Source organism: Vibrio sp. 1CM23M (assembly GCF_023161755.1).
GTDB lineage: Bacteria > Pseudomonadota > Gammaproteobacteria > Enterobacterales > Vibrionaceae > Vibrio > Vibrio coralliirubri.
This window is the reverse complement of record NZ_JALNTR010000003.1, coordinates 611,879-669,549: the sequence shown is the minus strand read 5'-3', so window position 1 is coordinate 669,549 and position 57,671 is coordinate 611,879. Positions and strand designations below refer to the sequence as shown.

General features: G+C 43.2%; 46 protein-coding genes (1 of these 46 cut by a window edge). 20 read left to right on the top strand and 26 right to left on the bottom strand.

Annotated features, from left to right (window positions below; translation table 11 throughout):
• Positions 1-708 precede the first annotated feature (708 nt).
• Both yciH and MSG35_RS13830 read right to left on the bottom strand, forming a co-directional pair.
• Positions 709-1,020, bottom strand: a complete 312-nt coding sequence (gene yciH, locus MSG35_RS13835) for a stress response translation initiation inhibitor YciH (protein ID WP_008221404.1) — start codon at positions 1,018-1,020, stop codon at positions 709-711.
• Positions 1,021-1,023: 3 nt separating this feature from the next.
• The gene (locus MSG35_RS13830) at positions 1,024-1,392 is read right to left on the bottom strand and encodes a DUF3319 domain-containing protein (protein ID WP_048613610.1); all 369 of its coding nucleotides are present in this window, start codon (positions 1,390-1,392) and stop codon (positions 1,024-1,026) included.
• Positions 1,393-1,492: 100 nt separating this feature from the next.
• Between MSG35_RS13830 and MSG35_RS13825 the strand changes: the two genes are divergently transcribed.
• Positions 1,493-2,461, top strand: a complete 969-nt coding sequence (locus MSG35_RS13825) for a tyrosine-type recombinase/integrase (protein WP_248384315.1) — start codon at positions 1,493-1,495, stop codon at positions 2,459-2,461.
• A gap of 157 nt (positions 2,462-2,618) precedes the next feature.
• Here the strand turns inward: MSG35_RS13825 and MSG35_RS13820 are convergent, their stop codons facing one another.
• Both MSG35_RS13820 and MSG35_RS13815 read right to left on the bottom strand, forming a co-directional pair.
• The gene (locus MSG35_RS13820; protein WP_248384314.1) at positions 2,619-3,614 is read right to left on the bottom strand and encodes a D-alanine--D-alanine ligase; all 996 of its coding nucleotides are present in this window, start codon (positions 3,612-3,614) and stop codon (positions 2,619-2,621) included.
• A gap of 179 nt (positions 3,615-3,793) precedes the next feature.
• Positions 3,794-4,357, bottom strand: a complete 564-nt coding sequence (locus MSG35_RS13815; protein WP_248384313.1) for an SPOR domain-containing protein — start codon at positions 4,355-4,357, stop codon at positions 3,794-3,796.
• Positions 4,358-4,573: 216 nt separating this feature from the next.
• Between MSG35_RS13815 and MSG35_RS13810 the strand changes: the two genes are divergently transcribed.
• A complete protein-coding gene (locus MSG35_RS13810) occupies positions 4,574-7,255 on the top strand; it encodes a bifunctional acetate--CoA ligase family protein/GNAT family N-acetyltransferase (protein WP_248384312.1) in 2,682 nt (893 codons plus the stop codon).
• Here the strand turns inward: MSG35_RS13810 and MSG35_RS13805 are convergent.
• Positions 7,247-8,134, bottom strand: a complete 888-nt coding sequence (locus MSG35_RS13805; protein ID WP_193840415.1) for a LysR family transcriptional regulator — start codon at positions 8,132-8,134, stop codon at positions 7,247-7,249. The genes MSG35_RS13810 and MSG35_RS13805 overlap by 9 nt on opposite strands.
• A gap of 225 nt (positions 8,135-8,359) precedes the next feature.
• On the opposite strand from MSG35_RS13805, the gene MSG35_RS13800 reads away from it, so the two are divergent.
• On the top strand, positions 8,360-10,507 hold the full coding sequence (locus MSG35_RS13800; protein WP_248384311.1) for a TonB-dependent hemoglobin/transferrin/lactoferrin family receptor: 2,148 nt from the start codon (positions 8,360-8,362) through the stop codon (positions 10,505-10,507).
• A 339-nt stretch (positions 10,508-10,846) separates the two neighbouring features.
• Here the strand turns inward: MSG35_RS13800 and galE are convergent, their stop codons facing one another.
• From galE to MSG35_RS13780, 4 genes are all read right to left on the bottom strand, one after another.
• On the bottom strand, positions 10,847-11,860 hold the full coding sequence (galE, locus tag MSG35_RS13795) for a UDP-glucose 4-epimerase GalE (RefSeq protein WP_248384309.1): 1,014 nt from the start codon (positions 11,858-11,860) through the stop codon (positions 10,847-10,849).
• Positions 11,861-11,942: 82 nt separating this feature from the next.
• Positions 11,943-13,919, bottom strand: a complete 1,977-nt coding sequence (locus MSG35_RS13790) for a diguanylate cyclase (RefSeq protein WP_248384308.1) — start codon at positions 13,917-13,919, stop codon at positions 11,943-11,945.
• Complete coding sequence (locus tag MSG35_RS13785; protein WP_248384306.1) at positions 13,919-14,455, bottom strand: YfiR family protein; 537 nt, start codon at positions 14,453-14,455, stop codon at positions 13,919-13,921. Before MSG35_RS13785 ends, MSG35_RS13790 begins: the two co-directional genes overlap by 1 nt.
• Complete coding sequence (locus MSG35_RS13780) at positions 14,445-16,508, bottom strand: TonB-dependent receptor (RefSeq protein WP_248384304.1); 2,064 nt, start codon at positions 16,506-16,508, stop codon at positions 14,445-14,447. Before MSG35_RS13780 ends, MSG35_RS13785 begins: the two co-directional genes overlap by 11 nt.
• Positions 16,509-16,678: 170 nt before the next feature.
• On the opposite strand from MSG35_RS13780, the gene MSG35_RS13775 reads away from it, so the two are divergent.
• The 3 genes from MSG35_RS13775 to MSG35_RS13765 all read left to right on the top strand — a co-directional run bounded on the left by MSG35_RS13775 (position 16,679) and on the right by MSG35_RS13765 (position 19,281).
• Positions 16,679-17,422, top strand: coding sequence for a 5-oxoprolinase subunit PxpA (locus tag MSG35_RS13775; RefSeq protein ID WP_017071504.1), 744 nt, complete (start codon positions 16,679-16,681; stop codon positions 17,420-17,422).
• A gap of 163 nt (positions 17,423-17,585) precedes the next feature.
• Positions 17,586-18,338 (top strand): carboxyltransferase domain-containing protein, encoded by a 753-nt coding sequence (locus MSG35_RS13770; RefSeq protein ID WP_248384303.1) that lies wholly within the window; start codon positions 17,586-17,588, stop codon positions 18,336-18,338.
• On the top strand, positions 18,331-19,281 hold the full coding sequence (locus MSG35_RS13765) for a biotin-dependent carboxyltransferase family protein (protein ID WP_248384302.1): 951 nt from the start codon (positions 18,331-18,333) through the stop codon (positions 19,279-19,281). The genes MSG35_RS13770 and MSG35_RS13765 overlap by 8 nt, the downstream gene beginning before the upstream one ends.
• A 183-nt stretch (positions 19,282-19,464) precedes the next feature.
• On the opposite strand, the gene MSG35_RS13760 is transcribed toward MSG35_RS13765, so the two are convergent.
• The 3 genes from MSG35_RS13760 to MSG35_RS13750 all read right to left on the bottom strand — a co-directional run bounded on the left by MSG35_RS13760 (position 19,465) and on the right by MSG35_RS13750 (position 24,566).
• Positions 19,465-20,919 carry an FAD-dependent oxidoreductase gene (locus tag MSG35_RS13760; RefSeq protein ID WP_248384301.1) on the bottom strand — a complete coding sequence of 485 codons (1,455 nt, stop codon included), beginning with the start codon at positions 20,917-20,919 and terminating at the stop codon, positions 19,465-19,467.
• 532 nt (positions 20,920-21,451) lie between these two features.
• Positions 21,452-23,890 (bottom strand): ABC transporter permease, encoded by a 2,439-nt coding sequence (locus tag MSG35_RS13755; RefSeq protein ID WP_248384300.1) that lies wholly within the window; start codon positions 23,888-23,890, stop codon positions 21,452-21,454.
• Between the two features lies 1 nt (position 23,891).
• Positions 23,892-24,566: an ABC transporter ATP-binding protein gene (locus tag MSG35_RS13750; protein WP_004730959.1), complete on the bottom strand. Its 675-nt coding sequence runs from the start codon at positions 24,564-24,566 to the stop codon at positions 23,892-23,894.
• Between MSG35_RS13750 and MSG35_RS13745 the strand changes: the two genes are divergently transcribed.
• The 5 genes from MSG35_RS13745 (at position 24,565) to mrdA (ending at position 32,632) form a co-directional block, all read left to right on the top strand.
• Positions 24,565-25,182, top strand: a complete 618-nt coding sequence (locus MSG35_RS13745) for an arylesterase (protein ID WP_076657240.1) — start codon at positions 24,565-24,567, stop codon at positions 25,180-25,182. The two genes, MSG35_RS13750 and MSG35_RS13745, sit on opposite strands and share 2 nt — an antisense overlap.
• Before the next feature lie 81 nt (positions 25,183-25,263).
• On the top strand, positions 25,264-26,463 hold the full coding sequence (gene fabV, locus MSG35_RS13740; RefSeq protein WP_248384299.1) for an enoyl-ACP reductase FabV: 1,200 nt from the start codon (positions 25,264-25,266) through the stop codon (positions 26,461-26,463).
• Between the two features lie 178 nt (positions 26,464-26,641).
• Complete coding sequence (locus MSG35_RS13735; RefSeq protein ID WP_248384298.1) at positions 26,642-28,549, top strand: GGDEF and EAL domain-containing protein; 1,908 nt, start codon at positions 26,642-26,644, stop codon at positions 28,547-28,549.
• Positions 28,550-28,669: 120 nt separating this feature from the next.
• Positions 28,670-30,325 (top strand): ABC-ATPase domain-containing protein, encoded by a 1,656-nt coding sequence (locus tag MSG35_RS13730; RefSeq protein ID WP_017060076.1) that lies wholly within the window; start codon positions 28,670-28,672, stop codon positions 30,323-30,325.
• A 408-nt stretch (positions 30,326-30,733) separates the two neighbouring features.
• Positions 30,734-32,632, top strand: a complete 1,899-nt coding sequence (gene mrdA / locus MSG35_RS13725; RefSeq protein ID WP_248384296.1) for a penicillin-binding protein 2 — start codon at positions 30,734-30,736, stop codon at positions 32,630-32,632.
• 125 nt (positions 32,633-32,757) lie between these two features.
• Here the strand turns inward: mrdA and MSG35_RS13720 are convergent, their stop codons facing one another.
• Together MSG35_RS13720 and MSG35_RS13715 are read right to left on the bottom strand one after the other, a co-directional pair.
• The gene (locus MSG35_RS13720; protein WP_248384295.1) at positions 32,758-33,378 is read right to left on the bottom strand and encodes a DNA-J related domain-containing protein; all 621 of its coding nucleotides are present in this window, start codon (positions 33,376-33,378) and stop codon (positions 32,758-32,760) included.
• A gap of 308 nt (positions 33,379-33,686) precedes the next feature.
• Entirely contained in the window at positions 33,687-34,526 is an 840-nt protein-coding gene (locus MSG35_RS13715; RefSeq protein ID WP_004730947.1) for a 2OG-Fe(II) oxygenase family protein, read from the bottom strand.
• A gap of 201 nt (positions 34,527-34,727) precedes the next feature.
• On the opposite strand from MSG35_RS13715, the gene MSG35_RS13710 reads away from it, so the two are divergent.
• Positions 34,728-35,336, top strand: a complete 609-nt coding sequence (locus tag MSG35_RS13710) for a DUF2238 domain-containing protein (protein WP_248384294.1) — start codon at positions 34,728-34,730, stop codon at positions 35,334-35,336.
• A gap of 125 nt (positions 35,337-35,461) precedes the next feature.
• On the opposite strand, the gene MSG35_RS13705 is transcribed toward MSG35_RS13710, so the two are convergent.
• The 5 genes from MSG35_RS13705 to MSG35_RS13685 all read right to left on the bottom strand — a co-directional run bounded on the left by MSG35_RS13705 (position 35,462) and on the right by MSG35_RS13685 (position 39,284).
• Positions 35,462-35,713, bottom strand: coding sequence for a hypothetical protein (locus tag MSG35_RS13705; protein WP_017060071.1), 252 nt, complete (start codon positions 35,711-35,713; stop codon positions 35,462-35,464).
• A gap of 21 nt (positions 35,714-35,734) precedes the next feature.
• On the bottom strand, positions 35,735-36,640 hold the full coding sequence (locus tag MSG35_RS13700) for a DMT family transporter (protein ID WP_248384293.1): 906 nt from the start codon (positions 36,638-36,640) through the stop codon (positions 35,735-35,737).
• 49 nt (positions 36,641-36,689) lie between these two features.
• Positions 36,690-38,381 (bottom strand): SgrR family transcriptional regulator, encoded by a 1,692-nt coding sequence (locus tag MSG35_RS13695; protein ID WP_061038286.1) that lies wholly within the window; start codon positions 38,379-38,381, stop codon positions 36,690-36,692.
• Positions 38,382-38,535: 154 nt separating this feature from the next.
• Positions 38,536-38,769 carry a DUF3389 domain-containing protein gene (locus tag MSG35_RS13690; RefSeq protein ID WP_248384292.1) on the bottom strand — a complete coding sequence of 78 codons (234 nt, stop codon included), beginning with the start codon at positions 38,767-38,769 and terminating at the stop codon, positions 38,536-38,538.
• An 89-nt stretch (positions 38,770-38,858) separates the two neighbouring features.
• Positions 38,859-39,284: a hotdog fold thioesterase gene (locus tag MSG35_RS13685; protein ID WP_248384291.1), complete on the bottom strand. Its 426-nt coding sequence runs from the start codon at positions 39,282-39,284 to the stop codon at positions 38,859-38,861.
• 139 nt (positions 39,285-39,423) lie between these two features.
• Between MSG35_RS13685 and MSG35_RS13680 the strand changes: the two genes are divergently transcribed.
• Positions 39,424-40,212: a M48 family metallopeptidase gene (locus MSG35_RS13680; RefSeq protein ID WP_248384290.1), complete on the top strand. Its 789-nt coding sequence runs from the start codon at positions 39,424-39,426 to the stop codon at positions 40,210-40,212.
• Between the two features lie 137 nt (positions 40,213-40,349).
• Here the strand turns inward: MSG35_RS13680 and MSG35_RS13675 are convergent, their stop codons facing one another.
• A complete protein-coding gene (locus tag MSG35_RS13675; RefSeq protein ID WP_248384288.1) occupies positions 40,350-41,432 on the bottom strand; it encodes a site-2 protease family protein in 1,083 nt (360 codons plus the stop codon).
• Between the two features lie 357 nt (positions 41,433-41,789).
• On the opposite strand from MSG35_RS13675, the gene MSG35_RS13670 reads away from it, so the two are divergent.
• The 3 genes from MSG35_RS13670 (at position 41,790) to MSG35_RS13660 (ending at position 46,276) form a co-directional block, all read left to right on the top strand.
• Positions 41,790-43,049 (top strand): outer membrane protein transport protein, encoded by a 1,260-nt coding sequence (locus tag MSG35_RS13670; protein ID WP_248384287.1) that lies wholly within the window; start codon positions 41,790-41,792, stop codon positions 43,047-43,049.
• 13 nt (positions 43,050-43,062) lie between these two features.
• Entirely contained in the window at positions 43,063-45,495 is a 2,433-nt protein-coding gene (locus MSG35_RS13665; protein WP_248384286.1) for a VolA/Pla-1 family phospholipase, read from the top strand.
• A 223-nt stretch (positions 45,496-45,718) separates the two neighbouring features.
• Positions 45,719-46,276, top strand: a complete 558-nt coding sequence (locus MSG35_RS13660) for a PhnA domain-containing protein (protein ID WP_061017011.1) — start codon at positions 45,719-45,721, stop codon at positions 46,274-46,276.
• Positions 46,277-46,348: 72 nt separating this feature from the next.
• Here the strand turns inward: MSG35_RS13660 and MSG35_RS13655 are convergent, their stop codons facing one another.
• A complete protein-coding gene (locus tag MSG35_RS13655) occupies positions 46,349-47,263 on the bottom strand; it encodes a LysR family transcriptional regulator (protein ID WP_061017013.1) in 915 nt (304 codons plus the stop codon).
• Between the two features lie 237 nt (positions 47,264-47,500).
• Here MSG35_RS13655 and MSG35_RS13650 point away from each other — a divergent pair, with 237 nt between their 5' ends.
• Genes MSG35_RS13650 through MSG35_RS13640 form a run of 3 tightly spaced genes read left to right on the top strand, consistent with a single transcriptional unit; the run spans position 47,501 to position 49,953 of the window.
• A complete protein-coding gene (locus tag MSG35_RS13650; protein WP_004730923.1) occupies positions 47,501-47,713 on the top strand; it encodes a DUF1656 domain-containing protein in 213 nt (70 codons plus the stop codon).
• A 10-nt stretch (positions 47,714-47,723) separates the two neighbouring features.
• Positions 47,724-48,584 carry an HlyD family secretion protein gene (locus MSG35_RS13645; RefSeq protein ID WP_050620771.1) on the top strand — a complete coding sequence of 287 codons (861 nt, stop codon included), beginning with the start codon at positions 47,724-47,726 and terminating at the stop codon, positions 48,582-48,584.
• A 13-nt stretch (positions 48,585-48,597) separates the two neighbouring features.
• Positions 48,598-49,953, top strand: a complete 1,356-nt coding sequence (locus MSG35_RS13640) for an FUSC family protein (protein WP_248384285.1) — start codon at positions 48,598-48,600, stop codon at positions 49,951-49,953.
• Between the two features lie 127 nt (positions 49,954-50,080).
• On the opposite strand, the gene MSG35_RS13635 is transcribed toward MSG35_RS13640, so the two are convergent.
• The 5 genes from MSG35_RS13635 to MSG35_RS13615 form a co-directional block, all read right to left on the bottom strand.
• Complete coding sequence (locus MSG35_RS13635) at positions 50,081-51,370, bottom strand: DEAD/DEAH box helicase (protein ID WP_050644831.1); 1,290 nt, start codon at positions 51,368-51,370, stop codon at positions 50,081-50,083.
• 201 nt (positions 51,371-51,571) lie between these two features.
• On the bottom strand, positions 51,572-52,312 hold the full coding sequence (locus MSG35_RS13630; RefSeq protein WP_248384284.1) for a DUF1223 domain-containing protein: 741 nt from the start codon (positions 52,310-52,312) through the stop codon (positions 51,572-51,574).
• Positions 52,313-52,487: 175 nt separating this feature from the next.
• The gene (locus MSG35_RS13625; protein ID WP_017059812.1) at positions 52,488-52,676 is read right to left on the bottom strand and encodes a hypothetical protein; all 189 of its coding nucleotides are present in this window, start codon (positions 52,674-52,676) and stop codon (positions 52,488-52,490) included.
• Positions 52,677-52,989: 313 nt separating this feature from the next.
• Positions 52,990-53,991, bottom strand: coding sequence for a TerC/Alx family metal homeostasis membrane protein (locus MSG35_RS13620; RefSeq protein ID WP_048612514.1), 1,002 nt, complete (start codon positions 53,989-53,991; stop codon positions 52,990-52,992).
• 562 nt (positions 53,992-54,553) lie between these two features.
• Positions 54,554-56,293 carry a bifunctional UDP-sugar hydrolase/5'-nucleotidase gene (locus MSG35_RS13615; RefSeq protein ID WP_248384283.1) on the bottom strand — a complete coding sequence of 580 codons (1,740 nt, stop codon included), beginning with the start codon at positions 56,291-56,293 and terminating at the stop codon, positions 54,554-54,556.
• 238 nt (positions 56,294-56,531) lie between these two features.
• On the opposite strand from MSG35_RS13615, the gene MSG35_RS13610 reads away from it, so the two are divergent.
• Positions 56,532-57,671, top strand: the 5' portion of a protein-coding gene (locus tag MSG35_RS13610; protein WP_050620776.1) for an ATP-dependent endonuclease. The gene runs 609 nt beyond the window's last position; 1,140 of the gene's 1,749 nt are visible here — the first part of the coding sequence; its start codon is at positions 56,532-56,534; its stop codon lies off the right edge, out of view.

Here is a 57,671-nt window from a genome sequence, read left to right as displayed (position 1 = left end):
ACAAGTGTAATGAATTTATGCAAACATGTTTCCGGTAGCTTGGCATGGTGTTTCAAACAACATAGGACAAGCATTGCCGTTTAATAATCTCGCTAAACACAAAGTACTAACGCTAGAGAGTCGTTAGGAAGGTTTGACAAATCTGTGTGCGAATCTATGTAAAGACGAACTTGATTAGTTGATGGATTAAATGAAAGCTGAGCATGTGCAGTTGATAAGAAGCATTGGTCGCGTGTGTGAAATCTTAAAAAGAAACAACAGCAATGCTCACAAGAATTGAACACAGCGCAGCGAACCTTTAGTGCAAACAGGAAGTGGCAAGATAAGGCAAACCAGATGGACAAAGTTTATCGTCAATTAGATTTGCGGAATGAAGCTGGTCGCACACATAATTATTAGATTTCAAGTACCATAAGATAACTCTGGTCGACGCTCCAAGCGTGAGAGTCAGTTGGAGCAAGGGTTTTAAGGACAAACGATGAGAATACTATCTTTAGAATTAACTATATATTACTACGTATTATGTGCGTTATGTTAAATTGATTTTGGTGTTTATAGGCAGGTACCTTTGTGTGATGCCCTGCCTTTGTATTGTGCCGATATTCTCTAATTTATACTGTATATTTAACCATATTGACTATTTACCATAAAATACCTAATAACCAGTGATAATAATCTTCGATTTTAACCCTGGTTATTAGTTAGAGATTAGCCGCCAGCAAATTTAACTTTGTAGCCTTTCTTTTCAAGGTGCGCTTTGATTTTGTCACGAGCATCACCTTGAATTTCGATGTTGCCATCTTTTACTGAGCCACCGCAGCCGCAAACTTTCTTGAGTTCTGCTGCCATTAGTTTTAATGGTGCGTCATCTAGGTCTAAGCCAGTTACGACAGAAACGCCTTTGCCTTTACGGCCTTTGGTTTCTTTTTGGATTCGAACGATACCATCGCCTTTAGGACGTTGGACTTTCTCTTCTTCAGGCTTAATACGACCTGTTTCTGTTGAATATACTAGGCTCATAATTTACTTCTTTTGTTGCTCTGCTTTTTGTTTTGCGAGTAAGTAAGCTTCTATATGGCGTTGGATTGCAACCTTGCCGCCTTTAATTAAGCGACCGTTAAACATGCAATACCACGCATTAGGCTCACCAGTGTCATTCTTGATTTGGTAGCCGTTGAAGTTTTCAGTCGAGCCACCAGTTCCTCTCGACTTATTTAATGACGTGAATTCTTTTGGATCAATAATAGATGCGGTTTCAATCCACCAATCAATACTCTTTTTCACGGCAGCTAGGTTGCCCTGAATAACGTTGTTTTTTAACTTAGCACGCCAAACTGTGTTATTAGCATCTATCGATTGAAGATGGACGCTTCGGTAAATTGAATTAGCCATATCTATTAATCATCTTTTTGTTTTCACTGCATTAATCATAAGTATACTTATAATGATATCAAGCATAATATGGTAAAAACACCTGTCGAGGTATGGTAATTTGAGAAAAAAAGTCCCTATTTTAACCGACTCTGTGATAATTAATTCATTTGTTGAAAAATTAAACAGCAACGCGACAATAGAAATTATAGATGAGTTGACAGGATTTCAATACTCTCGCAATTCACTGTTGGGCATTTACAGTGATTGGAATCGCTATCATGCGTTCTGTACCAAACATCGTATTAACACACTTCCCGCATCTATAACCGCTGTTCGTCGTTTTCTAGAAACGGAGTCTAACGATAGAAAATACGCATCGCTAAAACGTTACACTGCAACGCTTAGCATGTTACATACTGTGTTGAGCTTTGCTAACCCGATCAAGCACAGGCAAGTTCGCTTTACCCTACTCCACTTACAATCTCAAATGGCCGGTGACGCTAAACAAACCAATGCTATGACATCTGTGCATCTCACTGATTTAAATACGTTACTCTCCCATGATAAAGCAAACCTGAAAGAGATCAGAGACATTGCTATTTATAACGTGATGTTCGAGTGTGCTTTAAAACGCTCAGAACTTAAGGCGTTATCGACGACCGATGTTGAGTACGTTGAAAATCATTACCAAGTAACAGTCAAAGATTCAGCTTATCAGTTGTCACAAATAGCCGGTGTTGCACTTCAACGTTGGCTTTCGTTTACTGGTATACAAGATGAGTTGCCAGTATTTCGTGCGATAGACAAGCATGAAAATATTGGTTTGCAGCCTTTGGATGATTCGTCCATCTATAGGATATTGAGAAGAGCTAGCGACTTACTTCAATTGCCAGAAAATCACCATTTCTCTGGAAACTCGATTCGTGTTGGTGCCGCACAAGAGTTGTCGAAACAAGGGCTTAAGGTTAGAGAGATTCAGGACTTTGGTCGTTGGCTCAGCCCTGCAATGCCAGCCCAATATGTAGGTTTCACGGGAATAGCTGAGAGTGAGAAGATGAAGTTTAAGGCGTTAATACCTTGGCAATGACGGTTCGCAGATTACTTGGATATTGTTACTTAGATATAGTTTTTGGTTAAAATGATAGATTCGTAAAAACGGCTAGCCTTAAAAACAAAAAGTGCCTGGCAGAAAGCTCAAGGCACTGGTTGGTTCATCTCTAAGTGAACTAAAACGAGTTAGAAATCTAAGAAAGGCTCGTTCTCACGCAGTTCTCCAAGAACTGGCTGAATTTGTGGCCGTCATGCTCAACCATTTTAGGGAACATGGAGATTGGCGTCATACCTGGGAAGGTGTTGACTTCGTTTAGGTAGATCTCGTTGTCTTGCGTTAAGAAGAAGTCGATACGAGACAAATGACGAAGCTTCATCTGAGTGAAGACTTTACGAGCACTGTCTGCAATCAATTCACGCTGTTCGTCGGTTAAGTTACTTGCTTCAACTTCAGTGATCGAATGACTGTCTGCACTGTACTTCTCTTCGTAAGAATAAAATGCGCCGTTCGGTGCAATCACCTCACCCGGCTTGCTGACATGTAGCTCGCCATCGATTTCATAAGCAGCAACTTCTAGCTCTCTAGGCACCACTGATTTTTCAACCAATACTTGGTCCGAGAAAGTGAACGCCTTGTTGATTGCCTCGCTTAAATCTTCTACTTGGTTAACTTGGTAACAACCCACAGAAGAACCTTGACGAGCCGCTTTCACAAACACTTTACCCCACTTTTCAAATGCTTGAGTTGCTTGTGAGTGAGCTTGATCATTGTTGTCTGATAAGAACAGGTACGGGGTGTTTGGAATACCGAGTGCGTCGTACCAAAGCTTTGACGTGATTTTGTTAAAGCTGTTGTTACTCGCTTCTGAACCACAACCTAGGTATGGAATTTTAGCCATTTCAAACAGTGATTGGATGTCACCTGTTTCACCTGGGAAGCCGTGGATACAAGGCACAATGAAATCGACTTTAGATGCTAAATTGTCACCGCGTAAGGTTTGATCATTAATATCAAGATATACCAATTCACCTGAATCAAGACACCAGCCTTCGTTTTTAATTTCAACTCTTACAACATTAAAATCTTCAACGGTATTGAGTTGTTCAAATAGGTAATTGGCTGAAACTAAAGACACTTCATGCTCTGAAGATCCACCGCCGCAAAGTAGAAGGATGTTTGGGGTGTTCATGGGTAAATTCGGTCCTTGAAACTAGGAGTACTGACTTCAATGATAAACAAAAGTCGAGATAGGTACAGTGTTTTGATTGTTAAAATTGCGTTCGAAAGATCGAGCGATTAACTATTAAACAAAACAGCGAGTCTTAAAACAAAAGAAGGAGCATTTGCCCCTTCTTTATGAATCAAAACTTAGTTCAACTTGTTAAGCGTTGGGTATTCAGAGTTCTTGATGTCATCAATGCTCTTAACGAACGGCTTCAAGTTTTGGAAAGTGCTCGGCAGTGTTGAGATTGCCTTTTTAGCTTCCAAGCGCGTGGCGTAGTCACCATAAAGTACCGTGAACCACTTAGTGCCGTTAACCATTTTGTAGTTTTCCCAAACTGGTTGAGAAGTCGTAGGTAGCATTTTCACGAAAGAATCGACTTTACTTTGGCTGCCAACAGCAACAACTTGAACTGTGTAACCAAAACGTTGGTTCATGTCTTGTTGTTTCTTGGTTGGGCCCGTCACTACGGCAACTGGCTTCGCTTTAGTCGTTTGAGCGACTTTCTGTTCAACAGGTTCGGTTCTGATAACGTTGACAACATTTTCTTCAACAACGCTTGATTGCTCAGACTGAGATACAACTGGAGCTTCAACTTTTGCCGTTTTGTACTCTTCTTGATAACTATCTGAAGTGACATTGGTAACGTAGTCGTCAGATACACATGCAGCCAAGAGCAGTGGCAAAGTCACAATTGCAAATTTTTTCATGGAAAGCTCTATATCCTTAATAATAATTACTATAAATCATGCCGATACGTCGGTTTAGAATCAAGTTAACTTTGAGATTATACACCATTAGTGGGTGACCTATTTCACAAACTTTATGCAGTGTTTGCTTATTCATCTGAATTCGGTGAATTTGCCATCAACCCGTGAGTGCAAAGTAAGTTACGATGAACTTACGTGCATTGCTAGGATATGTCTATGAATCATCTTGATCCCCTACTTAAACCCCGTTCAATCGCTGTTGTTGGCGCTTCTCAACGAGAAACGCGCGCAGGATATATTGTTATGAACAATTTGTTGCACGGGGATTTTAAAGGTGCGGTGATGCCAGTTACGCCAAAATATGACTCGGTGGCAGGCGTACTCTCTTACAAGAACATTTTGTCGTTACCGATTGTTCCTGATCTCGCAATCTTGTGTACCAATGCGACACGCAATGTCGCCATTTTTGAAGAGCTGGCTGAGAAAGGTATAGCCTCTGTCATTGTGCTTTCTTCCGACATGCAGCAAGAAAGCGATAATGGTGAAACGTATGATGAACGATGCCTAGTGATTGCAAAAAAACACAGCATTCGAGTGTTGGGTTCTAATAGTTTGGGGGTTATTGTCCCTTGGTTAAATTTGAACGCCTCATTCTCTCCAGTGACAGCATTACCCGGTAAGATCGCTTTTGTTTCTCAGTCGGCAGCTGTGTGTACCACGATTCTCGATTGGGCTAATGACAAAGAGATCGGTTTTTCAGCGTTTATCTCTATAGGCAATGGTAGCGATATCGAATTCTCGGAGTTATTGGATTACCTCAGTACCGATTCTCACACCGAAGCGATATTGCTTTATGTAGACAGCATTACTGATGCGAGGCGCTTTATTTCTGCAGCGCGTGCGGCTTCGCGTAACCGACGAATTTTGGTGTTGAAAGGCGGTCGAACGGCGAAAGGCAGAGCCGCAGCAATGGCTCACACTGGCGGTGCCGACACATTAGATATTATTTATGATTCCGCAATCCGACGCAGCGGCATGCTACGAGTTAAGAACTTACATGAACTGTTTGCTGCGGTAGAAACACTGACTCATTCAGTACCATTGCGCGGCGAGCGTTTAGCTATTGTTACCAACGGTGGTGGCCCTGCGATTATGGCGGTGGATACCCTATTTGATCGCGGAGGTAAGCTCGCTGAATTCTCTGAAGATACGCTCGACAAACTCAGTAAGGTTTTGCCATCGAGTTGGTCTCATAGCAATCCTATCGATATTGTTGGCGACGCTGGTGATCAGCGTTATATCGACACCATAAACATCTTACTCGATGGCGACGAAGCGGACGCGATTCTTATCATGCACAGCCCTTCAGCGGTCGCACATTCAGCCAAAACGGCAGAGCGAATTATTGAAGCGATTAAAAAGCACCCTCGCCACAGGCGCTTTAACATCCTGACGAATTGGTCTGGTGAGCTAACAGCAAGGCCTGCACGAAAGCTGTTTACCGAAGCGGGTTTCCCTACCTATCGAACCCCTGAAAGCTCAGTGGTCGCATTCATGCACTTAGTCGAGTACAGACGTAACCAACGTCAGTTAATGGAAACGCCGACTACTGCAGAAAAAGTACACATTGAAGATCTAGCAGATGCGAAAAGTTGGATAGAAAGACAACTACTGGATAAAGATACAGTTAGTCTTGATACTCACCAAAACAGTCAGTTTTTCAAGAGCTTCAACCTCGATGTGTTACCAACTTGGATCGCTTCTGACCCAAGTGAAGCGGTACACATCGCCGAAACGATTGGTTATCCCGTCGCAGTAAAATTACGCTCACCGGATATTGCCCATAAGTCAGACGTTCAAGGCGTAATGCTTAATTTGAGAAACAGCAGTGAAGTCGCTAATGCGGCTCAAGCGATTCTCGATCGTTCTCAGTTGTCGTTTCCTACAGCACACATCCATGGCTTGTTGATTCAAGGTATGGCTAAGCTCGCGGGTGGCCAAGAACTGCGTATTAAGGTCACAACAGACGAAACCTTTGGCCCTATCATTTTACTTGGTCAAGGTGGCTCTGAGTGGGATGAATCGATTGATGCTGCCGCTGCTTTTCCACCACTCAACATGACACTGGCGCGCTACTTGATTATTCGAGCCATAAAAAGTGGCAAGATTCGCCTACAAAAGCTTCCTAACCCGATTGATATAGAAGGCCTTTCTGAATTATTGGTTCGTATATCGCAGATGGTGGTTGATTGCCCTGAAATACATGATTTGGATATTCATCCAGTACTCGCCAACGGAGACAAATTCACGATATTAGACGCTGATATCATATTGAAAGCCTACGAAGGAGACCCGCAAGAAAGGTTGGCCATTCGCCCTTACCCAGTCGAGCTTGAAGAACGCATCCAGCTAAAAGATGGAACCGAAGTGTTGTTACGCCCTATTCTTCCCGAAGATGAACCGCTTCATGCTGACTTCATTAACCGTGTGTCTAAGGAAGACCTCTATAAGCGGTTCTTTAGTGATGTTGGTGAATTCAATCATGAGGCGTTGGCAAATTTCACTCAGATTGATTTCGATAGAGAAATCGCCTTTGTGGTCGTTCGCGAGGAACAAGGCGTTCCAGCGATCATCGGTGTGTCCCGTGCGCTGATTAACCCAGAGAACACGGACGCCGAATTCGCAATATTGATTCGTTCTGACCTTAAAGGTGTCGGTTTAGGTCGCATTCTGATGACTAAGGTTATCGATTACTGCCGAGCGAAGCAGACTAAACAGATGTCGGGTATGACAATGCCAACCAATAGAGGGATGCTGACACTAGCTCAAAAGCTCGGTTTTAAGCTAGATATCAGTTTTGAAGACGGTACTGCAGATATGGTGTTACCGTTACTTTAACGCCCATGTCTTTTTAAGATGTTGGATACACCAAGACTTGGCGTCGCCCATTTTGTTGCGTCGCCAAGCCATAACGATATCAATAGGCTGCGGCTCTGTACCGGAGATCTGCTGTAGTACGCCAGATTCAATCAAAGGTTTAGCGACACTATTCGGCAAGGTGCCAATCCCTAGTCCTGATGTCAAAGCCTCTACTTTCGCAGGAAAGCTCGTCACGGTTAAACGTGGCTGTTTTTCTAGAATATTGATGCTTAATGCTGGTTGATCGCGCGCGGTATCTGCAATAGCAATAACCCTGTAACTTTCTCTAGCCTTTTGGTCAAAATCACCAGAACGTTTGTGAACATAGTGGTTTGATGCCGCTACCCAAACCATTTCCATTTTACCGATAACGTCACTTTTCATGTCGTTCGGGATAGTGTCAACTTTAGGGCACACCAGCAAATCGGCTCGCCCATCTGAAAGTGATTCCCAACACCCAGCTAAGATCTCTTCTTGTAAACGAACGCGTGTTTTACTGATTTTTCCTAGTTCATCTACCAACGGGAAAAAGTTAGCAATCGGAATAATGCCATCAAAGGCGATGGTCAAATCGAGCTCCCAACCATTGGCTAGAATGCTTGCCTCGTTAACAAGACGTTCTGTTGCTCCAAGAATTACCCTACCTTGTTCAAGTATCAACTGACCCGCTTCCGTGAAATTTGCACGGTGGCCTGAGCGGTCAAAAATCATGATATCCAGATCTTGTTCAAGCTTCTGTATTTGATAACTGAGTGATGAAGGCGCTCTGTCCATTTCATTGGCCGCGGCGGCGAAACTTCCACGTCGGTCGATGGCATCTAATATGTGTAATGCTTCAAGTGTTATTGGACTATGCATCAGTTTCCTACTTTATAAATGAGAGGTTAATCACAAAAATGGAAGCATTCACCAGATAAATGGAACCATTAAAGGTCTTTCAATACAATGAGTTATACGGTTTAGGTGTGTTTTTAATGACAAAAGTACAAATAAATTGAAATGCAAATAATAGTAATTATCATTTAGATCCAATATTATCTTTCGCAAATCAAGATAATACTATGGAATTAAGGTAACTATCAGATGTATAAGCAATCCCTACTCTCTGCTTCAATCGTTTTAGCGCTTTCATCAACATCAGCCTTTGCTGAAGATTATGCCCTATTTGACGAGGTTGTTGTATCTTCGACTCGTACTAATCAAACACTTATCAATACAGCAGCTTCTGTTACTGTTATCTCGGATAAGCAAATTGAAGAGAACATGGCGAAAGACGTGAATGAAATCTTCGAATACACTCCGGGTGTAACGATGAATTCAAGTTCCCGCCAAGGTGCACAAACTATCAATATTCGTGGCATGGAAGGTAAGCGCGTTAAGATCTTAGTAGATGGCTCATCGCAACCAGGTTCATTTGATGGTGGCCCTTATGCATTTATTAACTCTAGCGGTATCTCAATCGACCCAGATATGCTGAAAAGCGTTGAAATCATCAAAGGCGCTGCTTCAAGTTTACACGGAAGTGACGCTATTGGTGGTGTTGTTGCTTTCGAAACTAAAGACCCTTCTGATTTCTTGAAAGATGGCGAAGACTTCGGTGGCCAAGCGAAACTGTCTTACTCTTCAGAAGATAACTCTTTCAGTGAGCACGTTGCATTAGCTAATCGATTTGGTGATTTGGAAACATTGGTTGCCTACACTCGCCGTGACGGTGAAGAGCTTCAAAACTTCCGCGACTCTAATAACTTAGAGAATTACGCAGTAGAAGATCAAGATACATCTGCAGATAACCTATTGGTAAAATTGCAATACCAATTGAACGAAAGCCACCGTATCGAGTTTCTAGGCGAGCTAATTAAGGATACTTCTGACTCTGATATTTATCACTCAAGCTACGATAGCTACACGGGTGCAGATGATACAGAGCAAAATCGATTTGCGATTAAACACATTTGGTTCGCTGATGGCGCTATCGCTGACACAGTGACGAGCAAAGTGTCATACATCTCTAAAGAAGAAAATGGGGTGACGAAGCGCTTTAAACCGGCAGGTCCTGGTTTCCCACCTTATGTCCCTGCTAACAATGATAATCTTCAAACAAAAGACTATGAATACACCGAAGATAAGCTTGAGATCGAAACTCAGCTAGATAAAGAGATTAACAACCATTACCTAGTTTATGGTGCAACATACACACATAGTGATATTAGCAATACAAACATGGAGTACAACTCTGATCCTGATACTGATGATCAGCTTTATGTATACACTCCTGATGCTAAAGAGCAGAAGTTTGGTCTGTTTGTACAAGACGAAATTAGCCTAATGAACGACAAACTTGTTGTTACTCCAGGTGTTCGTTTCGATTACTTCTCTACAGACCCTGGTAAAAATACGGGTGAGTCACTTACGGACTTCTCTGATTCTGCGGTAACTGGACGTTTAGGCTCAACATACAAACTTACTGATACAGGCACCATTTTTGGCCAGATTAGCCAAGGCTTTAGAGCCCCTTCTTTCGATGAACTGTACTACACGTATGACAACCCAGGACATGGTTACGTAAACGATCCAAACCCGGATCTTAAGTCAGAAACCAGTATCTCTTACGAGCTAGGTTACCGTCATAATACACAGGCTTCATCGTCTGAAATTGCGGCTTACTACAGTGATTACGATGACTTCATCGAAACAGTGGTAACGAAAAAAGTTGGCGGAACGACACACTACTCTAACGTTAACCTAGATTCGGCAACAATTAAGGGTGTTGAATTCTCTAACACGTTACTATGGGATGTTTTGGTTGGTGCACCTAAGGGTATTTCAACTCACTTCGTTGCTTCATACACAGAAGGTGAAGATGGAAACGGTAATGCACTGAATAGTGTTAATCCTTGGAATGCTGTATTAGGTCTTAACTACGATGCTCCAAACCAAAACTGGGGTACTAGCCTTAAGTTAAACTACACGGCTAACAAGTCTGGTTCAGACATCAACTTCGATGACGAAAGCGGCGGTAACGCTGGTCAAGCTGAGCTTCCGAGTGCAACGGTTGTTGACTTGACGGCTTACTACAAGCCAATGAAAGATCTTACTATTCGTGGTGGAGTATTCAACTTAACTAACGAAGAGTACTACCGTTGGAATGATATTCGCGGCGATGATGAGCTTTACAAAGAGAACTCACAAGCGGAAAGAAACTACGGTATTTCAGCTAAATACGAATTCTAATTCGTTAAAAACCTGAATTGCAGATACTAAAAAGCCAGCTAAATGCTGGCTTTTATTATTTCACTAAAAATTGTATCAAAAAGGGATAAAGTGAAATTACTTCTCTGCCATTTCTTTCTTAACCATTACTGCTGCAGCAATGATGAAAGTGATGATTAGGCCTAGTTCCATGATTAACTCCAAAGAAAATTAACATTAAACATATAATTCGCGTGCATGATAACACAACAGATACAGAATGATACTTTTTAACCACTAATTTACTTTTTATTCGATTTAGATCAAAAAAGATGCCCTAAAGCATCTTTTTGTAAGTTAACTATTCATGAAACAACTAGATCAACCAGGGAAACCATCAGGATTGGTTGACTGCCAGTGCCATGTATCTTCAGTCATTTCAGTCAGTGTACGTGTAGCATTCCAGCCGAGTTCTTTCTGAGCTTTAGCAGGATCTGCCCAACATTCAGCGATGTCACCAGGGCGACGCTCCACAAGCTTGTAAGGGATATCTTTACCGCTCGCTTTCTCAAACGCTTTAACCATGTCCAATACACTTGAACCGTTACCCGTACCAAGGTTGTAGATATGAAGACCGTCTTTGCGCCCTACTTTCTCAAGCGCTGCAATGTGACCATCAGATAGATCCATTACGTGGATGTAATCGCGAACGCCAGTTCCGTCTTTTGTTGGATAATCGCTACCAAACACAGATAGAAACTCACGGCGGCCAACAGCGACTTGAGATACAAATGGCATTAGGTTATTTGGAATACCTTGTGGATCCTCACCTAGCTCACCACTTGGGTGTGAACCTACTGGGTTAAAGTAACGCAGCAGTGTAATGCTCCAATCCGGATTGGCTTTTTGGAAATCGGTTAAGCACTCTTCAACCATTAATTTACTACGACCATATGGGTTGGTAGCGCTTGTTGGAAAGTCTTCAGTAATTGGAACACTTGCTGGATCGCCGTAGACTGTCGCTGAAGAGCTGAATACCAAGGTTTTTACACCCGCATCACGCATTGCATCAACAAGAACTAACGTGCCGTTTACGTTGTTATCGTAGTATTCAAGAGGCTTTTCCACAGACTCTCCGACGGCTTTTAGACCCGCAAAATGGATAACCGCTTCGATGTTGTGTTGCTTCATTGTTTCAGTCAAAAGCGCTTTATCACGAACGTCACCTTCAATGAAGTTGGGACGAACGCCCGATACTTTTTCGATACGTTCTAAAACGCTTGGTTTGCTGTTGTACAAGCTATCAAAAAGTACAGGTGTCATACCTGCGTTGATCATCTGGATACTTGTATGGCTACCAATGTAACCCATGCCACCTGTAATTAAAACATTCATGCTTAGCAGACCTTTAAATTAAAAATATTCAACCTATCACTTATGATACAACAACTTAGGGTGAGCTCACAAACACCGGAACCTATTTACCCTCACGAGCGAACACAAACTGACCTTTTCCTTTGCGTTTTGCTTGGTACATAGCCTCGTCAGCAACCTTTAGAATTACGTCAATATCACGTTCTGAACCATCAACTAAATGGATACCCAAGCTCGCTCCAACATGCAGTGAACGCTGTTTATAATTCACTTCTTGCCCGATCAGATCCAACAATCGCTCGGCTAACTTAGCTAACAAGACTTTGTTGGTCTGTTTAATAATAAGAACAAATTCATCACCCGACAAACGTGCAACTAAATCCCCCGCTCTTACCTTAGATAACAACCGGTTTGACACTTCTTTAAGGATTTCGTCACCCGCATCGTGTCCATAATTGTCATTCACTTCTTTGAAGCCATCTAAGTCCAAGTAAATAACCGCGAAATGCTGATTTGAATAGTGGCTCGACGTGACAACATCATCCATAACCTTATACAGCTGCGCTCTATTCGCTAACCCGGTTAATGCATCGTGATGAGCCAAGTGTTCGAGTCTTTCCATCTCTTTAACGTTGGATAAATCAGACAGCGTTAATACCATATCAAACTCGTCCTTCTCGTTGTCTGAGGCAATTCGATTCACTTTGACAAACATTGGAACTAAAGTGCCGGGCGCGCTTTTCTCCCACACTTCGCCTTGCCATTGACCATAGTTGTCTAACGAACTGCGAATTGTCGGCATCAATGATGAAAATTGCTGCCACGAAAATACTTCAAAGGGTGTTTTACCCACCAGCAGATCAGAGTGATAACCGAGAAGTTGTGTGATCGCCGGGTTAACCATGGTTATCACATTGGACGAGTTCAGCACGATCAAACCGTCTTTACTGTTTTCGAAAACACCCGCAGCGATACGTTGGCGGCTCATGGCCGTTTCTATGTCAGTCACATCTTGGATTGCATAAAGAATACGACCATGTTTTGTCAGTGAACGACTGCTCACACGAAGCCAGCGTTTTGATTGAAAGAGATCGGTGGTTTCAAGTAGTTCGTCATTGAGCTCAATATTGGCGTCGATGACGTCTTGTAAAAATCCTTTTTGCTTCGTTGTGATCAGCTCTTGGATCAACAAGTTGTCAAGAAACGCTTCTGAGCACTTAAAAATATCACGAGTGGCTACGTTCGCATGAACGATGAGCCCTTTTTCGTCCACGACTAACAACGAGTGCTGAACGGTTTCAACTACTTCATTTGCGAATGATTTTTCTTCTTGTAATTTATCTAGCGTAAAATTGATTTGGTTATCGCGATGTTGAAGCCTTTCTAGCATGGTATTGAATGCGCGAACCAGATCCCCTATCTCATCACGGTTGGTTGCGACTAATTTTGGTTGTTCTGATCGGCGATCGACAAAGGCTTGCATCGCCTCATTGAGGTCAAACATCGGCTTGATAATCAAGCGTTGAACCAATTTGACCAGTATTCCCCCTAATATCACCAGAAACAACAGGTAGACGGCTGCAACCTTGAAAATATTCGTTAAGATCGAATTAAACGTCTGTTTTGATATTGTCACTCTCAAGTTCGCGATAACAGCATCATCCAGAGTCACCGGAACAAGTAAGAAGATGAAATGTTCAGAGATGGCAAATTGATGATCCGCGATATCAATTAATTCATCAGCACTTGGCCTTGGGATCAAGGTATTGTTCACTTGATAGTTAGCAAATAACTGCTCATTAGCGTCATAGAGCTTTACCCTCACAATATCTTTATCTGCAACGAACGCAGACAAAATCTCCTGAGCAGACGACTTATCTTCAAATAAGATTGCAGCTTGTAGGTTATATGCTACCCCTTGCGCCAATACCTTAACTCGCTGGATTAGGCTCTCTTTCTCTCGCTCAAAAGTGACAGTGTAATTAACTGATTGAATAGTGACGAAAGTAGCCCCGATAAAGATAATAATCGGCAAGATCAGCTTGTTTTTAATCGATATATTATTAATGAAAGACAACATTACTGGCCCTCCACTATAGCGATTCGTAACAAATTTGAACCAATGATATATTCACCACGTCTCGCGTTTGTTAAGTTGATCTTAGGTTTGAGCTTGTTATCAATGTGCGTTAACTCAATGACACCTCCCATATCCGTAAAATTAGGAATATCACTGATCGTGACAGTATGGGGTGAGTGTGCATCGCTATTAAATTCGTTATTATCCAGATCAGATAGATAGGTGATATCACACTTAGGTGCCACCGATTGTTGAACTCGGATATCGAGCGAACGAATAGATTTCCCCTCTGTAATTGACGCTAGTACTTTGCTTACTTTTTTATCACCAATAACGCAAAAGTTAACAACATTCATTGTGCTTTCGTCATTCCAACGAATAAAGTTCGCAATCCTAAACAGGTACACCGCTTTAACTTCATGCGGTTTGAAGCTAGCCGCCGATGTATTCCAAGGCACAATAAGCATAGTCAAAGCGGCAAGGCCTAATTTAGTGAAGCTGAGCTTAATGCGGTGCTTAAGCCATTTAGAATTCATGAGAGACCCTCACATACACCGACTCTTGATTGACGCTTTTCTGAGATGTGAATTCAGCTTGATAGCCGTCACTCTTACCTATGTTTTCAACAACCACTTCAATTAAAGGTGCTGCGGACGATTTTTTCCACGCGAGACGTGCATCAAAGGTTATTTCATGCGGGTAAGATTGCCATTCATATTGAGTGCCATCACCTGCTACCCAATAGTCTGGGTAATTCACATTAATGTACTGGCCTATCACATCGAATTGCCAACTGTCGGTGATATTCCACATCAACTGTGCCGTAGCTAAATGTTCATTATCAATATCGTAATAAACACTAGTTTGTGGACTAGATTTAGGGTCATCACCTTTATTTTCACCTTCTAACGTTGTGTAAGCGTAGCTTAGGTAGCTGGTTAGATCTTCAGTTAGGTGATAACTCGCCCCCAACTCTAACCCATAAGTTTTCGCTTTATAGTCGTCAGATAACGCATAGACATAGACATGGTTTGCGGGGATATCGCTAGCGTCATAACTATGGAAGCGAAGGTTGTCATGTTCACTCAGGTAAATCGTTGCATCGAGTTCGAAATTTGAATTGTTTGAGTAGCGATAACCCATTTCCGCCGTTACGACGTTCTCTGTTTCAAGACTCGAACTTGATTTATATACATCTAGGTAGCTGTTGTTTGAGTCAGCATTGTAACTATTGAAATAATAGGTGGAATTGGAATCCATATAAGATGGTGCAACAACCGCACGGCTAAGCCCCGCCCATACGGAATGACGTTGAGTTAACTTATATAAACCACGCAATTGAGGTGAAAGCTCAGTTGAATCATTCTGTGTAAAGTGTTCAACCTTGGCACCAAGTGTAACAGACAGCGCTTCCGTCATTTGAATTTGAGACTGTATAAAAGCGTTCGCAATATAATCGTTGGCAGATTGGATATTGTAGGCTCGACCGTAGTAATCAGGGTTGTACCAATCGACGTCCGAAACTTGGCTTGAGGAGAAATCAAGATACATATATCGCAGGCCACCACCGAGTGTTAGCTGATGGTTTTCCGATAGTTGGTTGATATAAGTAGAGTCAAAATCGAGGGTCGAGTAGCTTCCCGGAGCGTCTGGCGCATTATCCTCATTATATTCACCCCATAACGAATATGAGAGTGTCGAACTTTCATCAAAATGGCGAGAGTCGTTGAATTGGACGTAAACAGATTGACTCTTGTTATCGAAATCATTGGCTTGTGACCCGACAAACGACCCTGAGTTATCATATTGAAACGTATACAACTCCGACTCATAAAAGCTTTTCTCACCACCGATACGTAATGACCAATTTTCTTCGACATTACTTGGCTGAAAAACCATCCCTGCCGTTTGTGCGTTCCATTTTTCAGATTCATTTGTGCGATACGTTGGTTCTTCTCGGTACTTATAAAAGGCACGAGCATTCACACTGTCGTTTAGGCTTAATCCCTGACGAACACTAAATTCATAGTTATCTGTATTAGATGCGACACCGGAGAGATAAGTCCCCTGCGTATCATTGGCAGACTTGGTAATGATATTGACTACACCATTAACCGCGTTGCCTCCCCAAATTGTTCCGCCGGGGCCTTTTAGTACTTCGATGCGTTCGATATCGGCAAGCACATAATCAACGTCGCTCCAATACGTACCGCCATAGACTGGGCTAAACAAGCTTCGTCCATCCATCATCACGAGCATCTTGTTATATAGCCCATCATGAAAGCCGCGTGTCGAAACAAACCATGAGGTTTCGTTGAATTTGGTGACTTTGAGTCCGGGTACAAGCGTTAGGACTTCCGCAATGGTTTTCGCGCCACTGCGCTGAATTCGCTCATTAGAAAGCACATACACCGACGAAGGAATGTCAGTGAGTTTTTGTGTTACTTTCGAAGCCGTTTCTATTTCGACATCTAACATAGACAACTCTTCAAGGCTCATCGACATGAGCTGGTCTAGAGAGTTTTCTTGAGCAGAGACAAAAACAGGTGTCGTTAATGCTAGTCCTAAGCAAACCTGGCGGGATATCATGTGCTCACCTAATATACAGATAGATATTAATCCTTTAATCAATAGTTCAACTATATATGAAATGCCATACTGGTAAATCTACGGTGTCGAAAGTTTGAGTTAGGTCACTGTTTATTTATGGTATTTATAAGACCGTCATTACTTACCTCAACGTAAAGGATTAGTACCACGTGACAACGAAGATTTTGCTTAATTGCGACATGGGAGAAAGTTTCGGCAATTGGAAGATGGGCGATGACGAATCGGTCATGGAATGGGTCGATATGGCAAACATCGCTTGTGGCTTCCACGCGTCTGATCCGCACGTTATGTCCAAGACGATAAAACTGGCGCAGCACTATCACACCCAAATTGGTGCTCATCCCGGTTATCAAGATCTCGTTGGATTTGGTCGCCGTTCTATTCCACACACCATGGACGAGATCAGTGAACTGGTGTGCTATCAAGTCGGGGCATTAAAAGCCCTTTGCCGCTATCACCACACCTCTGTTGGCTATGTGAAACCTCATGGCGCCCTTTACAACGATATGATGGCAAATATCGATGTGTTTAATGCGGTAGCCCAAGCCGTCGCGGAATTTAACATCCCCTTGATGATTCTCTCTTCATCAGACAATCAACAGTATTTGGATATTGCTGACGATCATGACCTACCTCTCTTGTTTGAAGCGTTTGCCGACCGTGCTTATTTAAATAACGGACAATTAGCGCCACGTACTCAAAAAGGCTCGGTTTACGTCAATCAAGACGATATCTATAACCAAGTTATGCAAATCATTAACTATGGCTCGGTTACGACTTTAGAGGGTGAAAGACTGCCTATTGAAGCCGATACCATCTGTGTTCATGGCGATAACCCTCAATCCATCGCACTAATTAGAAAAATCAGACAAGACCTCAACGCTTTTAATTAGTATGAAGCGTGTGATTGGTATGACGCATGGTCTAATCGCTCGCCTGATCGAGCACCTAACCAATTGCTTGTGAGATCTAATTGCTTTGTTTTGGCTTGGACACGGAATTGAGACACGCCAAGTAAGCTAATAAAAGGCAAGATAACAAACGTATGGAAACGAAATGACGACGAATCAGATTGAATTCAATATAGCGCCAGTCGCGGAATGCAGCGTTTTAGTGACTTTGACACTATCGCCTTCAAATAATCAATCTAGCGCCGAATATGCGCAGTACATGGCTCACTTTTCCGATGCCATTCGCCAAAATTTAGCATCGGTGTTGATGAATGTGACGCCGGCTTACCAAACAATATTGGTCGACTACCTCCCTTATCGAATATCAGAACAGCAGCTCATTGAACGGCTCAATAATTTGTTGAGTCATGCTCTGTCGTCCTTTTCTAGTGTTAATAAAACTCGTAATACGATTGAGCTTCCTGCCTATTACTCACCAGAAACGGCGCTCGATTTAGACCGATACCAAGACAAAGGTGTGACTCTGGACGATATTATTCAATATCACACCTCACAGACATACAGCGTCAGTGCGATTGGGTTTACGCCTGGCTTTGCGTTTATGTCGGATGTGGTTAATGAGCTTGCCTTGCCCCGTCACTCTACACCCCGCTTAAGTGTGCCCAAAGGCAGTATCGCCATCGCGGATACGAAAACGGCGGTGTACCCTTCGGAATCACCGGGAGGCTGGAATATTATCGGAAATTGCCCGCTTCCGTTGTTCGATCATAGCCAAATGAAGAACGCCGATATCACGCAAAGACCGCTGTCTCTGCTTAATGTTGGTGACACAGTCCGTTTTATCGCGATTTCAAAGAAAGAGTTTGTAGATTTGGGTGGAGGCATCGTAAATGGCTAAGACAAAAGCTAAACCAACACTGACAGTGATTAAGCCCGGTCCGTTGAGTTTGATTCAAGACTTTGGGCGATTTGGTGTTGCTCATCTTGGATTAACGCAAGGTGGACCGGTTGATGATTACTCTTATAGCTGGGCCAATCATCTATTGGGCAACCCAGTAAACCAAGCAGCGCTGGAAATCACGCTTGGGCAATGTGCGTTACGAATCGATTTTGATTGTGAGATGGCATTATGCGGGGGTGATTTACAAGCGAAGCTCGATGGTAAACCACAGCCTAACTGGCGTACTTTTCAAGCTTTTAAAGGGCAAGTTCTCTCATTTGGTTTGCCTAAAAATGGTCTAAGGGCGTATTTAGCTATTAAGGGCGGTTTCGATGTTCCATCAACTCTTGATAGCAGCTCTACAGTCACTCGTGAAAAGATTGGTGGATTAACGCAAGATGGAGAGCCATGCCAGCAAGGGCAACAAATAGCTTTTACCCAGCACCAACTATCACATCCATTTAAAGCGGTAAGTGTTACCTTCCGATACACGCCTGATTACAATCTACCCGTGAACCTACGAGTGATTGAAGGCTATCAGAGTGAGCTATTCTCCGAGTCAGCAAAAGAGACTTTGTATAACGCGCATTATCACGTTGACCAAAATTCCAATCGGATGGGTTATCGACTCAATGGCGAGCCCGTCGACTCGCCTGACATTTCGCTATTGTCAGAAGGCATTGCCCTAGGTGCGATTCAAATTCCCCAAGATGGGCAACCTATCGTGCTGCTTAATGACAGACAGACCATAGGTGGTTATCCGAAGATTGGATGTGTCGCAAGAATCGATTTACCACGCTTGGCACAAGCAAAACCTGGGCATGCGATATCGTTCAGCAAGGGTGATCGCATAGGCTTACAAGATGTTTGGTGCCAATGGGCTCAGTTTTTCGGCTATTAGTTTTTGCGATGTGTTATGTGCTAATTGCTATGTAGCTAAGAATAATCAACTAGGAATAATTAGCTAGGAAGATGTCGTTTGGATGAGTCTCGGTATCTAAGTTGGCGTTTGAATGAAGATTCGGCTTACCTATTACAGTAAGCCGAATTGAAGAAGTTAAGCGCAGTCGATGATGATTGGCTATTAAGCGTGATCTTGACCTGACACCTTGGCAAGCGCTTTTGGGTATCCACGTTCTTGCGTCAAATCTATCGCTCTGTTTTCAATATCATTTAGATTAAGTGACATTGTCACTGAGTGCGTATCTTCAATAGATGCCGCCTCTGATACATCAAACCATTGCTCAGCGACCTTTTGTGCCGCTTCTAATGTTGAAGAAGCTTTCACGACTTCAAGTCGAGCATAGCGTTCCCCACAGAATGAAACGTCTGAAGCTCTTAAGCTTGGATCGGTTCCCGGAATCTGTTGCGCACCAAACAAAGGTTTACCACCGACCAATGCAGAGCTAAAACTTGGGATGAACTGAGACATATGCGTTATTGCCGCGCGAGTTCTTAATTCAAGCTGCTCTTCACTCCAACCCGATACGATTTTCTTAAGCAGCTTCGAAGGCAACTGTGGCTGTGACGAGTCTGTTGATGAAGCAACAAGCCCTCCCTCAAACAGAGTAATCCCTTCTGTCATGCCGTGAAGTTGGAACACACCATCAGCATACGGCGTTAATTGCGCCATGCCTTGCGGTGTGCCTCTCGGACCATGGAAAATAACCTCTGGCCACTCTTCCTTACATTCTTGTGAAAATGGCCACTCTGTAACGTATGCAGCTTTAAATTCAACAAGTCTTTGCTGCTTAGAGCCAACAAAGTCGTCCACGATACCCGTTTCAAACCCACTCGCATTAATCAAGTAATCGGTCGTTAGTTGGCAGCTTTGGTTTTCGGCATCGGTATAAGTCAAAGACCAACCTTGACCTGTCGACTCAACAGATTGTAATCGGCTGTTGGTCAACACAGTACAGTTAGCTTGTTGCCCCAAAGAGAGTTGCGCGGTCGCAGAAAGCCGGAATACGCTCCAGCCATACTCTTGGACCATCGCAACAGGATACTTAAGAGTCTCTAAATCCGTATGTTTAGCGAAAGGAATACACCAATCATCAAGCGATATTGGTTTCAGAGGCTGTGTTTTCGCAGAAAGTGTTAATAAATCTTCTTTGCTGTACAGCTTATAATACTCTTCCGGATCACCGAGCACTTGGTTGCTTTTATCTTGTTTAACAAGATCGGCATAAGCGCTTTTGATTATCTTGAGACGAGGAAGCAGATCTAACGGCTCTCCACCATCACTGTGCGGAACGGCGATGATTGTCGGACGAATATTGATCGTATGAGGGAATAAGCGGACGGTATCAATTGACTGTGTGAGCAATTGAAGACACTGCTCTACAGAAATATCTCGATACAAATTGCCGCCAGCGTGCAGGTGGCAAATTGGTGGACCATTAACCAAACTCGGCCCTTTTTCTAAGATAGTGACCTTAAAACCCAACTCACTAAAGTGAATCGCGCTCGTTGTTCCGGCAATACCACCACCAACAATGGCAATAGAAGGTTGATTTGTATCCGTTTTGTTGTGGTTCATCGTGTTCTGTAGAATAAGATTAACTGCCGCTATTCTACTTTTGTTCTGCGATGAATTAAAACACATTTTTATCAAGGTCTTAGATAGGCGGGATTTAATATCTATGTAAAAAATATAAATAATCTCTTGACTCAATAACTCCAGATAGAGTTTTAAAGGTTATTCTAACAGTCAAATTTGTCCTAAGTGACGCCACATAAAGGCTGCCTCAGTACTCTTAAAACATAGAGGTTAACTTATCCCTAAAGTTATCCACCGTTTTTGTGGATAACTGTTGATAACGCTCTTGCTAAGTTGCGCAAACCCTTTGTTTACAGGGACTAACCGCTGTTCATTAAATCGGCATTATTGGGCAATTAGTTTTAAAAAATGCTAAAAAGAGTGGAATATAAGGTGCGATATTTTTTACTTATGCTACCGGTTGGTCAAATAAAAAACGGTCTAAAGCGACGTATTATAAATAGTGCATGACTAAGTATAAATAATCTCACTTTTAGACCGTTTTAAGCGCTTGGCTAGATCTCGCTAGCGACTAGCCAAAATCCTTGTTTACTGGTGCCAACAAACGTTTGATTAAGCTATTCACTACCGCGGCCAATGTGATGAACGTTAGCACCGGTAGCGCTATCCACAGCATCGGGTGAAGTGAAGGTTGTAACTCGAAGCCATAGTTCATAACGCCTGCTACACTGAGCTCAGAACCGAGCGCTGCAATTGAGCCTGCGACCAACGCCATTAACCCGTACTCACACCAAATAGTATTGAGAATTCGCTTCTTGCTCGCGCCTAATGTTCGATACAAGCGTATCTCTTGTTGTCTTTGAGATAAGCTCAATCGCAATAGAGTGAAGATAAGCAACAACCCCGCCACCACACCTAACGCCGCAAGTACGGTAATCGACCAAACAATCTGTTTAAGCAACTCTTGGATCTTGCTACCCATCTTACGAATATCCATCAAACTCACGGTTGGGTGATTTCGAGAGAGTTCATTGAGCATCTGATTATGTTGTTCTTCTAATCTGAAGCTCACTAACCAAGTAGAAGGAATTGAACTCAAGACATCTGGAGTGAAAATAAAGTAGAAGTTCGGCTTCATTTCTCGCCACTCGACTTTACGGATGCTATTCACCTTAGCAGAAACATTCTGGCTGTTGATTGTGAACGAAAGTTCATCGCCAATCTTTAGATCCAGTTGCTCCGCGACATCCGATTCCACAGATACGCCCTGCTCTTGTGTCCAGCTGCCTTCTAACACTTCATTGTACTCAGGTAAACTATCTCCCCAAGTGAAGTTGATCTCACGGCTTAATGCGTCTGTTTCTCCAGAGGTATCACTGTATTCCGATGCTTCAACACCGTTTATCGTCGTCAGTCTTCCTCGGATAATTGGAAACGCTTGAGTACGCTCTACTTCGTTTGCATCAATCGTCTCGAGATAACTGTCTTTTTCATAGCTTGCAATGTTAAGTGCAAACGCATTTGGTGCGTTCTCTGGCAAGGTTTGCTGCCAATCTGACAGTAAATCACTTCTTACCAACCAGATAATAGACAGCAACATCAGTGAAAGCGCTAAAGAGCCAAATTGAATCCCAGTTGCTAGAGGTGTGCGATTAATTCGGCTCAATGCTAAACGCATAGAAGTCGATGTCGGCAACTTACCAACCAAACGCAGAACAAGCGTACTGACGACCGCAAGCAATAAGAACAGGCAAGCGATACCCGCTAGAACTATCCATACCAATAGATTGTCGCCATACATCAACATCATTGGAATAATAGGTACTAGTAACAAGAGGTATTTATTGTAACTTTCATTGGACTGGTGACTTGATTGAATAACGCTAATTGCCGAGGTGTTGACCAAGCCAATTAACGGGATACCAAGAGCAGGAACACCAATTAAGATGCTTGATAAAATCGCCAAGATTGCAGGTTCAATACCATAGCTAGGAAGTGGCGTTGGTAATAAGTCGCCCAAAGGTATACGAAGCAAAAACTCCAAGCCGATACCGATGGTTATTCCCAGTACTGCACCGATAACCACTAATAGAGATACCTGTACAGACAACCATTTAACGATCCACTGCTTGCTTGCACCCAAACTCTTAAGCATCGCGATGGTTTTACGGCGACTCGCAACATAATGTTGGCAAGTGAGTACCAAAGTGGTCGCGGCCATGATCACAACAATAGCAACGGTTAACGAAAGATATTGAGTCGTGCTTTCGAACATGTCGTTAGTACGGCTCGCAGAATCTTGAGTACGCCAGCGATCGCTTGGTGTTAATTCTACGCTGTCTTGCGCGGCTTGCAGTTTTGTATCATCACCGTTTAGAAACAGCCTAAAACTAACACGACTGCCCGGTTGAATCGCTCCCGTGGCATCGATATCACTTGTATGAATCAGAACGGCTGGCATCTGTTGGAACGGGTTAAAACTTAAGCCTGGTTCTTGAGTGATTCGTCCAGTTATCGCTAAATCGGCATCGCCAATAGTGACAATGTCACCAATTTCAACCTCTAACTGTGCAAATATACGCTCGTCTAACCAAAGTTCACCCGGCTCAACATGGTTACTTGATGCTTTATCTGCGCCCTCTAAGATCATTTCACCGCGTAACGGGTAATTACTTTCAACCGCTTTCACCGTCACTAACTGCATCGAGTTGTCACTGAATGCCATGGTTGAAAAACGAGTCAACTGAGAGCTTTCTATTTGTTCAACTTGAGTGAGGTCTAACAAGGGTTGCGGAACTGGGTTTGCTGAGATAAACACGCTATCGGCAGTTAGTGCATCTTTGCCCTGCTTAACGATTACCTGCTCCATACGTTCGGCCAACGCCGACAATGCAAACACACAAGCAATAATAAGCGTTAAAGCGATTGAAACTGGCCACAACTGACCGTGTCGAATCTCTTCGATACTCCATGAAAACAGGCGTTTATTCAGTCCGTTTGATGAATTCAATTTAGACTTCCTCTATCTGACCGACATGCATCTTGAGTGTTCTTTGGCAACGTTGTGCAAGCTTAGGATCGTGTGTCACCAAAACTAACGTTGTGCCGTGGGATGAGTTCAATTCAAACAACAACTCAACAATTTTGGCTGCCGTTTGTTGGTCTAGATTACCTGTGGGTTCATCGGCAAAAAGGATTTTTGGCTTAATCATAAATGCGCGCGCCAACGCTACCCTTTGTTGCTCACCACCCGATAGCTGAGACGGCAAGTGATCAAGCCTGTCTTTCAAGCCTACTGATTCAAGCAGAGCCGTCGCGCGTTCGATGTCTTCGTCTTCTCCCTTCAACAAACAAGGCAACGTGACATTTTGTAGCGCAGAAAGGCTTGGAATTAATAAGAAGCTTTGAAATACAAACCCTACCGATTCACTGCGAATCTTAGCCCTTGCCTCATCATCAAGTTGTGAAAGTGGCTGTCCTAATAAACTGATTTCGCCTTTCGTTGGTACATCAAGACCAGCAAGCAGCGTCATTAGGGTCGACTTACCCGCGCCAGACGTGCCGACAATCGCGACAGTTTCGCCTTCACGAATATCGATATCGACGTGCTCTAGGATTGTTAAATGTTCTTGATTAGTAGACACTGTCTTCGAAACAGCTTCTGCTTTAATGATGGATGTATGCATGACTCGACTAATTTCCTTTTTATTCTTTATTTTATTTTCAACCGCTTCTTTGGCTCAAGATACCGAGTTAGATTCTAAGTTACTGGTCCTTGGTGATAGCTTGAGTGCTGGTTACAACATGGACATCAAACAGAGTTGGCCAAGCCTGTTACCAGACGCGTTAGCAAAGCATGACAAAACGGTAACCGTGGTTAACGGAAGTATTTCTGGTGATACAACGGGCAATGGTTTAGCTCGCTTACCACAATTGCTTGAAGAACATGCTCCAGACACCGTTCTTATTGAACTTGGTGCGAATGATGGACTTCGTGGGTTCCCACCTAAGCTGATGTCTGCGAATCTTGATCAAATCATTGAGCAGATAAAAGCTGCGGGCGCCAAACCTATAATGATGCAGATTAAAATCCCACCGAATTACGGAAAGCGTTATAACCAACAGTTTGAATACGTTTTTGCAGCGCTTGCTGATCAACAAAACGTACCACTTTTGCCGTTTTTCCTAGAGCATATCATCCTCAAACCTGAGTGGATGATGAACGATGGACTGCATCCAAAACCAGAAGCTCAACCTTGGATTGCTGAATTTGTCGCCGAAGAATTATATCAGTATCTTTAAGTTTTAATGGTCTAGCTCAATAAATTTTACACAGCTTTACGTTAGCCTGAGTGCATATCATCGTTAACTGTAAGGTTATTTATGCTTGTCGAACCTGTTATCAAGGGTGTGGTAGCCAAAAGTGCTCACCCTCTTGGCTGTCAAGAAGCCGTAAAGCAACAAATCAAGTTTGTTAAGAGTGCGCCGCAAATCAAAGATGGCCCTAAACGAGTACTGATTATCGGCGCTTCCTCAGGCTTTGGCCTTGCCGCTCGTATTGCCCTTACTTTTGGCGGCGCAAAAGCTGACACTATCGGCGTCTCATTCGAGCGCGGTCCAAACGAAAAATCCCTAGGTAGTGCTGGTTGGTACAACAACATCTACTTCAAAAAAGAAGCCGAACGAGAGCAACGCACTGCTATTAACATCGTTGGCGACGCATTTTCGCAAGAAACACGTTCACAAGTTGTCGAAGCCATTGAAACCTATTTCGAAGGTGAAGTGGATCTAATTATCTATAGCTTAGCTGCAGGCGTTCGTCCTAAACCAGATTCCGATGAGTTTTGGCGCTCTGCCATCAAACCTATTGGTGAAAGCGTAACTGGCGCAACCATTTCTCTGGAACACGACAACTGGGTCACCAACACGCTTGAAGCCGCGACGGAAGAAGAAGCCGAAAGCACACTCAAAGTGATGGGAGGCGAAGATTGGGAACAATGGATAGATGAACTCATCAACGCTGAATCTATTGCTCCGGGTTGCAAAACCATTGCTTTTTCTTACGTTGGTCCAGAAGTCACGCACCCTATCTACTTAGACGGTACTTTGGGCCGCGCTAAAATAGACCTTCATCAAACCAGCCACGCACTTAACCTTGAACTAGCAAACTTTGGCGGTAATGCTTACGCGACCGTGTGTAAAGCATTAGTGACCAAAGCGAGTGTGTTCATTCCGGGACTCAGCCCTTACCTGCTTGCTTTGTATAAAGTGATGAAAGAGAAAGAGACCCACGAAGGTTGTATCCAGCAAATGCAGCGTCTGTTTAGCAGTAAACTCTATGGTCAATCAAAAGTACCACTTGATGGTGAGCGATTGATCCGTATGGATGATTGGGAATTAGACCCAGAAACCCAAACGCACGTAACTGAATTACTAGAAAAGATGGATGAAAACAACTTCCAAACTTTAGGTGATTACCAAGGGTTTAAAGAGGAATTTCTGCAATTAAATGGGTTTGATCAACCATCGGTAGACTATAGGCAGAAACTTAACACAGAAGATTTTATAAAGTTAAAGCCTTAATCTGAAATTATCTCATTACTGAGACCCGGATTCACATTTGAAAACCTCTGAAAAATTGCGGAGGTTTTTTTGTGCAACATTTCTTATACTTAATTAACGCAAGATTCACAGTTTATTCGATTCATCATAATTAACACAGGATGTGTTGATGCATTTAGCATAATTGACTCGGAGTCATATGAAGAAAATAAAAACGATAGACTTAGATATTCCAGACGATATGGAGTCCGGTTGGCAGAACATTGTTGACCTCTTAGCTCAAATCACTCAAGTGCCTGCCGCGCTCATCATGCGTGTTCACGCCAATTACATTGAAGTATTCTCTACTAGTCGCAGTAAAAACAATCCATACAACAAAGGTGATTCGGAAACCTTAGGCAATGGGCTTTACTGTGAAACGGTGATGGAGTCTCAACAACAACTTGTTGTGCCCAATGCTCTCGCTGACCCTGCCTGGGAAAACAACCCAGACATAAAGCTCGGTTTAGTCTCTTATTGTGGAATTCCGCTGCTTTGGCCGAATGGTGAATTATTTGGCACTATCTGCATTTTAGACTCGAAAGAAAACCACTACACTCCCACCTATATCAAGCTTTTACAGAGCTTTCGCACCTCGATAGAGTCTCAGCTTAAAACCCTGTTTCAGCATGCTAAGCTCACTCAAATGAATAGAGACTTAAAAAATCGTGTTTACACTCGGACTAAAGATCTTGCGAGTCTTAATTATTCATTAAATCAAGAGATTGATAAGCGAAAAGCTGCAGAGCAAAAGATTAACTTCCAAAAGAATCACGATCTAGGTACGGGCTTTTTAAACCGAAACGCATTTGAATCTCGCTTAAACCACAAGCTACTGTCACAGCGAAGGCTGACGGACAGCTCATTTGCAGTCGTTCATATTGGTTTTACCAACGGCAGACGCATTCAGGCTCGATACGGCTATAACGCGTTAGACCAAGTGCTTGTTGAATACCGAAAACGTATCGACAGTATTTCTGATATCGATGTATTAACTGCACGCCCTACTTCGGTCGATCTCGTGCTGGCGTTTAGCGTTAAAGATTTGCACCATCGCCTTGAAGAACTTTGCCAGACGCTCGTTAAAGTTGGCCATTCAGAATTCGACATCGAAAGTGACAAAGTGCATTTACACGCCTTTATTGGGATTGCAATTACCAACGACGAAGATGACGCGGAAAGCATTCTGCAGAAATCTTCTGAAGCGATGTTAGCGTGTAAAGATTCAGGACAAAAGTTCGCTTACTATTCTCAATCCCATACCGAAGAACAAACCCACATCAATAAGATTGAAGGCTATTTACTTCAAGCCGTTCGTAATGATGACCTTATGCTCTACTTTCAACCCAAAGTTTGCCCGTTGACGCATCGCTGGGTCGGTGCAGAAGCGTTGCTTCGTTGGCGACATCCTGTCTTGGGCGACATCTCTAACGAAACCCTGATTCACATGGCTGAGCAAAACGGTTTGATTTTCGAAGTTGGTAGCTTTGTTCTACGCAATGCGATTGAAAAAGCAAAAGAGTGGTCCGAATACGTCGACGATTTTAAAATGGCCGTCAATGTGTCTGCGATTCAACTCAAGAACGTGCACTTTGCGGAACAAGTGGTTCACCTACTCGAGACCTATCATCTAGACCCTCGCTTCTTAGAACTTGAAGTCACGGAGAGCGGCCTGATTGCTGATGAAGTGGTTGCCAAGAATACCTTGGAATCTTTGCACGACATTGGCGTTACATTGTCACTAGATGACTTTGGTACGGGCTACGCCTCTTTCAGTTACCTGAAGAAATTCCCATTCGATACTATTAAGATTGATAAGAGCTTCATCGACCAAATGCTTAACTCACACGAAGACTCGGAAATTGTTCGTTCTATTGTTCAAATTGCCAAAAAGCTCGACCTAAAAGTGACGATTGAAGGCATAGAATCGGAGGTTCAGGAGCAATTTATTATCAATGAAGGCTGTGATGTGGGCCAAGGTTACCTTTATGGAAGGCCAATGCCGAGCCAAGAATTCGAACACAGCTTAATCAATCAAAACTATTTGGGGACAACTCGTTACGCTTAAAGCGAAAAAGAGCAGTTAGTTTTGGATTTAGGCCTACTTTCTCTTTACTCTAAAGGTGGTGATTTTTATAATCGCCGCCTTTCTGTTTTTATCTTTCCCCTTATATAGGCATTCCTCGTTATGGATCAGTTGACTGCAAAGCTTAAAAAGCTCGAAAAACAAAACTACCGTGCATATCAACAAATTAAAGGTCAATACGACTTTGCTGATTTTGAATTACACATCGACCACATCCAAGGTGACCCATACGCGTCAGCTTCTCGTTTTCGTGCAACGCGCGCGTGGTCTTTGACCGGGTTAGATTGGCTGAAAGAAAAATCTTACGAATACCAAGTAGCCGCTCGTGATTTCATTGCACGTAGCTTCTCTGAGTTCGCGAAACAAGAATCGACCGTTTCTATCGCCCTGACGGGTCAAACCGTATTAGACAACACAGCGGTTGTATTCACAGACCACGGCATCGAAATTCGTTTCCGTATTAATCTACCAGCTGATGGTCGTAGCATTCTTGCTAAGAAAGCGAACAACATCATCACTTTCTACTTACCGAAGTTTATTCGTCGCGCGACGCTTGAGCGTGAGTTAAACATCGATGCAATGATCAAACATTGTGAAACGATTGAAGACCAAGAAGCGCTGCGTGCTCAATTGGATGAAAACAACCTAGCGGCATTCGTTGCAAACGGCAGTGTGTTACCTCGTATCGCAGGTAACTGCGACCTTCCAATGAAAGACGCGGTACCTTTCGCGGCTCCAGAATCGTTGAGTGTTACTTTAAATACTCCAAACCAAGGTGACGTGACTGGTCTAGGTATTCCAAAAGGCATCACGCTGATCGTTGGTGGTGGCTTCCATGGTAAATCGACACTGTTGAACGCCGTTGAACGTTCTATCTACAACCATATTCCTGGTGATGGTCGTGAAGGCATCGTAACTGCGATTGATACGATGAAGATCCGCGCTGAAGATGGTCGATGTGTGCACAGCTTGAACCTGTCAAACTACATCAATCATTTACCTATGCAGAAAGACACGTCTGACTTCAGCACACAAGATGCTTCTGGTTCTACGTCTCAAGCGGCTTGGTTACAAGAATCGATTGAAGCCGGCGTTCAAACTCTACTTATTGATGAAGATACGTCAGCGACTAACTTCATGATTCGTGACGAACGTATGCAAGCACTCGTGTCAAAAGGCGATGAGCCAATCACACCACTTGTCGACCGCATTGGTCAGCTTCGTGAAGAGATGGATATCTCTACCATTGTTGTAATGGGCGGTTCTGGTGATTACCTAGATGTCGCGAACACTGTGATTCAAATGCACGACTACCAAGCGGTAGATGTGACTGAAAAAGCAAAAGACGTGATTGCTCAGCACCCTACTCAGCGTACTAACGAATGTGAAACTGCTTTAGAAACGTTTGTACCACGTTCATTGAACCGTGCTTCACTCATGAACATTCTGACTGACGGTAAGTTCCGTGTTAACGCGAAGGGTAAAGAGTCACTGCGTTTTGGTAAAGAGTTCGCAGACCTTTCTGCACTTGAGCAATTAGAATCGCCGTCTGAAGTGAACGCGATCGGTTGGGCTTGGTTCCAATTCGCACAAACTCCAGGTTGGTCAAACAACCCTGCTAAAGAGTTTAACGCCATTTTAGAAAACGAATGGCACGCTAACATGCCTAACTACGGTGACCTAGCGAAACCAAGAACATTAGATGTGATGGCTGCTCTGAACCGTATGCGTAAATCTCAGTTCAAGCCTTCGAACTGATTTCGTTAAATATCGGATTTATTGTGCTTCTTCGCTTTTGAAGTTCTAAGCTTTTAGTTTATTAGTTTATTAGTTTATTAGTTTATTAGTTTACTAAAGCTTCTAAGCCACTAAATAGGCAAATGAACCTTCTACGGCTCTCATTCTGAGGGCCGTAAATTTATCTAACCTCTTTTGACCTAACATCTAGTGTCGTCAAAACTCTTGAACTTTAGAAATTCATAAAACCAATCATTACATCAATCACTTATCATCTCGTGTAATAAGAAAACTATAGTCGCTGTATACAGCCATCTAATGCTATCGATCCCTCAAAACATGACACAGCTTTTACAAAACCCTAGTGATATTCAGATAAAGTCCCGATTCGACAAGTGTAACCAAATGTAACAAACCCTTGAGGCTTCAATGAATCATAAACGCGTTAAGATGCGTGACCATAAAATCGAAGTGAACCTATTCAAAAACCGCGTAATCGTCGCGTTTTGTGGGATCTTGATGTTCACTCTTGTCTTAGTCGGCAATCTATACCGACTTCAAGTTGAAAATTTTAAAAGCTATCAAACTCGTGCCGATGGCAACAGAATCAAAGTACTACCTATCGCCCCTACTCGTGGGCTTATTTACGACCGTAACGGCGTGTTGCTTGCGGAAAACAAGCTTGTCTTTGATCTGACGATGATTCCCGAGCAAACCGATGATGTCGATGCAATGCTCACCAAGCTAGACAAATATGTCCCCCGTGATGCAGAGCAGATCGCTCGTTTCAAAAAACGCTATCACAACACCCGCCGTTTTAAATCTGTGACTATTCTAGAGAACTTGACGGAAGAAGAGATTGCTAAGTTCTCCGTGCACCAGTACCAATTCCCCGGCTTATCTATCGATACCAGCTTAAAGCGTTTTTACCCGAATGGTGAGGTGCTTACCCATGTTCTTGGTTACGTGGCGCACATCAATGATAGCGATCTCAGAAAGCTTGAAGAACAAGGGATAGAAGCGAATTATCAAGCGACAACAATCATAGGTAAGCTCGGCGTTGAACGTTATTACGAAGATATCCTGCACGGCACCAAAGGTTATCAAGAAGTCGAAGTAAACAGCCGTGGCCGAATAGTCCGAACCATTGAGTACGTACCGCCAGTAGCCGGCAAAGATATCGTGTTAAATATTGACCTAGAGCTGCAAAAATACGTTTTTGAGCAACTTGATCACAGAACCGGAAGCGCGGTTATTCTCGACCCAAAAGACAACAGCGTGTTGGCAATGGCGTCCAGCCCGAGTTACGACCCTAACCTATTTGTAGACGGCATTTCGAGTAAGAACTACCAACGTTTATTGAATGATCCGGCTCACCCGTTGGTTAACCGCACCACTCTAGGCGTTTATCCTCCTGCCTCAACCGTTAAACCATTTATGGCTGTGGCAGGACTGCAAGAACATGTTATCTCTGAAGATACCATTCGTAACGACCACGGCGTTTGGAGAATTCCTGGCTCTAAACGAAACTCTAAATCTTGGCGTGACTGGAAACGTTGGGGTCACGGACCTGTAGACGTAACTCAAGCCATTGAAGAGTCGGTGGATTCATTCTTCTATCAAACCGCTTTTGATTTGGGTATTGACCGAATTTCAAGTTGGATGAACCGATTTGGATTTGGTGAACCGACAGGCATTGATATCTATGAAGAAAGTACCGCCAACATGCCGACTCGAGAATGGAAAATGATGCGTTATCGTACCCCTTGGTATCAAGGTGACACAGTTCCGATTGGTATTGGCCAAGGTTATTGGACATCCACTCCAATGCAACTTGCTAAAGCAACGTCAGTATTGGTTAATCATGGTAAGGTGATGCCACCCCACATCTTAAGAGCCACCTTAGATCACGGTGAAGATTTCAATACGCAACAACTTGTCGAACCGGAGCCAATGCCTTCAATCACCGAAGTACCGGATAGAATTTGGGATGTGCCAATCAACGCGATGCGACTCGTAAACCACGGTAGTCGAGGCAGCGGCAGACGTGCATTTAAGGGAACTGAATACACGAGCGGCGGTAAATCAGGAACTGCACAAGTGTTTGATCTTGCGAAAGATCAGGTCTACAACTCGAAGAAACTCGCTAGGCATTTACTTGACCACGCGCTTTACACGGCTTTCGCACCGTATGAGCACCCTGAATATGTCGCAACGGTGGTTATTGAACACGGTAACGGTGGTTCAAAAGTCGGTGCGCCTTATATTCGTAAAGTACTCGACTATGCCTTTGAGCATAAAAGTGGCGAGAGCAAAGATCATTCCTAGCACCAACAACTCAAGTCGCTACAACGCATAACGTAATGACGACAAAGCCCCACTTGTGTCACTCACAATGTGGGGCTTTCTGTTTTATGGTTCTACTCAACTAGGCAGCTAAAAATGCCGGTCGATTATGAGCTTCTTAATACATGCCATGCTTCACAGAGCGTCTGGAATTTTGCGGTGTTGCCATCGTCTCTGTCTGGATGCCATCTCAATGCAAGTTGTCGCCAACGTTTTCTAATTTCATGGTGTGTCGCGTCTAAAGGTAGCTCAAACAGGTTTAACGCTCGGCTTCGATCCATATCGAGCTCATCACCACCCACAAACTTTCTGTACCGAGTCCAAAATTCGTTCAACAGCCTTTTGACTTCGCCTTGATCCGCTTCATAGTTAACCCAATTAATGTAGTACTCTCGAAGTGGGTCTTGATGATCGATACTGTGACTGCTTCCGTGATAACGACCATTCATCAATTCGATGTCCATCGCTTGGACTTGGAGCCAACCATCAGGGTGTAAGGTTTCTTGAAGCTGATAAAGCGCATTCATGATAAGGAAGTTCTTCTTAAACAACTCTTTCTCAGGCGCTGCATCTAACACTGGCACGAACCCAAGGTCGTTCAAATGAGCCGCCAATGTATGTACTTTCCATCCGCTTGGCTTTTGCTTAAGCACTTCCATTATCGGCCAAAGCAACGGGTTTTCCATATGGCAATGAAAGTTTGCTCTCACATCTTGATGATTCGACATAGTTGACTCAGTTAGCTTTTCTGAATTAATGGATTTTCACAACAGTGGCTCTATAAGTAACCTGTTTCTCATCCGTTGCGTATCTTCTTTAATTGAAAGCGATTTTCTACGATTTGTCGAGCTTAAGGACAAACAACTTTCTATCGTTTGGCTTAAAGACACCTTCCATCGTCAAAAACTGAGTACCTTTAGTTGAACACAATCGTTAGCAATAAAGCCGTTCTTCTTTGGTGTGGATACAAAAAAGGTCAGCAACTTAGCTGACCTTTCACATCTATCCTAGTTTTAGGGACGGAGCATTTAACTAATTAGATAACGCCAAGCTCTCTTAGACGTTCCATTAGGTATTCATTTGCTGTGTACTTTTCAGACAGCACGACTTCTGGTTTCGGGTGAAGGAATAGAGGCAAAGAGATACGAGACTTCTCTTGGCGTTCACCTGATGGGTTGATTACACGGTGAGTCGTCGATGGGAAGTAACCACCTGATGCTTCTTGAAGCATGTCACCGATGTTGATGATCATGTTACCGAAGTCACATGGAACATCTAACCACTCGTCATTTTGAGCTTTAACTTGAAGGCCCGGCTCGTTTGCAGCAGGAAGTACCGTCAGTAAGTTGATGTCTTCGTGTGCCGCAGCGCGGATTGCACCTGGCTCTTCATCACCTTGCATTGGTGGGTAGTGAAGAACACGAAGCAGAGTCTGTTCACTGCCGTTGATCATTTCTGATAACGCAATAGAGAATTTCTCTTGTACTTCTTTAGGAGCATGAGCTTCAACCCAGCCTAGCAGCTCTTGAGCAAAAGCATTCGCACGTTGGTAGTAATCTAGAATCTGTTCTTTCAGCTGCTCAGGGATTTGGCCCCAAGGGTATACGTGAAAGTACTCTTTGATGTCTTTTACAGTGTGGCCCTTAGCAACTTCAGACACTGAAGGTGGAAAATATCCATCTTGTGTTTCAACATTAAAGTGGAAGTTCTCTTTCTCTTCAGAGATGAAGAATTGGTACCAGTTTTCGTAAATTGACTCAACAAGCTCTTTCGGGATTGGGTGGTTCTTAAGAACACCAAAACCAGTTTCACGTAGAGAGCGAACAAATTGTTCTGCTGCGTCGTCAGCAAGGTAATCGACAGTTTCCAGTTTCATGACTTTCTTTCTTGTTATGTAGTAATAGAGCGATTTTAAGGATCGCTTTGTTGTAAATCAAACTTTTGTGAAACTCTAGCAACCGTTTGTCTAGATACTGGGCGATAACGCTACTTTTCAACAAATCTGGTGATTAAAGCTCAATTGAACACTGTTCATTATTGTGTAACACTAATAAAAACTTCGACGAGAGATCTTGATATGACAATCACGCCACTTGCTCAAAATCGACCATTACTATCATTGACGACGCTGTATCTGATTGTGTTTCTATTTTCAGCGTTTGCTCCCTCTTCAAGAGCGGTATGGATTGCCGAAATTGTTCCAGCGCTTGCGATATTGGTGGGAATCTGGTGGTTATCAACCAAGCTCACCTTCACTAAGACAGCCTACGTTTTGATGTTTATCTGGCTGATTTTGCATTCGATAGGCGCAAAATATACCTTCGCGGAAGTGCCATTTGATTGGTTCAATAGCATGATAGGTTCAGAACGGAATAACTTTGACCGTGTCGCGCATTTCTCTATTGGCCTTTATGCTTACCCACTCGCTGAGTACTTGATTCGTAAAAAACTGGCTCAACCGGTGCTGGCATGTTTCTTTGCGCTATTTGCGATCATGAGTGTGGCTGCAGGTTATGAAATTATCGAGTGGTGGTACGCGGAGATTGCAGGTGGTGATGAAGGTATCGCGTTCCTTGGTTCACAAGGCGATATTTGGGATGCTCAGAAAGACATGCTGTGTGACACCACGGGCGCAATTGTCTCGCTATTTCTTCTTAAGCTTCAAGGGCGTGTCAGAGCTTACTGAGCTCAATTCTTTACACTTAGTATCAAAAGCAACATTCAAATGCCACACACAAACTGTGCTGTGGCATTTTTAGTTTCAGCATTGTTTGCTCGTTTTAATATGACTGGTCGTTTCATCGTGACAGGTTATTTCATCGTTACCTTGCCACCAACAAACTTGTATGCTGGCGTACCTCGAACCAAAGTGTCTCGCGCAAATTCAATCCCGCATTCAGGGCATACACATGGCTTTGTCGTGAAATCTTCAACGATACGCTCCTTAAAACATTTCACGAGTGCACCTTTGCCACCTTTCCGATACTTAAAAAGCTGCGTTTTACATTTGGCACAGAAAATCTGAACCGTCTTGGTCGGTTGTTTCTTGTTTGGTTTAGCCATAGAAGTTAATGATTGAACTCTTTATTTCTTTAGTTTAGGGGCGACAAGAACCAAGCTTATCCCTAGAAGTATAACGGTTGATGAGACTATAAATTGCATAGTGACAGGTTCAGATAACAGTAATACGCCACCAAGTGTCGCGATAACTGGAACAGAAAGCTGTGCAATAGACGCCACCACTGTATTCAGTTTTTTCACTACGTAATACCACAAACTATAACCCACACCGGAAGCCACAGAGCCCGATATAACCGCGTAAATCAAACCTTGTTCAGTGATAGACACTTGCGTTAACGCATTAGGAATCAAAACTAACAAGCTTAATACCAAAAGGATAACTAGCGAACTGAATCCAAAGTTAGCGGTGGTCGATTGCAGTGCGTTTGACGATGTCTTTCCTGCCAATGTGTAAATGCCCCACCCGACTCCGGCCAGAGACATCAAGATAATAGAAACTAAGTCGGGTGCTTGAGTCGATTCCGTTGGCATTAACAAATAAACAAGCCCTGCCACCGATAACATACACCCGCCCCACTCGATTATTGGCATTCTGTTGCCAGAAAACAAGTGTGCGGCAATCATCGTAAATTGCACTGCGACAAACAACACCAGCGCACCAAGACCTGCGCCAAGCTCTAAGTAAGCAAACGAGAAACCAAACATATACACGAGCAGTGACAGTACTGATGTGAATTGAAACTGTGATTTAAGTTTTGCATATGCCGATGTGTTGTTTGTTAACTCACGTTTAGCTTTAGATTGGGAAGACAAAGTTAATAAAATCAGAAGAGTAAGCGCACCAGATAAGATGCGCACGATCGAAAAGCTCAAAGGATCAATCGTTTGATCCATTAAGGCCCAGCGACACAAAACTGAATTAGCAGCAAATGCCACCAGCGTAATAAATGTAACCATCAGAGTTTGCATCGTTTTTTCCTAATTGAGTTGTTTGGTCCTAATTGAGTCTTCTTGGATTTCAATCAACGTCAGGCTTCACCCAGACTTGGCTAAAGTCGAACCAACCTAATGCATTACATTTCGCGTTTTGCAGCGTACCACATTGATCTTTATTAACGCCTAGCCAGCAATGAAACATTGGAATTAATTGATTGCTTTGGACCAGTTGTTTACCTAATTGTCGTGCTGGAAATTGCTCGAATTCCCCCGAACGCCAACGGTCAATCATGTGACACCATTGGTCGAAGTCCTCTGCCGGACTAGATTCATCAAGAAAACTGTAGTCCATTAACCAGCCAGCCAAGGCGTCGTCCCTGTTATTGGCGATACCCATAGGGTTAATCCAAACATCAACATCATCGGCGTGCGGAGGATCGGTTTCGTAACCATAAAGATCAACATCAACGTTGTATTGCTTCAGCACCGTGACAATCGCCTTGGCAAGCGTTGGAAACATTGGATGTTGGCATTGATACGCCAATCTTATGGTTGGTTTGGTATTTGCTGGTGGACAAACTGGCACCTTCAATTTTATGTCATACCAACCGGGTTTTATCCCATATGCGTGCAGCACGCCCAAATCGATAACGGTCTCTTTTGGAATATGAACAAACAGATCCGCCGCATTCAATGCGTTAGATAAAAACTGTGCCCATGCAGGATCTTGTGCAATACCTTTCTTTCTATTGAGCAGTAAATACGTGCAGCCAGGGTCGAGTTCTACTTCATCGCTATCGCCACGGTCGGCCATAACAGGCTTAGATAGGCTTGGGTAAACCATTGAAGAATAAGCCTCATCCACCACCCAAACTTCAACGCGATCAATTAACGGTCTGAAACCAAAGTACCCATTGAAAGCGGTTAACACGAGTTGTTTCTCGTCGTTCTTTTCAATGCGATAAGGTCCAGTTCCAATCGGTCGAATATCGTAGTCTTCACCACGTAAAGTGATCGGTAACGTGACTTTAGCGACCGATTCCGTTAGAGCGAGCGGAAAATACTTGTCTGGACGTGTGAGAAAGACATCTACGACACAATTTGCAGGTGAAGAGACATCTTTGATATGCGAAAACATGTTGAGAGGTTCGAGTGCAAGCAGTGTATCCACAACATGATTGGTTAACAAAGGTTCCCCGTTATGGAAACGAACACCAGGTCTCAAAAAGAATCGCCATTGATGATCGCTGATTTTTTGCCATGAATGAGCGAGATCGGGTTGAAGTTGGTCATTCTCATCTAGACGAGTCAACCCACTGAATACCTGACAAGCGATATGTTGCTCTGAACGACGCATCGATTTGGTTGGGTTAAGCATTGAAAGCGGTCGGTAATAAGGCAAACGAATAACTTGTTCGCCTTCTTGATACTGTACGCCCAAGTAGTTTTGAATAACTTGGGTGAGTTTGGCAGCATTGTGATCAAGCACTGACAGCGCCTGTCCAATTTTCCCTTCCTGTAAGTAGCGTCTTGCTAGGTTCTCACTGACATCACAGCGATTCTGCTTAAAGATAAGTTGAGATAACTTACCGCGCCCCGCTGCAGGTAACCATTCTACCCACCCTTCTTCTTCAAGCTTGTTGAGTACCATTCGGGCATTACGACGGGTACAACAGAGCACATCCGTGATGTCGTCGAGCTGAACATCAGAATCTTTACCATCGAAGTATTCAAACAGGGTTTCAAATTGAACGCGAAGTCTTGGGCTGCTCATAAAGAGGAAAACTTATTCAAAGGACATTGAATTCAGTTTCCCTATTTTATTGCGTAAAATCAATATTACTGACACGATTTTATTGTGAATTATTGAGTACGACATCCTAAGATGTTATTCAATCTGAAAGGGTAAGTGCTTTTACCGTAAAGGATTACATCACATCACAGGCAATTTCATTGGCGATGTCACGAAGCTGTTGCTCGTTGTCTAATTTAATCGACCATTTGCACTCAGAGCCATTAGCCGATATGACGTTTGCCCCTTTTCCGATCAGCTGAATTGCATCAACTTGAGCTTGTAATGTGACTCTATGTTCGCCATCTAAACGAACAACCAATTCGTGCGCCGTTGCTATGACTTTTCCACTTTTAAACGTTATGACCATGGATTTCTCTAACTAAAATAAACAGTGTGTAAATGAGGTTTAATAAAGTTTGGCTAGGATGATTCCTATGCCTCCCCTCGATTAATGAACTAACGTTTGTGCTTCTTCACTGCAATGGTCAAACGGCTTGTACAAACCAAGCGTTGACGTTCATCAGTGATGTTTATCTGCCATACTTGAGTAGATACGCCAAGGTGAATAGGCTCAGCGGTGCCAATAACGTGCCCTTCACGCATTGAACGAACATGGTTAGCGTTGATGTCTAGTCCAACGCAATAGTAACCATCGGGTACGCAAAAGTTGGCAGCAAGTGAGCCAAGTGTTTCTGCTAGAACCACGGATGCACCGCCGTGAAGCATGGCCAGTGGTTGGTGCGTGAAATAACAAACTGGCATGGTTGCCACCAAGGAATTATCGTTAACCTCGGTGTAAACAATGTTGAGGTGCTCAATTAAGGTATTTTTTGAGGTCGCGTTGAAGGTGTCTAGGTCAACGGGCTTTTTCCAAATACTCATGTGGGTTCCTTAATTATTGATCTTGTTATCGCGTGCATAGCTTTTTCTATATTACTGGCTGTTAGTTATCTTACAGCTCTTAGTTATTACGCAAGTTGATGTTAACATGCATAAAAACCGAATACATAGAGGATATTGTATGACGTCATGGATGAAGTTTGCCTCGCTTATCACACTTGCAGGCTTAACCGCGTGCAGCGCTTCTCCGACAGGAAGAAACCAGTTGCTGCTTTTTTCTGATAAAGATATGTCTCAGCTTGGAGCACAGTCTTTTGAACAAATGAAAAAAGAACAACCCATCAGCAAAGATGCCAAAACTAACGCTTATGTTCAGTGCGTAGCGAACAGCATCACTCAATATATTCCTAAACAAGGTTTTAGTGAATGGGAAGTTGTTGTGTTTGATAGTGACCAAGTGAATGCATTCGCCCTGCCTGGCGGCAAAATCGGTGTATACACGGGCTTACTCAAGGTCGCAGTCAATCAAGACCAACTCGCGACGGTTATCGGTCACGAAGTGGCACACGTTCTTGCAGACCACAGTAATGAGCGCCTGTCTCAGTCTCAAATCGCTAATACTGGCTTGTCTATTACTAATGTCGCGTTAGGTGCATCAGAATACAAACAGTATCAAGGCATGACGATGGCCGCGTTAGGATTAGGCGTTCAATATGGCGTTATTCTACCGTATGGGCGAACTCAAGAGTCTGAAGCCGATGTGGTTGGTTTAGAGTATATGGCTCAAGCAGGGTTCGATCCAAACCAAAGTGTTAATTTGTGGCAAAACATGGCCAAAGCATCAGGGGGTAATCAACCGCCAGAATTGCTTTCTACGCACCCTTCCCACAGTACGCGTATTAAAGATCTACAAGCAACGATAAAAACGCTTCCTCAATCAGGTTCACCAAGACCAAATTGCAAAGCGTAGTCTAAGTTAGATTCGCTTACCTGGCGTAAATACAAAAATGCCCTATCCATATTGGTTAGGGCATTTTTAGTTTCTTGCTTGCTAACAGTTCAAGTGCACTAAGTAGCTGGATAATTCCAACAACAGAAACTCACTGGTTAAGTACCAAGAATTTGTAATGGTAGGCTTAATAGCTGATCACCAGTAGATGCAAAATACCAGATAACACCAATCAAACTGCTCACTAAACCTACATACCAAACGACCGACACGACTTGCCCGTATTTGTCTAACGGTAACAAGTGACTGTGATGACGTCCTTTCCATTCGAACAGTATTTCAACACTGCCCATGATCAATAAGAAACCAAACAGAGTTAAATTCAACTGATAACTCAATACCACACCAACAACGGCAGCCGCGACACAAAGTACAATGCCAAGTACGCTGTTCATCGAGAAACTGATACTTTTAAGAACATGTCCGCCATCGAGAGGCAAAATCGGCAATAGATTGAACAGGTTGAATAAAGCATTAAATACTGCAAGGCCGGCAAAGAACATTTCGCCCGTCGCCCAGTACAGCACCATAAATACTAACGACAATATCAGGCCGAACAATGGCCCCATGATTGAGATAACCACATCTTGCCAACGCGTATTAATCTTTTCATCGGATAACGCCAAACCACCAAGGAATGGTATCAAATAAATGCCTTTGGTCTTCATGCCAAAGTACTTCATCGCTCTAATATGACCGTACTCATGGAACATTAAACAGGCGATTAAGGCCAAAGCGAACTGAATTGAAAACAACCATGAATAGGCCGCTAAACTCGCAGAAGCAAGTACGACCTTGATTAGCTTGGCACTTTTTAGCGCTTTCATACCAAGCGACACCAACCCAATTAAGCTAAAACGCTTCTCTGGTTTAGGAGCGACAACAGGTGTTTGTTGTTCGATATCTTTGGTGTTTCGATTGCCTTCGGAAATGGTTTGGCCATTGACCAATGCTTTATATGTCATCTCAAACGGTTGCCACTGAACCGTCGACTCAACGTGACACTGCAACGTTTCTTCGCCAGCGCGTAGTGTAAATTCGTGTTTTCGGGCGTCTTCTTGGTCTGTGGTCGCATCTAATTGAGATACCAGAGTGTTGTCCCAATACAATTGTTGCCACCCTGCCATTGACCCCTCTAAACGAAGCGGTTTACCAAGAAACTCTATCGCGAGTAATTCCAAACTTTAATTCCAATTTAATGACTTCTAACGAGTGTCGATATTATGCCGATTTAGCGATCGGCGGTAAACATAAACAAAGTTGTTACATATTGAGCAATTGAACACTATTCGTACCAATAGCTAACATAAACATTCTGGTCACACCTCCAACCACGAATAAAGCATTGATTGTAATTATATTATTAGTGTTAGAGTGCCGCCCCTCAAAAATATAACCTCTCAAAATGACAACTATTTCTTTGACTTTATATAAAACATGAATTTAACATGCTGTTTACATTAGAGCTTCAACACCAACAATGCTCAGTGTGTTTTCAAACGATAATAATGAAATTCGATGCCCTAGGAGGGTCAAGGATGAAAACAATACAACGCTCTCTCGTTTCGCTTTCTGTGCTATTTGCGTGCAATTCACTTGCGGCTGGCTTCCAAGTTGCTGAGCATTCTGCCTCAGGTCTTGGTCGCGCATTCTCAGGTGAAGGCGCTGTAGCCGATAACGCGAGTGTACTAGCGAGAAACCCCGCCGCAATGACCCTATTTGATACAGCCCAATTTTCAGGCGCGGTTTCTATCGTTGATCCAGAAGTGGATATTACTCAAAACAATGTTCCAGGTTCTGGCGGACAAAGCCAAGTCTCTAAAGACGTAGCGCCACTGCAAGTCGTCCCTGCCGCATACTACATCAGCCCTATTAACGATAAATGGGCTTGGGGCATCGGTATGTTTTCTAATTACGGCGTTGCTACCGATTACCCAGATGATATTTATGCGGGTGATCTTGCAGGTGATACTTCACTAGTGTCAGTGAACTTAAACCCCAATGTGGCGTATCGAATTAACGACCAGTTTAGTGTTGGTGCGGGGGCAAACCTTGTTTACGCCGAGGCTGAACTAAATCGTCATCAAGGCTCTATTTCTTACATCACTGGAGATCCTGCCTCAACAAAACTGATCAGTATGACGGGTGAAACATTTGCATTTGGTTGGAACGTGGGCGCTTTATATGAACTGAATGAAAACAACCGATTCTCTATCGCGTATCGTTCAGAGGTAGACCTCGACTTTGATGATGGTGACTTTACTGATTACACGGGCAGCATCGTGGAAGGTAGTGCTACGACAACAACAGGACGTCTAAAAATCACGTTGCCTTCAATTATTGAAATTTCAGCTTTCCACCAATTGACCGACCAATGGGCGATTCATTACGGTTGGCAACAAACTGGGTGGAGTAGTTTTAAAGAACTGAAAGCGACAAGCTCAGATTGTGTAAGTGGCGAGTGTTTCAAAAAGACAGAAGACTATGACGATAACAATCGTTACTCATTGGGTGCTACTTACCAGTTGAATCAAGAGTGGACTTTACGAGCAGGTTTAGCTTATGACGAGCAAGCTGGTGAAGCGACATTAAGCATCCCTGATAGTGACCGTTTCTGGTATAGCGCAGGTTTGACTTATCAGTACAGCCCTAACCTTTCGATCGATGCTGGTTTCGCTCTTGTTCAAAGTAAAGAAGGTGATTTCACTGAAACCAATGAACTTGGTCAGGAACTTGAATTCTCTGGTGATGCAGTCGCTTACCTATCTGCAATTCAAATGAACTACACCTTCAACTAAACGGAATTAAAACATGAAAAAGTTATTTAATGTTTCGCTGCTCGCTTCAGCAATGTTTCTTGCTGGTTGTGGTGATGACTCTTCGAGTTCAGGCGCTTCAACAGCGATTGAATATGAACAGTACATTCAAGATTCACTCGCACAAGCGACGAGCATCAAGTTTCAATTAACGGGTGCAGATATTGCTGTTCCTCTTCCTAGTTTCGCGTTGATGGATGCTAGCGACGGTACACTTGGCTTGCCTACTGGCGGTGATGACTCATTAACCAACCCTATTGCAGCAATGAATACAATGGATGGTTGGTCTACCTCAATGCCAATCATCATGGACTTTGAAGGCACAGGTTTAGCTGATGGTGTCGCAACTGGTGGTGTTTACCTATTAAAGCTTAGTGGCTCACTCACTTCTGAAACGGCACCGCGTGTTACTGGCGTATTGGTACAAGGAACCCATTTTAATGTTCTATCTAGTGCCTCAACTGACACATTCACTATTGTATTCAACGAATCTCTTGATGCGTCAAGCGAGTACGTATTGGCGCTGTCGAATGAACTAACCGATGCCAATGGTGATCCGATTGGTATGTCAGCAAGTTATGCGGCTCTGAAATCGACTGCGGTAACGTATACCGAAGGTAGCCTAGCTCAGGCACAACAAGTCACTCAGGGTGTTGAAAAGGTCTTTGCTGGAGCGACTGCTGCAGGTGCGATCAACCTGGATACTGAAAACATCATTTACTCGACTTGGTTTACTACAGAGTCTGTTGGCGATTCCCTTTTCGCGACAAAAGCCGCAACGGCAACAGGATTAGCTGCGACAAATCTAAATGGTGTTTGGAAAGATAGCGCAAACCCTAACTCAGTTGACCTTACGGCGGCCTACACAATGCAGTTCGGCTCAACAGAACTGTTCACAACAGCACTAGCAAACGATACTGACTTTGATAAGTATGTTGCAGGTGACGACGCAACAACTATCGCAATCCTTAAAGGTGCGATTAATGGATTGTATGGTGTTACTGACAACGTTGAGGTAACCCAAGGTTTTGTTCAATTACCTTATTATCTAGAAACAAGTGCTACTGAATGGAACTCACAGCCATTCGAATCGGGTATGCCTAGCTTAGCAAAAGTTTCTAGTGCTTTAAGTGATAGTGCCGAGCAAGCAAATATGGCTACTCAGTTAGCTGCTGCTGGTATCGACACAAGCATATTAGCGACAGAGCAAACCGAACAACTAAAGTTAATCGGATTAAACTTAACGATGGCCGATGGTTCTCCACTTGATAGCGAAAGAGTTATTACGAAATACTCTCCAGTTCCTCAAGTTAAATCATTAGAATCTGTCGAATTCTTGCTATTTACGCCTAATGGTACAGATCCTACTGATATAGTCATTTACCAACACGGTATCACCTCTGCAAAAGAAAATGCTTACGCGTTCGCGTACAACCTAGCGAGAGCTGGAGTTGCTGTCTTGGCTATTGACTTACCAATACACGGTACTCGTAGTTTGGATGACCAACGTTCTGCAAATGCCGATGTCTTAGCTTATTTAAATCTCACTAACTTGCCTGTAGCGCGTGATAACGTTCGTCAAAGTGCGCTGGATGTAATGGGTTTAAGAGCTTCATTAACCGCATCTTTGCAAGTTGGTTTACTTGCTAGCTCACCTTTGAAGGGATTTAACATAGCTACTGGTTCACAAGTTAAGTTTCTAGGTCATTCGTTAGGAGGTATCGTCGGAACGACAGCTGTTGCGTCTTCTAACCGCACGTTAGGTAGCACAACTGCTGATGCGCTTTATTCATTCAGCGCTGCTGCTATCGAAAACTCTGGTGGCCAAATATCTAACCTTTTGTTGGGTTCACCTTTCTTTGGCCCACAAGTTAAGCACAACGTAGCCTTGGGGGCTTCGACAGAGTACGCAAGCTATGCAGCTGCTAGCTGTACAAACAGCTCAGATAAACTGTGCTACGAAACATTTGAAAGCAGTGCAACCACAGCACAACTAGCTGCAATGACTGCAGCATTTCAACAGTTCGCGTATGCGGCACAAACCGTGTTAGACACTATTGATCCATACACTAATGCTGATTATTTGCTAGAAGCTTCTACTCAGATGCCAGTTTACATGGGTCAAGTGCAAGGTGACGAAACGGTACCAAACACCGTTGCGGATGCACCGTTTGCAGGAACAACACCACTTGCGACAAAACTTGGCTTAACCGTTGTAGATGCAAGTAATACAACGCCAAACGGTACCAATGATTTTGTTAAGTTTGGCAAAGATGCGGTTCACAGCACGTTTGTGGCTCCGCAAGATGATAGTACGCCTCTACCATTAGATTTAAGCCACCACGTTAGCATGCAGACGCAAGCGGTAGACTTCTTATTAGATAATACTTTAACTGCTGCATCTATCGATGGTTCTGTATTGGAATAACCACAAGTTCTAATTGAAACCAAATGCCAGCCTAACCGCTGGCATTTTTGTTCCTGTGACTAGCTAACCTTCCCTAGTTAACCGTTTGCATAAAACTTTAAAACACAAATGGTTGATCTCAGCTAAAATTAATCAAGACAGAATACCGTACGACCTCTTTCTTTATTGTAAATAAAGTGGATAATAGCCTCGTAATTTAATACCTAATAAATGTGAGTCCATTATGTCTTCTGAAGCTACTATGCTAGAACGCTGCCAATCTAAATGTGAACTATGTGGTTCTGATTCTTCTCTTACTGCATACGCAGTGCCGCCACACAGCCACGTAACAGTGGATCACGGCATCATGGTATGTGACAAATGTCTTGGTGAGATTGACGATCCTAAAGATATCAACCACTGGCGTTGTCTGACTGACAGCATGTGGAGCCAGGAAGCGCCAGTTCAAGTAACAGCATGGCGTCAACTTACTCGTCTGAACACAGAAAGCTGGGCTCAAGACGCGCTAGACATGATGTACCTTGAAGAAGCAACATCAGTTTGGGCACAAATCGGTATGTCTGCTGATGACAAGCCTCTTGACGTGAACGGCGTTGAACTTAAGAAAGGTGACGACGTAACAGTAATCAAAGACCTGCCAATCAAAGGTACTAACCAAGTAATAAAGCAAGGTACTGTTATCCGCGGTATCAGCGTTGGTGACGACCCTAAGCTTGTTTCTGGTAAAACAAACGGCGGTCAATCAATGTACGTAATCGCTGAGTTCTGCCGTAAAAAGTAATTATTCTTTTAGCTGAACAAAATCTAAAAAGGCGCTAATGAATAATTAGCGCCTTTTTGATATCTCAAATTTTCACGACTTAAAACTATCAATAAGTTGCTCACGGTACTCTTTAATGACCGACACCAAAGAGCCTTTGATACCACTGACTTGTTTCGAATGCGGACACCACAGCGCGAATCCAAATTTGAATCCTTCCACCATTTGCGCAGAGTGAATGGGCTCTATTGAATGTTTTGAAAATTCAGAGTCGGTAAAAAATGCCTTAGGAAGAAGTGCCCATCCAAAACCCTCTTCAAGCATTTTAATCATTAACGAAAGCTGATCGATCTCTTCATAGTCAGAGCTCACGATAATCTTTTCAGACATACCTTCGTCAATCAGAGACTTCAATACGAACTGTTTAGAGTTCCTAAGTGCGACTAATACTTCGTCTTTATCGATATGTGAGAGATCTCCCCCTTTCTGTCCGAATGGATAGAACTCAAAATGCCCAAGGAAAGTAGAATCAAAACTGTGCATCGCTCGGCTATTGTGAGCATTCACAAGTCCAAAGTGATATTCCCCACTTTGTATTCCTTGTTTAATTTCGTTCTTATTCCTAACCAGAAAGTTCACTCGCATCATTGGGAAATCGTGTTTAAGTCGTTTTCGTATATCCACCAAAACACGTTGTGGAACGAAACTAGAATACGCGATTGTTATTTTCTCTAACCCACCATAAGAGAGGCTCAACGCCACTTTGTCAAAAGTACGAGCTTGCTCAATCGTCTGTTTTGCGTAGTGATAAAGGAGGTGCCCGTCCTCCGTTGGTTCAACAGAGCGCCCGACCCTTTCAAAAAGATTCACCGCAAGGTGATCTTCCAAGTTTGTAATCACCTGACCCACGGTCGTTCTGTGCTTGTTAAGCTTTACTGCCGCCTTGCTAAATGACCGCTGTTCATAGACGGTCACAAACGCGAGAAGTTGTTCAATACTAAAGTTCATTTTGATGTACTTACTTTCTTGGTCATGCATACGAGATAGAAAAACATCTACTGCATCAGAATAATAATGATAAAAAGACAGCGCAAAAGTGACTACTGATTTGTATCTTTGCTGCCTATCCTTCCTAGTATATACCTAAACCAGTCTGTATTTGATGGATCTGATCCTCTATATACGATTATTAACATCACCGCATTTCCTTTATCGTTATCTTCTTAAAACGATAGAGACAGACCCATGAACACAATGCCACATGAACTCGTGTGGGGTGAGATCTACTTCCCTCCTTTGCTATTGGTTATCGCTTTAGCCTATGTATTGACGATATTGACTGGCTCAATCGCGACAAAACTTGGGCTACATAAATATGTCGCTTTTCCTGCAATTGCCGAATTAAGCTTGATCGTAATTTTCGTCGGCGTTATCGGTCAATTCATTACCATCTTCTGAGGCATTCACCTTGATTAAACGTTATCTCATCACGCTACTACTGGTCGTTGCCGCAAGCTCTGTGGTTTATAGCTATTACCAATCTTATTCGAGTAACCCCTGGACTAGAGATGGTCAGGTCAGCGCTTACATTGTTTCAATTACTCCCCGAGTTACAGGGCAAGTAACTAAAGTCCATATTGAGGACAACTCACAGGTGGCGAAAGGCGACTTGCTGTTTGAGATCGACCCAAGCATTTATCAAGCGGCCTACAATAAAGCGTTGGCGACACAGAAACAGGCTCGCGCGCTCTTAGCAAAAGCTAAAAACGAAGAGCAACGTGCGTTGAACTTAGAAAAGAGAACGCCCGGCGCTATGCCAGTGCTGACATTGAATAACCTGAATAACGCGGTTGAGACAAATGCAGCGAACGTTGCACTAGCAAAAGCCAACGTTGAAGAAGCGCATTTAAATCTTGAATACACCAAAGTGTACGCGCCAACCAACGGTTACATTACGAACTTAAATCTACGAGAAGGCTCTCAAGTCGTCGCTAATACACCGGTAGTTGCGCTGATCGATGAAGACAGTTTCTGGATCGAAGGCTATTTCAAAGAAACTGATCTGGTGAATGTTGGCCCTAACGACAAAGCGCTTGTCACTCTTATGATGCACAACAATATTCAATTGGAAGGCCATATCAAAAGCATTGGCTTTGGTATTGCAACACAAGACGGCAGCACAGGTAATGACCTTCTTCCTAACGTGAACCCAAACTTTCAATGGATTCGTCTTGCTCAACGTATACCAGTCAAAGTAGAGCTTGATAACGTGCCTGAAGACTTACAACTTCGTGTTGGTATGACAGCTTCACTCAAAATAATCAAATAGTTGGATAGCTTTTATGTTCAGTGCATCAACCAAAGAAGCCATTAAAGCGGCTCTCGCTATTGTTATCTCTATCTGTGTTGCGTTGTGGTTTCAATGGGAGAAACCTTATTGGGCGGCAATTGCGGTTGCGGTCATGGCACTGAACGAGAGCTTTGCTCATTCAATAAACAAAGGTCACAACCGATTAATGGGCACTTTGTTAGGGACGGGTTATGCCTTTTTCTTGATTGCGATGTTTTCGCAAGACCGTTTTCTATTTTTGATGTTTTTCACCTTATTTCTCGGTACATGCATCTTCATGTCGAGTGATGAGAAATACGGTTATGTCTTTTCTATAGGCTTTGCAGTTTGCTCCATCATCTCTTGTATGGGCGGATTCGATAACCAAATTACATTCTATTTTGCAGTGCTTCGAATACAAGAAACTCTATTAGGTGTTATCACCTTCTCGATTGTTTATCGTCTGATCTGGCCTGTAAACACTGAGCAGAACTTTGTACAACGATTTGAAACAAGCAGAGAAACGCTGATAACAGCAATGAGCGATACCAACAACCTTGATATAGAAGCCTTAGAGTCCAATACCGCTAATATTGAAAAGCTCTATCAACTGTTGGATTTGCCGCTCGCTGGCAGTTATCACCTAAAAGAAAATATTCACGCATGGCGTTTACGAATCAACGAAATGGCGCATATTCAAGAGCGTCTACTTGAGATCGCCTCGGGTGAACTGACTCAAGCTATTGATTGGGTCGCTCTCACCAAAAAAATGGAAAAACTGGAGTTAATGGCGCCAAACACATCACTAATTGATGATGTGCCATTTGTGATGAGTGAGAAGAAAAACGTCTCTTGGCACCATGAGCACCGTACGTTTGTTCAACACCTTAATGAAGATGGGAGAAAAGTTTTACAAGGTGTCTCGATGTTCGTCACGTCGTTATTGGTTTGGATATACCTGCCTGTACCGGGTGGTTTTATTTTTCCGATGATTGCTGGCATATTTTCTTCAATGCTTCCTACTATGCCGCCAAGTGTTATTAAGGATGCATTTTTTGGTGTCATTGGAACGGGCACGGTTATCTTGCTGCAATATATCTTTATCATGCCGATGATGACTGAATTGTGGCAATTGGCGTTGTTCTATTTCATCAACAGCATAGTGATATGGAAAGTGTTTGCGACACCTAAACTTATGGTGCATCGAATACTTGGTATAAACCTGCTGGTCGTACTGACATCTGGCGCGCTTAATCTAACACCGGTTTATCAGATTCAAACACCATTGCTAATGTTAACCACACTGCTCATCATTTTGATGATAGGAAAATTATTCACAGACCTATTTAGAGTCAAAAGTATCGCTTAGTCTCGTTACGCGGATTCGCTTAACTTGGGATAAGAAAAACAAAAAAGGCGCAATTAAGCGCCTTTTGAATGTCTATTACTTACTGATTCATATAGCTAGCTGACTCATATAGCTTACTGACTCAAGATCAGTTGTTGTTTAGCCACACGTCTTGGTTTTGTGGAGCTTTCTTCTTCTTTTTCTTCTTGCCTGTACCAGCCGGTGGCGCAACAGGTTTTAGTGCAGCGATAAGTTCAGCTGTCGCTTCTTCATCCACTTCAAAGCCTTCTATTTGCTCACGCTCAAGACGAATCTTGTTCTTCTTCTCGATGATTTTGAAGTGGTGGTAATCTTCGTGATCGATCAAAGATAGCGCAAGACCAACCTCACCTGCACGACCACTTCGGCCGATACGGTGCATGTAGTCTGATGGGCTACGCGGCAAGTCAAAGTTGATTACCACAGGAAGCTTCTCAATATCCAGACCACGTGCCGCGATGTCTGTCGCGATAAGAACGTCAATCTCGCCAGATTTGAAATCTTCAAGGATACGAGTACGTGAACCTTGTCCTTTATCGCCGTGGAATACTTCAGCAATGATGCCGCGCTTGTAAAGCTTGTCTGCTAGGTGCTCACAGCTGTTCTTCGCATTAACGAAGATCAGAGCTTGGCGCCATTCATGTTGTTGAATTAGGTGTGCGAGTAATGCTGTCTTGCGACCTTTTTCTACTTCGAATACACGTTGAACGAGTGTGCTCGCATTGGCACTTTGAAGTTGAACTTCAATTGGATCATTCAGTAGTTCGTGAGTCAGCGTTTTAACTTGCTCAGGGAAAGTTGCAGAGAACAATAATGTCTGTTTCTTGCTTGGCAATAACTTCAAGATCGCATCAAGTTCTTCAGTAAAACCTAGGCTTAGCATTCGGTCAGCTTCATCAAGCACTAACGTTTTTACTTTGTCTAGCTTGATAGCGTTGCTTGAAATAAGGTCAAGCAGGCGACCCGGTGTTGCCACCAATATATCAGTGCCGCCACGTAGCGCCTGCATCTGAGTGTTTACCGATACACCACCAAACACACAAACCGTTTTAATCGCGCCATTGAAATGCACAGCGTAAGACTTAACGCTGTCTGCTACTTGCTTAGCAAGTTCACGAGTAGGAACCAAGATAAGGCCAGAAACAAAGTTACCTTTGCCTGAACGACGGTCCAGAGGGGCATCTTCATGAATCTTTTGTAACAGTGGAAGTGCAAATGCTGCGGTTTTACCTGAACCGGTATTTGCGCCTGCAATTAAATCGCGTCCTGCTAACACACTTGGAATAACTTGCGCTTGGATAGGCGTTGGCTGTTGGTATTCAAGCTCAGATAAACGAGCCATCAAAGGTGAGATTAAGCCAAGATCAGAGAAGTTGGTTGGTGTTGTGGTGTTAGTCATTAATTGCAGGAACTCAAAGCTAAAATAATAGCGCGCTATATTAACGTATTTCAGCAGTATTACGTAACTAAATCGCCCTTTCGCTTCTATTTCACTGATTAATACCCGTCAGAAACCAAGTTATCGATGTGAGAACCTCGATACTCACCGTACCAACTTCGTCTAAGAGTATTCCAGCTACACAGTTGTCGTGGGTTGCAGTTAGTTCAGCCACCCTGCTACCGTTTGTTCCGGTGCATACGAATTCGGCTCGGTTAACCAAACGGCTACTGCGTCTGGTGTAGCGACGAGTGGCTCAAAATTGATATTAAATTGCCATTCAGACTCACCACGTTGATAACCATCGTAAACCACAACAAAATCGTGCTCAAGTTTCTTCCCTCTGTTCTCGCCCGCCTTAACACTGGTGACTTCGTTCATCGCCAGTAAAGCTATATGAGCAACATAATCCCCTTTGCCTTCATAACTTACGCTGAACGTATCGCCTTTATGGTTGACCGTTAGCTTGGGGTTATTTTGTTGTTTAAGCGAAGGCAACGTTCTGTCTAACCAGTTAAAGTAACCGCGCCACTCTTTTCCATCGACAACAAAGCCCGGCGTGTAAACCCCACTTGTTAAGCCGTAAGCTTTATAAAGTCGTTGCTTCTGACTGAACGCCTTGCTCGCGAACTTGTCGCCCCAACCTAGGTAATCCCAATAATCGACGTGATAGGCAAGCGGAATGACTTGTGTCCACAGTTTTGGATGGTCTTCAAAAGTACTGAGGTAGGCATCTGCAGGCGGACAACTTGAACAACCTTCAGATGTGAAGAGCTCGATAACCTGTGCGGGCTGGCCTTCATGACTCCAGGTTTGTGCAAGCGACACTGAGGAATAGAAGCCGATCGGTAAGGCAAATAAACAAAGTTTGATCAATGATGAATTGCGTTTGGCGTGTGACATACCGAGATCCTTGTACAAAGCAAATTGAATGGCGCTCAAATACAGACCGTTATGCCTAGGTTTTTCTTTCAGGTGCTTAGTTTACGAAGAGATAGAGTTTATTTCAGATACAAAAACGCCAGCTTTAGAAGCTGGCGTTTTCTTAAAATTCTATATTTACATGTTAACGCTGAGATTAACGGTTAATACCGATATCGCGTTGCATGTGACCAGATAGGTCGCTTGCGTAGTAACTACGTGGAGAGTTGTCTACGAAAAGAATATCGAAAATGTGTGCAATCAATCCTTTGAAGTTAACCGAGTAGGTCTTCTTATCCATAGAGTTAGGAACAGCGATAGTATTCATTTGTACTGCTTGAGCCATGATTGCCTCTCTATAAATTTATTAATGTGTTTCGTTCTGATGACAAGAATAATAGGTGATCTTTTGCAGGTTAAAAAATGACTAAAATTAGATTTTGGGATTAGTTTTTCTAATAAAACAAACCATTAACAATACCATAAGATAGATATGCAGACTATGTGAGTATAAATTCAATATAGTGTTTAAATCATGCATTTAGTACAAATACCCCGCAAACAACAGTGGCCAATGTCACAGAAAATTTACATAAATAAATTTCCCACTTCATCAGCCACGTGTTCATTATCGACTTTTCGATAAGTTATATTTGTTTTTAATTTACTTGTTCAATGCCTGGCTTCTTCGCATAAACCGACGCTATAACCGCTATCGTCATAGTCGAAATCAGCACAGCAAGCGACCAATAAGTTGGGATAGCCCACTCACTGTCAACCAATAGCATTTTCACACCGATGAACACCATGATGAATGCCAGTGCCGGTTTCAAGTAGATGAACTTGTCCATCATACCTTGTAGTACAAAATACAACGAACGAAGGCCAAGTAGCGCAAATACGTTTGCCGCTAATACCAAGAACGGTTCTTGTGTTACCGCAAAGATCGCAGGGATAGAATCCAATGCAAACATTACGTCCATCACTGCGATCGCACCAATGACCAACATCATTGGAGTGAATGCCCATTTAGCACCCTGTTTAACCATTAATGCAGGACCATGGAAATCTTCAGTTACCGGCATCACTTTACGAAGTAGCTTTTCAGGCAGTGTATTCACACTCTCCTCTTCGCCCTTGTCCAATGCCAGCTTAATACCTGTACCGATCAAGAACGCAGCGAACACGTAAAGTACCCAGTGGTATTCCGCCAATAGCTGTGCGCCTAGTGCAATCATAATTGCACGAAGCACCAATGCACCAATTACACCCCAGAGTAGCGCACGAGGTCTTAGATGCTCAGGAACTTGGTATTGAGCAAAGATCATCGCAAAAACAAACAAATTGTCTACGCTAAGGGATTTTTCTAACAAGTAACCCGTAATGAATGACACGGTTGCTTTTTGCGCTGTGTAGTCACTGTTCGGCGCATAAATGTCCCAAAACAAGTAAATAGAGCCAGCAAACAAAAACGCAAGTACAAACCAGAAGACACTCCAGATTGCCGCTTTCTTGATAGTAACGTTACCGCCACGAGTCTGATAGATATCAATAGAGACGAGAATAACCGTCAGCAGGAAAAAGCCCGCATAAGTCGTCATGATTGGCGATGAAAAAAAGGATTCACTATTTGTAGATAATAGAGATTGAGTTGAGTTCATTATTCCTCCGGGCGGAAGAACTGTACAAAGACCTTCCGCAAACAAAGCATATCAAGCTCCATTACGGATCTTGACTGTGATTGCGTTGGTCTCGTTGAAGTGAAATATGGGATTTCACCTTTACATACCGGATAGACTCTTGGCCTAACGAGATGACGATATGTAAACTTGCGCTAACTACTCCCCAAACGCGTGGATAATAATCCTCTGATTGTGTTTCGTCTATATAAATTTTCACGGAAAAAGCAAAAAAGGAGCTATCTGCTCCTTTTCTATTTCTTCCACTTACGCTTGGTATAGCGTGTATTGATAATAAGAATACTGCGGCTGTTCAAAAGCTAGTCTTATCCAGCGCGCAGAACCATTACAAACCTGTAGTAGGCACCAAATACACTAACGCTGACCAAACTGACACCCAACCGACAACCGCTACCGCATCTAACCAATCTTTCTTATCCATGCATATCTCCACAAGAAGGCGACCTGCAGAGATGAAGCATAAACAATGCCAATTTTATAAATAACCCAACGTAATAACATTAAGCATCAGCGTCAGCTGTGGTTATCTAAAACACTCCATGCAATTCAACGGTTCATTGTGTTGAAGCGACTCTGGGTGGTCTTGCAGAAACTCGATGAAGCAGTCTGCCATAGAGTCAGTGGTTACCGTGCCATCACCTATCATATCCAACACAGCGTTATAGCCCTCTTTCCCTTTCATTGTGTAGGCTGACGACGCGCCACGGTAAATACGGTTGCGAGAAACAGCTTGCCAACCCGATTCATCAGAGTGGATTTCGAGATGGTGAATCCTGTGTCCTAAAGGCGCTTCTTTGTGGTAACAAAACCTCAAATTATGCGTATAGGGAAAGCTGCCTGAACCTGTGCCCACGACGCCATTATCCAGCGCGTTATTGATTGCACCTTCAAGCATGCCAGCGATCGTTTCACCTTTTACTTCATACACACCAATGGGTACGGCAAACGGTAGTAGTTTTCCGGCAATATCGGCAACAGAAACATCGCCGCTATTGAGTGAATTTCTAACACCACCTGCGTTGTGAATGGCAAAGTCAACCTGATGGCCTTTCTTGTTCATTAGATGGTGAAATGATTGAGCAACCAAGGGGGCTAGTTGGCTCGGGCCTTTATCATCTGGAATACGTACATGGCGAAGTTTAGTGTCTGCATGAGCAATCACTTGTTGCTGAAGCTTTCGAACTCGCGGCTGGTATTTATCAGTCAGAATGCTCTGCAGCTCAGGATCTTTCTTACACACTGCAATATTGGGGTGATTGTTTAAAAACTCACACGCCATATCGTGGGCATCGTCTTGCCCTACTTCACTCAGTTTCGCGTCTATAAAGAGTCGACGGCCTAATAACAGTTCGTTTTTACCATTGAAGTGCGTCACTTTGCCCTGAGAATCGAACTCGATTTCGCAGTGTCCTAAGCTCATGGCGTGGAAACCCGCTTGCACAACATAGGTATCGCCAATTTTCACACCGTATTCATCATCTTTAACTAAGCCGATATCAGAGAAATCACCTTGTAAGCGATGGCTATGACCACCAACGATGACACCAATACCTGTTACGTTGGCTGCTAACTCTAAATCAGCTTCGTAACCGAGATGACTAAGTAACACAATTTTGTTGGTGCCTGCTTGATGGATTTGCTCAATGGTTGCTTTTGCTGTTTCCAAAGCATTTTCAAACGGTGTATCGATATCTGGGTTAGCGATGCCTGCCATCTTATCGATGCTTAAGCCGAATATTGCGATCTTCTCGCCATCAAACTCTTTCGTTATAAAAGAAGCACTTCGTGTTTCAGGCAGATAAGGCTTAACAATGTCGTTGTCCGCTAGCGTATGAGTTTTTTTGATATCCTCATTCGATAGATTCCAGTTACCGGCCAACAGTGGGAATTTGATTCTTTTCGCGAAAATCGCAACGGGCTCATTACCCATGTCTAACTCGTGATTACCGAGCGTCATGGCATCTATATTAAGGGCATTCAACAAATCGGCATTGGCTTTTCCTTTGAATAAAGAAAAGTATAAAGTGCCCTGGAAGCAGTCGCCAGCGTGCAGGAACAAGGTTCCAACCTTCTGACGCTGGGCATCTTGTTCTATTTGTTTGAAGCGTGTTGAAATTCGAGCAAAGCCACCAGCACTGACATAAGGTTCAATGATGTGGTTGTTCATTTTAAGTGATAGCTGTAACGAGGTTGGTTCAAAGTATGAGTGGGTGTCGTTGATGTGTGCCAACACTATTTTTGTCGGCTTATTCTTTTTAGTCATATTTTCTTCTCTCTTTGTCCCTTCATACTAGGTCGAGAATCATGACAGAATCGTGAATTTTATGAAACTGCACTGCAAAAAAATACTCGAGATAGATCAAAAATCTCATTTTGCGCCGTATTAATAAACAACGGGTTTTGTGACAGGTGAGCATACCGGATTTGGATTTTTCGATTATGATTAAAGATATCTGTTAGCTTTCAGATAATTAGCAGAGCCTTCCGTTAGGAGTAAGCCTATGCAACTAGAAAGAATCGAGATTTCTGGCTTTCGAGGTATCAAGCGCATGTCACTCGCGTTTGACGAGCTAACCACGCTTATTGGTGAAAATACTTGGGGTAAGTCTTCATTATTGGATGCCCTTTCCGTCGTTCTGCCCTCAGACGGTGTGCCATATCACTTTGAAATGACCGATTTTCATGTCGATTACTCTGTTTCACATCCACAGTCTCAACATCTTCAAATTGTTCTCGCTTTAAAAGCTAACGATAAGAGCGAACTTAACGCAGGTCGTTATCGCAAACTCAAACCTATTTGGGTTCAAGATGAATTTGGCGTATTTCGCATCTACTATCGCATCAGCGCGACGTTAGAACAGTATGAGACAACCACACACTATGCATTTCTTGGTTTGGACGGTAATCCGCTCAAGCTTCATCATTCAGAAAAGCTTGCTCAAGAATTAATGACCTTACATCCCGTTATCCGTTTGCGTGATGCAAGGCACTTTGATCGTCCTTTCAACGGCAAGTCCCTTAACCACAATGCTCACCTTCCTAGCAATGGTCACGCTAATCATGCAAATTCAAACGGGAACGGGAATCATCACGCAAGCAATGGCACAAATGGAAACGGCGCCAATAACGGTAATGGTCGACAAGCAAGAATAGAAAAACGAATCGACAACACCTGCCGTCGTTTAATGGCGATCCCCGGTCATGTGAATAAAGGTGAAATGCGCAGTAGCCTAGAGTCGATGCAAAGTTTGATTGAGCACTATTTTTCTTTCAAAAGTACTTCTCGTCGTAACCCTAGAAAACAACGAGACGGATTGCTTTATTCTGCGGGTGCCAATGATCAGAGTATTCATCAACTTGTCGAAGAGACCAAAAATAAACAAACCCGTTTATTATTCATGGGGTTACTGAACGCTTATCTACAAGCTAAAGGGCCAAACGACCTAAGACGATGTGCGCGCCCTCTTTTAATCCTTGAAGATCCAGAAGGTCGATTACACCCAACACACTTGGCAAGGGCTTGGAGCTTAATGCAGAAATTGCCCATGCAGAAAATCCTCACCACCAACAGTGGCGACTTACTTGCAGCAGTTCCACTTCAATCGATTCGTCGCTTGGTTCGTCAGTCAGACAAAACCATT

Excerpts from the sequence above, each read along its gene's own strand:
- MSG35_RS13665 (WP_248384286.1), top strand. The coding sequence starts at position 43,063 with ATGAAAAAGTTATTTAATGTTTCGCTGCTCGCTTCAGCAATGTTTCTT.
- MSG35_RS13670 (WP_248384287.1), top strand. The coding sequence starts at position 41,790 with ATGAAAACAATACAACGCTCTCTCGTTTCGCTTTCTGTGCTATTTGCG.
- galE (WP_248384309.1), bottom strand. The coding sequence starts at position 11,860 with ATGAATGTTTTAATTACAGGTGGCATGGGTTACATTGGTAGCCATACA.
- MSG35_RS13770 (WP_248384303.1), top strand. The coding sequence starts at position 17,586 with ATGACGACGAATCAGATTGAATTCAATATAGCGCCAGTCGCGGAATGC.
- MSG35_RS13720 (WP_248384295.1), bottom strand. The coding sequence starts at position 33,378 with ATGTCGAATCATCAAGATGTGAGAGCAAACTTTCATTGCCATATGGAA.
- MSG35_RS13615 (WP_248384283.1), bottom strand. The coding sequence starts at position 56,293 with ATGACTAAAAAGAATAAGCCGACAAAAATAGTGTTGGCACACATCAAC.
- mrdA (WP_248384296.1), top strand. The coding sequence starts at position 30,734 with ATGAATCATAAACGCGTTAAGATGCGTGACCATAAAATCGAAGTGAAC.
- MSG35_RS13815 (WP_248384313.1), bottom strand. The coding sequence starts at position 4,357 with ATGAAAAAATTTGCAATTGTGACTTTGCCACTGCTCTTGGCTGCATGT.
- MSG35_RS13715 (WP_004730947.1), bottom strand. The coding sequence starts at position 34,526 with ATGAAACTGGAAACTGTCGATTACCTTGCTGACGACGCAGCAGAACAA.
- MSG35_RS13785 (WP_248384306.1), bottom strand. The coding sequence starts at position 14,455 with ATGAATTCTAAATGGCTTAAGCACCGCATTAAGCTCAGCTTCACTAAA.
- MSG35_RS13810 (WP_248384312.1), top strand. The coding sequence starts at position 4,574 with ATGAATCATCTTGATCCCCTACTTAAACCCCGTTCAATCGCTGTTGTT.
- MSG35_RS13620 (WP_048612514.1), bottom strand. The coding sequence starts at position 53,991 with ATGAACTCAACTCAATCTCTATTATCTACAAATAGTGAATCCTTTTTT.
- MSG35_RS13820 (WP_248384314.1), bottom strand. The coding sequence starts at position 3,614 with ATGAACACCCCAAACATCCTTCTACTTTGCGGCGGTGGATCTTCAGAG.
- MSG35_RS13685 (WP_248384291.1), bottom strand. The coding sequence starts at position 39,284 with ATGAGTATTTGGAAAAAGCCCGTTGACCTAGACACCTTCAACGCGACC.
- MSG35_RS13650 (WP_004730923.1), top strand. The coding sequence starts at position 47,501 with ATGAACACAATGCCACATGAACTCGTGTGGGGTGAGATCTACTTCCCT.
- yciH (WP_008221404.1), bottom strand. The coding sequence starts at position 1,020 with ATGAGCCTAGTATATTCAACAGAAACAGGTCGTATTAAGCCTGAAGAA.
- MSG35_RS13765 (WP_248384302.1), top strand. The coding sequence starts at position 18,331 with ATGGCTAAGACAAAAGCTAAACCAACACTGACAGTGATTAAGCCCGGT.
- MSG35_RS13640 (WP_248384285.1), top strand. The coding sequence starts at position 48,598 with ATGTTCAGTGCATCAACCAAAGAAGCCATTAAAGCGGCTCTCGCTATT.
- MSG35_RS13705 (WP_017060071.1), bottom strand. The coding sequence starts at position 35,713 with ATGGCTAAACCAAACAAGAAACAACCGACCAAGACGGTTCAGATTTTC.
- MSG35_RS13710 (WP_248384294.1), top strand. The coding sequence starts at position 34,728 with ATGACAATCACGCCACTTGCTCAAAATCGACCATTACTATCATTGACG.
- fabV (WP_248384299.1), top strand. The coding sequence starts at position 25,264 with ATGCTTGTCGAACCTGTTATCAAGGGTGTGGTAGCCAAAAGTGCTCAC.
- MSG35_RS13660 (WP_061017011.1), top strand. The coding sequence starts at position 45,719 with ATGTCTTCTGAAGCTACTATGCTAGAACGCTGCCAATCTAAATGTGAA.
- MSG35_RS13635 (WP_050644831.1), bottom strand. The coding sequence starts at position 51,370 with ATGACTAACACCACAACACCAACCAACTTCTCTGATCTTGGCTTAATC.
- MSG35_RS13690 (WP_248384292.1), bottom strand. The coding sequence starts at position 38,769 with ATGGTCATAACGTTTAAAAGTGGAAAAGTCATAGCAACGGCGCACGAA.
- MSG35_RS13780 (WP_248384304.1), bottom strand. The coding sequence starts at position 16,508 with ATGATATCCCGCCAGGTTTGCTTAGGACTAGCATTAACGACACCTGTT.
- MSG35_RS13830 (WP_048613610.1), bottom strand. The coding sequence starts at position 1,392 with ATGGCTAATTCAATTTACCGAAGCGTCCATCTTCAATCGATAGATGCT.
- MSG35_RS13745 (WP_076657240.1), top strand. The coding sequence starts at position 24,565 with ATGACTCGACTAATTTCCTTTTTATTCTTTATTTTATTTTCAACCGCT.
- MSG35_RS13750 (WP_004730959.1), bottom strand. The coding sequence starts at position 24,566 with ATGCATACATCCATCATTAAAGCAGAAGCTGTTTCGAAGACAGTGTCT.
- MSG35_RS13695 (WP_061038286.1), bottom strand. The coding sequence starts at position 38,381 with ATGAGCAGCCCAAGACTTCGCGTTCAATTTGAAACCCTGTTTGAATAC.
- MSG35_RS13655 (WP_061017013.1), bottom strand. The coding sequence starts at position 47,263 with ATGAACTTTAGTATTGAACAACTTCTCGCGTTTGTGACCGTCTATGAA.
- MSG35_RS13800 (WP_248384311.1), top strand. The coding sequence starts at position 8,360 with ATGTATAAGCAATCCCTACTCTCTGCTTCAATCGTTTTAGCGCTTTCA.
- MSG35_RS13790 (WP_248384308.1), bottom strand. The coding sequence starts at position 13,919 with ATGTTGTCTTTCATTAATAATATATCGATTAAAAACAAGCTGATCTTG.
- MSG35_RS13805 (WP_193840415.1), bottom strand. The coding sequence starts at position 8,134 with ATGCATAGTCCAATAACACTTGAAGCATTACACATATTAGATGCCATC.
- MSG35_RS13630 (WP_248384284.1), bottom strand. The coding sequence starts at position 52,312 with ATGTCACACGCCAAACGCAATTCATCATTGATCAAACTTTGTTTATTT.
- MSG35_RS13680 (WP_248384290.1), top strand. The coding sequence starts at position 39,424 with ATGACGTCATGGATGAAGTTTGCCTCGCTTATCACACTTGCAGGCTTA.
- MSG35_RS13735 (WP_248384298.1), top strand. The coding sequence starts at position 26,642 with ATGAAGAAAATAAAAACGATAGACTTAGATATTCCAGACGATATGGAG.
- MSG35_RS13625 (WP_017059812.1), bottom strand. The coding sequence starts at position 52,676 with ATGGCTCAAGCAGTACAAATGAATACTATCGCTGTTCCTAACTCTATG.
- MSG35_RS13700 (WP_248384293.1), bottom strand. The coding sequence starts at position 36,640 with ATGCAAACTCTGATGGTTACATTTATTACGCTGGTGGCATTTGCTGCT.
- MSG35_RS13730 (WP_017060076.1), top strand. The coding sequence starts at position 28,670 with ATGGATCAGTTGACTGCAAAGCTTAAAAAGCTCGAAAAACAAAACTAC.
- MSG35_RS13760 (WP_248384301.1), bottom strand. The coding sequence starts at position 20,919 with ATGAACCACAACAAAACGGATACAAATCAACCTTCTATTGCCATTGTT.